General features: G+C 73.8%; 55 protein-coding genes (2 of these 55 only partly in view). 22 read left to right on the top strand and 33 right to left on the bottom strand.

What is annotated here, in order from left to right:
• A protein-coding gene (locus OSR43_RS00540) for an NAD(P)/FAD-dependent oxidoreductase (RefSeq protein WP_302268966.1) crosses the window boundary here: on the top strand, nt 1-114 show its final stretch. Its footprint begins 1,830 nt before the window's first position; 114 of the gene's 1,944 nt are visible here — the last part of the coding sequence; its start codon lies off the left edge, out of view; the stop codon is at nt 112-114.
• Between the two features lie 19 nt (nt 115-133).
• Here the strand turns inward: OSR43_RS00540 and OSR43_RS00535 are convergent, their stop codons facing one another.
• Nucleotides 134-532, bottom strand: a complete 399-nt coding sequence (locus OSR43_RS00535; RefSeq protein WP_302268965.1) for a DUF4446 family protein — start codon at nt 530-532, stop codon at nt 134-136.
• A 23-nt stretch (nt 533-555) separates the two neighbouring features.
• Here OSR43_RS00535 and OSR43_RS00530 point away from each other — a divergent pair, with 23 nt between their 5' ends.
• From OSR43_RS00530 to OSR43_RS00510, 5 genes are all read left to right on the top strand, one after another.
• Nucleotides 556-1,395: a prephenate dehydratase gene (locus OSR43_RS00530; protein ID WP_302268964.1), complete on the top strand. Its 840-nt coding sequence runs from the start codon at nt 556-558 to the stop codon at nt 1,393-1,395.
• A 54-nt stretch (nt 1,396-1,449) separates the two neighbouring features.
• A complete protein-coding gene (locus OSR43_RS00525; RefSeq protein WP_302268963.1) occupies nt 1,450-2,052 on the top strand; it encodes a TMEM165/GDT1 family protein in 603 nt (200 codons plus the stop codon).
• A gap of 19 nt (nt 2,053-2,071) precedes the next feature.
• Nucleotides 2,072-3,325 (top strand): arginine deiminase, encoded by a 1,254-nt coding sequence (locus OSR43_RS00520; protein ID WP_302268962.1) that lies wholly within the window; start codon nt 2,072-2,074, stop codon nt 3,323-3,325.
• Between the two features lie 138 nt (nt 3,326-3,463).
• Nucleotides 3,464-3,826: a Crp/Fnr family transcriptional regulator gene (locus tag OSR43_RS00515; protein ID WP_302268961.1), complete on the top strand. Its 363-nt coding sequence runs from the start codon at nt 3,464-3,466 to the stop codon at nt 3,824-3,826.
• A 15-nt stretch (nt 3,827-3,841) separates the two neighbouring features.
• Entirely contained in the window at nt 3,842-4,909 is a 1,068-nt protein-coding gene (locus OSR43_RS00510; protein ID WP_302268960.1) for an adenylate/guanylate cyclase domain-containing protein, read from the top strand.
• 22 nt (nt 4,910-4,931) lie between these two features.
• On the opposite strand, the gene OSR43_RS00505 is transcribed toward OSR43_RS00510, so the two are convergent.
• The 6 genes from OSR43_RS00505 to OSR43_RS00480 form a co-directional block, all read right to left on the bottom strand.
• Nucleotides 4,932-5,879, bottom strand: coding sequence for a DUF5926 family protein (locus OSR43_RS00505; protein WP_302268959.1), 948 nt, complete (start codon nt 5,877-5,879; stop codon nt 4,932-4,934).
• A gap of 9 nt (nt 5,880-5,888) precedes the next feature.
• The gene (locus OSR43_RS00500) at nt 5,889-6,716 is read right to left on the bottom strand and encodes a glycerophosphodiester phosphodiesterase family protein (protein ID WP_302268958.1); all 828 of its coding nucleotides are present in this window, start codon (nt 6,714-6,716) and stop codon (nt 5,889-5,891) included.
• 66 nt (nt 6,717-6,782) lie between these two features.
• Nucleotides 6,783-7,424: a 3-oxoacid CoA-transferase subunit B gene (locus tag OSR43_RS00495; RefSeq protein WP_302268957.1), complete on the bottom strand. Its 642-nt coding sequence runs from the start codon at nt 7,422-7,424 to the stop codon at nt 6,783-6,785.
• On the bottom strand, nt 7,424-8,188 hold the full coding sequence (locus tag OSR43_RS00490; protein WP_302268956.1) for a CoA transferase subunit A: 765 nt from the start codon (nt 8,186-8,188) through the stop codon (nt 7,424-7,426). Before OSR43_RS00490 ends, OSR43_RS00495 begins: the two co-directional genes overlap by 1 nt.
• A 58-nt stretch (nt 8,189-8,246) precedes the next feature.
• On the bottom strand, nt 8,247-9,434 hold the full coding sequence (locus OSR43_RS00485; protein ID WP_302268955.1) for an ATP-binding protein: 1,188 nt from the start codon (nt 9,432-9,434) through the stop codon (nt 8,247-8,249).
• 82 nt (nt 9,435-9,516) lie between these two features.
• A complete protein-coding gene (locus OSR43_RS00480; protein ID WP_302268954.1) occupies nt 9,517-9,801 on the bottom strand; it encodes a hypothetical protein in 285 nt (94 codons plus the stop codon).
• 51 nt (nt 9,802-9,852) lie between these two features.
• Between OSR43_RS00480 and OSR43_RS00475 the strand changes: the two genes are divergently transcribed.
• The 3 genes from OSR43_RS00475 to OSR43_RS00465 are packed head-to-tail and all read left to right on the top strand — an operon-like array spanning nt 9,853 to nt 11,520.
• The gene (locus OSR43_RS00475; protein ID WP_302268953.1) at nt 9,853-10,269 is read left to right on the top strand and encodes a DUF4385 family protein; all 417 of its coding nucleotides are present in this window, start codon (nt 9,853-9,855) and stop codon (nt 10,267-10,269) included.
• Nucleotides 10,270-10,299: 30 nt separating this feature from the next.
• Nucleotides 10,300-11,166 carry an Fpg/Nei family DNA glycosylase gene (locus OSR43_RS00470; protein ID WP_302268952.1) on the top strand — a complete coding sequence of 289 codons (867 nt, stop codon included), beginning with the start codon at nt 10,300-10,302 and terminating at the stop codon, nt 11,164-11,166.
• A gap of 18 nt (nt 11,167-11,184) precedes the next feature.
• On the top strand, nt 11,185-11,520 hold the full coding sequence (locus OSR43_RS00465) for a rhodanese-like domain-containing protein (RefSeq protein ID WP_302268951.1): 336 nt from the start codon (nt 11,185-11,187) through the stop codon (nt 11,518-11,520).
• Between the two features lie 36 nt (nt 11,521-11,556).
• Here the strand turns inward: OSR43_RS00465 and OSR43_RS00460 are convergent, their stop codons facing one another.
• Both OSR43_RS00460 and aat read right to left on the bottom strand, forming a co-directional pair.
• The gene (locus OSR43_RS00460; protein WP_302268950.1) at nt 11,557-12,060 is read right to left on the bottom strand and encodes a hypothetical protein; all 504 of its coding nucleotides are present in this window, start codon (nt 12,058-12,060) and stop codon (nt 11,557-11,559) included.
• Between the two features lie 96 nt (nt 12,061-12,156).
• A complete protein-coding gene (gene aat / locus OSR43_RS00455) occupies nt 12,157-12,882 on the bottom strand; it encodes a leucyl/phenylalanyl-tRNA--protein transferase (RefSeq protein ID WP_302268949.1) in 726 nt (241 codons plus the stop codon).
• 36 nt (nt 12,883-12,918) lie between these two features.
• Here aat and OSR43_RS00450 point away from each other — a divergent pair, with 36 nt between their 5' ends.
• Entirely contained in the window at nt 12,919-13,611 is a 693-nt protein-coding gene (locus OSR43_RS00450) for an EcsC family protein (protein WP_302268948.1), read from the top strand.
• Here OSR43_RS00450 and OSR43_RS00445 read toward each other — a convergent pair.
• The 6 genes from OSR43_RS00445 to OSR43_RS00420 are packed head-to-tail and all read right to left on the bottom strand — an operon-like array spanning nt 13,572 to nt 21,468.
• On the bottom strand, nt 13,572-14,786 hold the full coding sequence (locus tag OSR43_RS00445) for a hypothetical protein (protein WP_302268947.1): 1,215 nt from the start codon (nt 14,784-14,786) through the stop codon (nt 13,572-13,574). The two genes, OSR43_RS00450 and OSR43_RS00445, sit on opposite strands and share 40 nt — an antisense overlap.
• The gene (locus OSR43_RS00440; protein WP_302268946.1) at nt 14,783-15,970 is read right to left on the bottom strand and encodes a hypothetical protein; all 1,188 of its coding nucleotides are present in this window, start codon (nt 15,968-15,970) and stop codon (nt 14,783-14,785) included. Before OSR43_RS00440 ends, OSR43_RS00445 begins: the two co-directional genes overlap by 4 nt.
• A complete protein-coding gene (locus OSR43_RS00435; protein ID WP_302268945.1) occupies nt 15,967-17,073 on the bottom strand; it encodes a hypothetical protein in 1,107 nt (368 codons plus the stop codon). Before OSR43_RS00435 ends, OSR43_RS00440 begins: the two co-directional genes overlap by 4 nt.
• Nucleotides 17,070-17,987, bottom strand: a complete 918-nt coding sequence (locus OSR43_RS00430; protein WP_302268944.1) for a hydroxymethylglutaryl-CoA lyase — start codon at nt 17,985-17,987, stop codon at nt 17,070-17,072. Before OSR43_RS00430 ends, OSR43_RS00435 begins: the two co-directional genes overlap by 4 nt.
• Complete coding sequence (locus OSR43_RS00425; RefSeq protein ID WP_302268943.1) at nt 17,984-19,906, bottom strand: biotin carboxylase N-terminal domain-containing protein; 1,923 nt, start codon at nt 19,904-19,906, stop codon at nt 17,984-17,986. Before OSR43_RS00425 ends, OSR43_RS00430 begins: the two co-directional genes overlap by 4 nt.
• An 11-nt stretch (nt 19,907-19,917) precedes the next feature.
• Nucleotides 19,918-21,468, bottom strand: a complete 1,551-nt coding sequence (locus OSR43_RS00420) for a carboxyl transferase domain-containing protein (RefSeq protein WP_302268942.1) — start codon at nt 21,466-21,468, stop codon at nt 19,918-19,920.
• A gap of 126 nt (nt 21,469-21,594) precedes the next feature.
• On the opposite strand from OSR43_RS00420, the gene OSR43_RS00415 reads away from it, so the two are divergent.
• From OSR43_RS00415 to OSR43_RS00400, 4 genes are all read left to right on the top strand, one after another.
• Complete coding sequence (locus OSR43_RS00415) at nt 21,595-22,881, top strand: O-acetylhomoserine aminocarboxypropyltransferase/cysteine synthase family protein (RefSeq protein WP_302268941.1); 1,287 nt, start codon at nt 21,595-21,597, stop codon at nt 22,879-22,881.
• A gap of 19 nt (nt 22,882-22,900) precedes the next feature.
• The gene (locus OSR43_RS00410; protein WP_302268940.1) at nt 22,901-24,013 is read left to right on the top strand and encodes a homoserine O-acetyltransferase; all 1,113 of its coding nucleotides are present in this window, start codon (nt 22,901-22,903) and stop codon (nt 24,011-24,013) included.
• Nucleotides 24,014-24,199: 186 nt separating this feature from the next.
• A complete protein-coding gene (locus OSR43_RS00405; protein WP_302268939.1) occupies nt 24,200-24,775 on the top strand; it encodes a TetR/AcrR family transcriptional regulator in 576 nt (191 codons plus the stop codon).
• Between the two features lie 9 nt (nt 24,776-24,784).
• A complete protein-coding gene (locus OSR43_RS00400) occupies nt 24,785-25,516 on the top strand; it encodes a hypothetical protein (protein ID WP_302268938.1) in 732 nt (243 codons plus the stop codon).
• Nucleotides 25,517-25,551: 35 nt separating this feature from the next.
• On the opposite strand, the gene OSR43_RS00395 is transcribed toward OSR43_RS00400, so the two are convergent.
• Nucleotides 25,552-26,241 carry an SWIM zinc finger family protein gene (locus OSR43_RS00395; protein ID WP_302268937.1) on the bottom strand — a complete coding sequence of 230 codons (690 nt, stop codon included), beginning with the start codon at nt 26,239-26,241 and terminating at the stop codon, nt 25,552-25,554.
• 1 nt (nt 26,242) lies between these two features.
• Nucleotides 26,243-29,056 carry a DEAD/DEAH box helicase gene (locus OSR43_RS00390; RefSeq protein ID WP_302268936.1) on the bottom strand — a complete coding sequence of 938 codons (2,814 nt, stop codon included), beginning with the start codon at nt 29,054-29,056 and terminating at the stop codon, nt 26,243-26,245.
• Nucleotides 29,057-29,113: 57 nt separating this feature from the next.
• On the opposite strand from OSR43_RS00390, the gene OSR43_RS00385 reads away from it, so the two are divergent.
• Nucleotides 29,114-29,614: a glutathione peroxidase gene (locus tag OSR43_RS00385; protein WP_302268935.1), complete on the top strand. Its 501-nt coding sequence runs from the start codon at nt 29,114-29,116 to the stop codon at nt 29,612-29,614.
• A gap of 105 nt (nt 29,615-29,719) precedes the next feature.
• Nucleotides 29,720-31,213 (top strand): DHA2 family efflux MFS transporter permease subunit, encoded by a 1,494-nt coding sequence (locus tag OSR43_RS00380; RefSeq protein WP_302268934.1) that lies wholly within the window; start codon nt 29,720-29,722, stop codon nt 31,211-31,213.
• Between the two features lie 86 nt (nt 31,214-31,299).
• On the opposite strand, the gene OSR43_RS00375 is transcribed toward OSR43_RS00380, so the two are convergent.
• On the bottom strand, nt 31,300-33,417 hold the full coding sequence (locus OSR43_RS00375; protein WP_302268933.1) for an ATP-dependent DNA helicase RecQ: 2,118 nt from the start codon (nt 33,415-33,417) through the stop codon (nt 31,300-31,302).
• Nucleotides 33,418-33,627: 210 nt separating this feature from the next.
• Here OSR43_RS00375 and OSR43_RS00370 point away from each other — a divergent pair, with 210 nt between their 5' ends.
• Complete coding sequence (locus OSR43_RS00370) at nt 33,628-34,989, top strand: MFS transporter (protein ID WP_302268932.1); 1,362 nt, start codon at nt 33,628-33,630, stop codon at nt 34,987-34,989.
• A 19-nt stretch (nt 34,990-35,008) separates the two neighbouring features.
• On the opposite strand, the gene OSR43_RS00365 is transcribed toward OSR43_RS00370, so the two are convergent.
• Nucleotides 35,009-36,952 (bottom strand): M13 family metallopeptidase, encoded by a 1,944-nt coding sequence (locus OSR43_RS00365; protein ID WP_302268931.1) that lies wholly within the window; start codon nt 36,950-36,952, stop codon nt 35,009-35,011.
• Between the two features lie 64 nt (nt 36,953-37,016).
• On the opposite strand from OSR43_RS00365, the gene OSR43_RS00360 reads away from it, so the two are divergent.
• Nucleotides 37,017-37,313, top strand: coding sequence for a putative quinol monooxygenase (locus OSR43_RS00360; RefSeq protein WP_302268930.1), 297 nt, complete (start codon nt 37,017-37,019; stop codon nt 37,311-37,313).
• Between the two features lie 109 nt (nt 37,314-37,422).
• Here the strand turns inward: OSR43_RS00360 and OSR43_RS00355 are convergent, their stop codons facing one another.
• The 11 genes from OSR43_RS00355 to OSR43_RS00305 form a co-directional block, all read right to left on the bottom strand.
• Nucleotides 37,423-38,388, bottom strand: coding sequence for an NADPH:quinone oxidoreductase family protein (locus OSR43_RS00355; RefSeq protein ID WP_302268929.1), 966 nt, complete (start codon nt 38,386-38,388; stop codon nt 37,423-37,425).
• A gap of 10 nt (nt 38,389-38,398) precedes the next feature.
• Complete coding sequence (locus OSR43_RS00350) at nt 38,399-39,076, bottom strand: MOSC domain-containing protein (protein ID WP_302268928.1); 678 nt, start codon at nt 39,074-39,076, stop codon at nt 38,399-38,401.
• 46 nt (nt 39,077-39,122) lie between these two features.
• Nucleotides 39,123-40,343, bottom strand: a complete 1,221-nt coding sequence (locus OSR43_RS00345; RefSeq protein ID WP_302268927.1) for a M15 family metallopeptidase — start codon at nt 40,341-40,343, stop codon at nt 39,123-39,125.
• Between the two features lie 70 nt (nt 40,344-40,413).
• On the bottom strand, nt 40,414-41,805 hold the full coding sequence (locus OSR43_RS00340) for an MFS transporter (protein ID WP_302268926.1): 1,392 nt from the start codon (nt 41,803-41,805) through the stop codon (nt 40,414-40,416).
• Nucleotides 41,802-42,401, bottom strand: a complete 600-nt coding sequence (locus tag OSR43_RS00335) for a TetR/AcrR family transcriptional regulator (protein WP_302268925.1) — start codon at nt 42,399-42,401, stop codon at nt 41,802-41,804. The genes OSR43_RS00340 and OSR43_RS00335 overlap by 4 nt, the downstream gene beginning before the upstream one ends.
• A 76-nt stretch (nt 42,402-42,477) precedes the next feature.
• On the bottom strand, nt 42,478-42,693 hold the full coding sequence (locus tag OSR43_RS00330; protein WP_302268923.1) for a ferredoxin: 216 nt from the start codon (nt 42,691-42,693) through the stop codon (nt 42,478-42,480).
• Nucleotides 42,693-44,156 carry a fatty acid desaturase gene (locus OSR43_RS00325; protein ID WP_302268922.1) on the bottom strand — a complete coding sequence of 488 codons (1,464 nt, stop codon included), beginning with the start codon at nt 44,154-44,156 and terminating at the stop codon, nt 42,693-42,695. The genes OSR43_RS00330 and OSR43_RS00325 overlap by 1 nt, the downstream gene beginning before the upstream one ends.
• Before the next feature lie 108 nt (nt 44,157-44,264).
• Nucleotides 44,265-45,020, bottom strand: a complete 756-nt coding sequence (locus OSR43_RS00320) for an ABC transporter permease (protein ID WP_302268921.1) — start codon at nt 45,018-45,020, stop codon at nt 44,265-44,267.
• Nucleotides 45,017-46,057, bottom strand: coding sequence for an ATP-binding cassette domain-containing protein (locus OSR43_RS00315; RefSeq protein WP_302268920.1), 1,041 nt, complete (start codon nt 46,055-46,057; stop codon nt 45,017-45,019). Before OSR43_RS00315 ends, OSR43_RS00320 begins: the two co-directional genes overlap by 4 nt.
• 138 nt (nt 46,058-46,195) lie before the next feature.
• Nucleotides 46,196-47,104, bottom strand: a complete 909-nt coding sequence (locus OSR43_RS00310) for a glycosyltransferase family 2 protein (protein ID WP_302268919.1) — start codon at nt 47,102-47,104, stop codon at nt 46,196-46,198.
• A complete protein-coding gene (locus OSR43_RS00305) occupies nt 47,101-47,877 on the bottom strand; it encodes a CDP-alcohol phosphatidyltransferase family protein (RefSeq protein ID WP_302268918.1) in 777 nt (258 codons plus the stop codon). The genes OSR43_RS00310 and OSR43_RS00305 overlap by 4 nt, the downstream gene beginning before the upstream one ends.
• A 188-nt stretch (nt 47,878-48,065) precedes the next feature.
• Between OSR43_RS00305 and OSR43_RS00300 the strand changes: the two genes are divergently transcribed.
• Both OSR43_RS00300 and ppgK read left to right on the top strand, forming a co-directional pair.
• On the top strand, nt 48,066-49,937 hold the full coding sequence (locus OSR43_RS00300) for an aminotransferase class I/II-fold pyridoxal phosphate-dependent enzyme (RefSeq protein ID WP_302268916.1): 1,872 nt from the start codon (nt 48,066-48,068) through the stop codon (nt 49,935-49,937).
• Between the two features lie 53 nt (nt 49,938-49,990).
• A complete protein-coding gene (gene ppgK, locus OSR43_RS00295) occupies nt 49,991-50,764 on the top strand; it encodes a polyphosphate--glucose phosphotransferase (protein ID WP_302268914.1) in 774 nt (257 codons plus the stop codon).
• A gap of 19 nt (nt 50,765-50,783) precedes the next feature.
• On the opposite strand, the gene OSR43_RS00290 is transcribed toward ppgK, so the two are convergent.
• A complete protein-coding gene (locus tag OSR43_RS00290) occupies nt 50,784-52,124 on the bottom strand; it encodes an NAD-dependent malic enzyme (protein ID WP_302271752.1) in 1,341 nt (446 codons plus the stop codon).
• Nucleotides 52,125-52,288: 164 nt separating this feature from the next.
• Here OSR43_RS00290 and OSR43_RS00285 point away from each other — a divergent pair, with 164 nt between their 5' ends.
• Together OSR43_RS00285 and OSR43_RS00280 are read left to right on the top strand one after the other, a co-directional pair.
• Nucleotides 52,289-52,882 carry a TetR/AcrR family transcriptional regulator gene (locus OSR43_RS00285; protein WP_302268913.1) on the top strand — a complete coding sequence of 198 codons (594 nt, stop codon included), beginning with the start codon at nt 52,289-52,291 and terminating at the stop codon, nt 52,880-52,882.
• A 55-nt stretch (nt 52,883-52,937) separates the two neighbouring features.
• A complete protein-coding gene (locus OSR43_RS00280; protein ID WP_302268912.1) occupies nt 52,938-55,265 on the top strand; it encodes an MMPL family transporter in 2,328 nt (775 codons plus the stop codon).
• Nucleotides 55,266-55,530: 265 nt separating this feature from the next.
• On the opposite strand, the gene OSR43_RS00275 is transcribed toward OSR43_RS00280, so the two are convergent.
• Together OSR43_RS00275 and OSR43_RS00270 are read right to left on the bottom strand one after the other, a co-directional pair.
• Nucleotides 55,531-56,016: an SRPBCC family protein gene (locus OSR43_RS00275; RefSeq protein ID WP_302268910.1), complete on the bottom strand. Its 486-nt coding sequence runs from the start codon at nt 56,014-56,016 to the stop codon at nt 55,531-55,533.
• Nucleotides 56,016-56,220: the 3' end of a glutathione peroxidase gene (locus OSR43_RS00270; RefSeq protein ID WP_302268908.1), read on the bottom strand. It continues 290 nt past the right edge of the window; only the last 205 of its 495 coding nucleotides appear in the window; its start codon lies off the right edge, out of view; its stop codon occupies nt 56,016-56,018. Before OSR43_RS00270 ends, OSR43_RS00275 begins: the two co-directional genes overlap by 1 nt.

The following is a 56,220-nucleotide window of genomic DNA, read 5'->3' as shown; positions in this document are numbered from 1 at the left end:
GCCGAGGGCCGCGTCGTCTCCGTGCTGCCCTGGCGGATCATCGACTACTGGACCCTGACCCGCGAGGTCGACCTCGACGACTACCTCGTCGAACCGCTCCGCCGGTCCGCCTGACCCGGCGCCGGCCGGCGGCTCAGGGGCGGGCGGCGGAGACCGCCTCCTCCTCCTCGGGGGAGAGCTGCTGCTCGCAGGTCCAGCCGGCGACGTTCTTGGCGTAGGTGCGCGAGTCGCTGCGGCCGTGGATCGAGGTCAGCACGACGCCGTTCCCGCCGTCGTCGACCAGGGCCAGCGACCAGGACAGGTGCCCGCCCATATCGCCGAAGGCGTCGTACCGCACGACGGCGAGGTGGCGCAGCGCGTCGCGCGTCTCGGCCCGCAGGGCGGCGACCTCCTGGCGCAGGCCGTGCACGTCCTCGGGGAGGGCGTCGACCGGAGCGGTGCGGGGCGCGGACGCGGTGCGCCTCAGCGCGAGCACGGCGAAGACGACGGCCACGAGGGCGACCACCAAGGAGAGCACTGCGAGGACGGCCACGGCGCCGACCCTAGACTGCGGCCGTGCCCGACGCCCGCCGCATCGCCTACCAGGGCGAACCCGGAGCCAACTCCCACATCGTGTGCGCCCAGCACTACCCCGACTGGGAGGCGCTCGCCTGCGCGTCGTTCGAGGACGTCTTCGCCGCCGTCGAGGGCGGTGACGCGGACCTGGCGATGATCCCGATCGACAACTCGATCGCCGGCCGCGTCGCCGACATCCACCACTTCCTGCCCGGCTCGGGCCTGCACATCATCGGCGAGCACTTCCTGCGCATCCGCTTCCACCTCATGGGTGTCCCCGGCTCGTCGCTGGAGTCGATCAGGACGGTGCACAGCCACGTGCACGCGCTGGGCCAGTGCCGCAAGGTCATCCGCGAGCACGGCCTGCAGCCGGTCATCTCCGGCGACACCGCCGGCGCCGCCCGCGAGGTCGCCGAGGCGGCCGACCCCACCCAGGCCGCGATCTCCCCGCCGCTGGCGGCCGACATCTACGGGCTGCAGGTCCTCGCCGAGGACGTCGAGGACGAGGAGCACAACACCACCCGCTTCGTCGTGCTCTCCCGCGACCTGCAGGAGGCCGAGCGCGGCAGCGGACCGGTCGTCACCAGCTTCATCTTCAACGTGCGCAACCTGCCCGCAGCGCTCTACAAGGCGCTGGGCGGCTTCGCCACGAACGGCGTCAACATGACCAAGCTGGAGAGCTACATGGTCGGCGGGCAGTTCACCGCCACCCAGTTCCTCGCCGAGGTCGACGGCCACCCCGACGACCCGGGCCTGGCCCGCGCGCTGGAGGAGCTGGCGTTCTTCACCACCGACATCAAGGTGCTCGGGGTCTACCCCGCCGACCCGTTCCGCGCCTGAGGGCTGCCGCCGCACCCTCCCGACCACCCTCCCCGCACCGGAAAGCAGCACCTCATGGACCTCGCCGTCGCGGCGATCGCCTTCGGCACGATCTTCCTCGTCGAGCTGCCGGACAAGACGTTCCTGGCCACGCTCGTCCTCTCCACCCGCTACCGGCCGCTGCTGGTGTGGATCGGCGTGGGCCTGGCCTTCGCCGTCCAGACGACCATCGCCGTGCTGCTCGGCCACGCGGCGTCGTTCCTGCCCGAGGAGGTCGTCCAGGTCGCGGCCGCGGTCATGTTCCTCATCGGAGCGGTCCTCCTGCTCCGCGAGGCGCGGGCGCACCAGCGCGACCGCGACGCCGACGAGGGGGCGGAGTTCGCCGAGCGGGCCAAGCCGGCGACCGGCTGGCGCGCGGTGCTCGCGTCGTTCCTGGTCCTGCTGGCCGCCGAGTGGGGCGACCTCAGCCAGCTGCTCACGATCTCGCTCGTGGCGCGGTACGAAGCGCCGTTCGAGGTCTTCGTCGGCGCCCTGGGCGCCCTGCTCGCGGTCAGCGGGCTCGCGGTGCTCGTCGGCCGGACGCTCATGCGCTGGGTGCCGATGCACGTGCTGTTCTACGCGGGCGCGGGCGTGTGCCTCGTGCTCGAGGCGTTCCTGATCTGGGAGCTGGTCCGCTGACGCGCCTACAGTTCCGGCCATGAGCGAGCAGCAGGCCCGGTACGGGGCCGACAGCGAGGTCGGACGGCTGCGGACGGTGGTGCTCCACCGGCCCGGGCCGGAGCTGAAGCGGCTGACCCCCCGCAACAACGACAAGCTGCTCTTCGACGGCATCCCGTGGGTCGCCCGCGCGCAGGAGGAGCACGACGCGTTCGCCGAGGCGCTGCGCACCCGCGACGTCGAGGTGCTCTACCTGACCGAGCTGCTGACCGAGACCCTCGAGCAGGAGTCGGCCCGCAACCACGCGATCAACTCCGCGCTCACCGGCCTGCACCTGGGCGACACGATGCGCGGCTACCTGGCCGGGTTCCTGCGCGAGGCGTCCCCGGCGGAGCTGACCGAGTACCTCACCGCGGGGATCCGCAACGACGAGGTCCGCGGCGGCTTCGGCCTGGTCACCTCGCTGCTGGCCAGCGACGACTTCCTGGTCGACCCGCTGCCGAACCTGCTGTTCACCCGCGACTCCAGCGTGTGGGTCCGCGACCGGGTGGCCGTCACCTCGCTGTCGATGCCCGCGCGCAAGCGCGAGACCCAGCTGACCGAGCTGATCTACACCGAGCACCCGCGGTTCCGGGGCACCCGCCGCATCCACGGCTGGCACAGCGAGCACGTCGAGGGCGGCGACGTGCTGCTGCTCGCCCCCGGTGTCATCGCCGTCGGCGTCGGCGAGCGCACCACCCCCGCGGGGGTCGAGCGGTTCGCGCGGCAGGTCTTCCACGCCGACCTCGCCCACACCGTGCTGGCCGTGCCGATCGCCCAGGAGCGGGCCACCATGCACCTCGACACGGTCTGCACCATGGTCGACGTCGACAAGATCGTGATGTACCCGAACGTCGCCGACTCCCTGCAGGCGTACGCCGTCACGCTGGACGCCGCCGCCGGCGACGCTCCTCCCGGCGAGCGCGGGGACGCCGGCGCGCTGACCCTGCGGGTGGCCGACGCCGAGCCGTTCCTCGTCGCGGCCGCCAAGGCGATGGGGATCGACACCCTGCACCAGATCGACACCGGCCTGGACCCGGTCACCGCCGAGCGCGAGCAGTGGGACGACGGCAACAACACCCTGGCGCTCTCGCCGCGGGTGGCCGTCGCCTACGAGCGCAACGTCGAGACCAACGACCGGCTCGAGGCGGCCGGCATCGAGGTCGTCCGCATCGCGGGATCCGAGCTCGGGTCCGGGCGCGGCGGCCCTCGCTGCATGAGCTGCCCCGTGACGCGCGACCCGCTGCCGGTCTGACCCTCCGTCCGGCCGCACCCGACCCCGCCGACGCGCCGGTGTGGCAGCCGTCTCCTTCACACCCCGGGGCCGGTCTGCGAGGATCGACCGCGGGAGGGGACCCGCCGTCGCACCGTTCGCGGTGAGTAAGGAACGCACATGAGCGTCTCGTTCTTCGAGAACTTCACCCCGCAGGAGGTCGCCCGGATCAGTGCCGCCGGCACCCGGGTCCACCTGCCCGAGGGCTGGTCGCCGATCTCGGAGCGGACCCCGGCCGACAAGGCCTACATCCTCCTCGAGGGCCGCGTCTCGGTGCGCCGGGGCAAGGAGGAGATCGCGCAGCTCGGCCCGGGCGACATCATGGGCGAGAAGGCGATCGTCGGGCACTCGCTGCGCACCGCCTCGATCGTCGCGCTGACCCCGCTGGACCTGATCCACCTCACCGCCGAGGCCGTCGAGCGGCTGTCGGAGGAGATGCCCTCCTTCCGCGAGGCGCTGAACGCCGTCGTCGAGTCCCGCTGACCGCGGTCGCCGCCCGTGGCTGACGACGGGGAGCGGCTCGACCTCACCGGCGCCGTCGAGGCGGTCGAGCGCTTCCTGCTCCAGGAGGAGCCGCGGTTCACCCGCGACGAGGTGATCGAGCAGTCCGGCGTGGAGGAGGCCGTCGCCGAGGAGCTGTGGCGGTGGCTGGGGTTCCCCCAGGCCGACCACGACGACGTGGCGTTCACCCGCCTGGACGTCGACTCCCTGCGGCAGGCCGTCGAGCTGGTCGAGCTCGGCGTGCTCACGGAGGACCGGCAGGCGGCGCTGGTGCGCACCTGGGGGCGCAGCTTCGCCCGGCTCGCGGAGTGGCAGACGACGCTGCTGGCCGACGTCGCGCTCGAGGAGGGCGTCGGCGACCCGGTCGCGCGGGTCGCCGAGCTGGCCGAGGAGGTGCTCCCCCGGGTCGAGGCGCTCCAGTCCTACGTCTGGCGACGCCACCTGGTCAGCGCCGCGGGGCGACTGCTCGCCGTGGACTCCCCCGGCTCGCCGGCCACGTCGCTGGCGGTCGTCTTCGTCGACATCGTCGGCTACACCTCGCGCAGCAAGGGGCTCGACGAGGCCGGACTGGTCGGCTGGCTGGAGGGCTTCGAGTCGGTCTGCACCGACATCGCCGTCGAGCACGGCGGCCGGGTCATCAAGAACATCGGCGACGAGGTGCTGCTGGTCGCCGACGACCCGCTCGCGGCCGCCGCGATCGCCCTGCGGATGGTCGAGCGCGGAGCCGACCCCGACGACCCGTTCCCCGAGGTGCGTGCCGGACTGGCGTACGGCGCGGTGGTCAGCCGGCTCGGCGACGTCTTCGGCCCCACCGTCAACATCGCCGCACGGCTGACCTCCCTCGCCCGGCCCGGGACGGTGCTCGTCGACCGCGGGGCCCACGACGCGCTGTCGGGCCGACCGCCGGCCGACGACGCCGACCGCGACGACCAGGACGCCGACCGCGACGACCAGGACGGGGACGACGAGGACGCCGGCGACGCGCCGTACCGCTTCCGCCGGGTGCGCCGCACCTCGGTCAAGGGCTACTCGCGGCTGCAGCCCTGGGTGCTGCGGCGACGCTAGGTCCCGGCGCCGGCGTCGGCGCTCAGCGGATGGTCACCTGCCGGGTGGCGAGGCCCTGGCGGGCCGAGCGCTGCTCGGAGGTGAGGTCGGAGGTGTCGGCGAGCGCCTCGGCCAGCTCCTGGCGGAACCGGTCGGCCGGCTCCTCGAGCACCTCCGCGCCGGTGCCCAGCGGCAGGTCCCACACGGGTGCGAGCAGGCCGTGGGCGCGGAACATGCCCACGAACCGCGAGTCCGGCACCAGCACGTCGCGGCCCGCGACGTGCAGCCGCGCCAGCGCGGTGAGCAGGTCGTCCTCCGGCTCGGGCATCACCCAGCGCAGGTGCTCCTTGGTGCCGACGTTGGTCCAGTACGCCGCCTCGACGCTGGTCAGGCGGGCGGTGGGGCTGGCGGCACCGTTGGCCTGCTCGAGCGCGGCCTCCATGCCGCTGGTGTCCTCGAGGTCGGCGATCCAGTACTCGAAGCCCTCGTGCACGGTGACCTCCAGCCGGTCGCCGGTGACCAGGTCCTGCAGGCGGGGCCCGGCCGCGGGCGGCTCGGTGAGGCCGACGATGCCCGGCTCGGCGACCAGCGCCTGCTGCAGGGCGGCCGCGAGGTCGCGGGAGGGGTCGCCGAAGGAGTGCTGGACCTGCAGGCCCAGCCAGGTCTGACCGCTCTCCCGGGCCATCGCCGGGGCCGCCATCGGCAGCAGGCTGGCGAGCACGACGGTGCGGTCCGGGTCGTCCTTCAGGGTCAGCGGCGCGGTCGCGGCCGGCACCAGCTCGCGCATCGCGACGATGTCGCACTCCGAGGGCAGGCCCTCGAACGGCCGCGCGACGAAGGGGGCAGCCGCCCCGCCGGGGGCGCCGTGGCAGGCCTTGTACCGCTTGCCCGAGCCGCACGGGCAGGGCTGGCGGGGGCCGACCTCGCCCTCGGCGAGGGGCGCGGAGGTGCGCGCGTCCGGGCGGGACTTGGTGCGGGACTTCTTCGCCATGGGCGAAGACTAGGCGCCGAGCTGCTCGAGGACGTACGCCGGGCGGTCGGTGATGACCGCGCGGACGCCGAGCTCGAGGCACAGGTCGAGCTGCTCGCGGGTGTTGACGGTCCACACGTGCATGCCGTGCCCGGCGCGGGTGATCCGCGGGCCGAGCGAGGGGTGCTCGGCCAGCTCCTCGACCCCGGGCCCGACGAGCCAGTCGGGGCCGATCATCCGGCGCAGGGCCGGCCAGTACTGCGCGCGCTCGAGCAGCATCACCAGCGGCACCCCCGGCGCGAGCCGCTCGACCCGCTGCAGCGCGGTGAAGCTGAAGCTCATCACCCGCGCCGGGCTCCCGGCCCGGTCCCAGCCGAAGTGCCGCAGCGTCTCCACGACCCGGCGCTCGACCAGGCCGCTGTAGCGCGTGGGGTGCTTGGTCTCGATCGCCAGCTCCACGCGCCGGTCGTGGTCCGCGGCCACCTCGCACAGCCGGCGCAGGGTGAGCACCCGGTCGTGCTCCTCGTCGCGCTCCGGCGCCTCGTCGTCGAGGTCGGACCAGAGGTTCTTCCAGGTCGCGAAGTCGAGCTCGGCGAGCTCGGCCAGCTCCATCGTGGAGACGACGCCGCGCCGGCTCGCGGTCCGGCGCAGCTTGCGGTCGTGGACGCAGACCAGGTGGCCGTCGGCGGTCAGCCGCACGTCGCACTCGAGCGCCTCTGCGCCGGCGGCCAGCGCCGCGACGTACGCGCCGAGGGTGTGCTCGGCGTTGTCCGCGCTGGCCCCCCGGTGGGCGACGACCTGCGGCCGGGTCGCGGGCGTGGGGGGCGTGGCCGCCTGGCCGGCACCGTCGGACTGCACCGTCCCATCGTCGCGCACGACCGGCGCGGGGGGCGCTCGCCGGGCCGGGTCAGCCGCGAGTGCCGTTCAGCTGCGCAGTGCCGGCTCGGTCTTCTCGCGCACCTCGTCCTCGGTGACGCCGGGCGCGAGCTCGACCAGCCGGAGGCCACCGCCCTCGGCGGGCGCCACGACGTCGATGACGGCGAGGTCGGTGATGATCCGCTGCACCACCCCGCGGCCGGTGTAGGGCAGGGAGCACTCCTCGACGATCTTGTAGGACCCGTCGCGGGCGACGTGCTCCATCAGGACCACGACCTTCTTCGCGCCGTGGACGAGGTCCATCGCGCCGCCCATGCCCTTGACCATCTTCCCGGGGATCATCCAGTTCGCGATGTCCCCGGCGGCGCTGACCTGCATCGCGCCGAGGATCGCGGCGTCGACCTTGCCGCCGCGGATCATCCCGAAGGACGTCGCGGAGTCGAAGAAGCTCGCGCCCCGCCGGACCGTCACGGTCTCCTTGCCGGCGTTGACCAGGTCGGGGTCCTCCTCGCCCGCCAGCGGGTAGGCGCCCACGCCGAGGATGCCGTTCTCCGACTGCAGCACCAGCTCGACGTCGTCGGCGACGAAGCTGGGCACGAGCGTGGGCAGCCCGATGCCGAGGTTGACGTAGGACCCGTCGGTCAGCTCCGAGGCCGCGCGCGCGGCCATCTCCTCGCGGCTCCAGGCCATCAGCGGACCATCCTCTTCTCGATGCGCTTGTCGGCCGCCTGCTCGGGGGTCAGCGCGACGACCCGCTGCACGAACACCCCGGGGGTGTGCACGTGGTTGGGGTCGATCTCGCCGGGCTCGACCAGCTCCTCGACCTCGGCGATGGTGACCCGCCCGCACATCGCGGCGAGCGGGTTGAAGTTGCGGGCGGAGTCCTTGTAGACGAGGTTCCCGTGCCGGTCGCCCCTCCAGGCCCGGACCAGGCCGACGTCGGCCACGATCGCGTGCTCGAGCACGAACTCCCGCGGTCCGTCGGCGGTCTCGAAGACCTGGGTCGGCTTCGGCGGGGACGCGACCACGACGTTCCCCTCGGCGTCGTAGCGCCACGGCAGACCCCCCTCGGCGACCTGCGTGCCGACCCCGGTGGCGGTGTAGAACGCCGGGATCCCCGACCCGCCGGCCCGCATCCGCTCGGCGAGCGTGCCCTGCGGGGTCAGCTCGACCTCGAGCTCGCCGGCGAGGTACTGCCGCGCGAACTCCTTGTTCTCCCCGACGTAGGAGGCGACCATCCGGCGCAGCCGGCCGGCCGCGAGCAGCCGGCCCAGGCCCCAGCCGTCGACCCCGGCGTTGTTCGACACCGCCTCGAGCTCGTCGACCCCCGCCTCGAGCAGCGCCTCGATCAGCACCGAGGGGATCCCGCACAACCCGAACCCGCCCACCGCGATCCGCGAGCCGCTCGCGACGTCGGCCACCGCCTCGGCAGCGCTTCCCACAACCTTGTCCACAGGAGGGATCTTCGACCGGTCGGTGGACGGGGTCAATCGGCGGGTCGGTCGGGGAGGGTCACCGGGCCCGGAGGAACTTCCCGAAGTGCGGGACCGTGAACGCCACCGAGCCGCGCTCGCCGGAGTACACCAGCCCCTTCTTGATCAGCCCGTCGCGGGCGGGCGAGAGCGACTGCGGCTTGCGCCCCAGGTGCCGGGCCACCTCGGCGGTGGCGACCGGGCCGTCGTCGGCCTCCGCGCCCAGGTCGGCCATGGCGGTCATGTAGTCGCGCTCGGCGGGCGTCGCGCGCTCGTAGCGCGCCCCGAAGAAGCCGATCGCCAGCTCCGCCTCCGCGAGGGGGGCCGCCTCGGCGACGTCGTCCAGGGTGACCGGGGAGCCGACCGCGGCGTCCCAGACGACCTTGCCGTAGGCCTGGACGAAGTAGGGGTAGCCGTCGGTGAGGCGGTAGAGCTCGTCGAGCGCCCCGGCCTCGAAGTCGACGCCCTCCTCGGCCGCCGGCACCCGCCAGGCGCGGTCGGCCATCTCCCGCGGGAGGCGGTCGACCGAGACGTAGCGGAAGAGCCGCTCGGCGTAGGACTTCGAGGCGGCCAGCGCGACCGGCAGGTGCGGCAGGCCCGCGCCGACGACGACGAGCGGTGCGCCCAGCTGGCTGATCTCGTGGCACGCCCCGCACAGGGCGGTCAGCTCGGCGGGGTCGATGTCCTGCATCTCGTCGACGAACAGGGCGATCCCCACGCCGAGGTCGCCGGCGAGGCCCGCGACGTCGGTGAACAGCTCGAGCAGGTCCAGCTCGAGGTCCCCGGAGTCGGCGCGCCCCTTGGTGGCGGGCACGTCGAGCGGCGGGGTCCAGGCGTGGCCCTTGCGGTCGGCCAGCGTCGTGCGCAGGGCGTAGGCCTTGAGCACCCCGGCGACCTCGTCGACCCGGTCGGGGTCGCGGTGGCGGTGGGCCACCTCGCGCACGGCGGCGTGGACGGCCTGGGCGACCGGCGTCCGGATGCTGCGGTCGGGACGGGCCTCGATCTTGCCCGTGCCCCAGGCCCGCTTCACCGCCTGGCTGCGCAGCGCGTTGAGCAGCACGGTCTTGCCGACCCCGCGCAGGCCGGAGAGCACCATGCTGCGCTCCGGCCGGCCCGCGGCGACCCGCTCCAGGGTGATCTCGAACTGCTCCAGCTCCAGGTCGCGGCCCGCCAGCTCCGGCGGTCGCTGCCCGGCGCCGGGGGCGTACGGGTTGCGGATCGGGTCCATCCGACGACCGTATCGCCGATATGCGCCCGTCTAGGGTTCCTCCTAGACGTGTCGCGACGGCCCTATCGGCGGACGCGAGCCGCTAGCCGGCGACGGACGGCAGCGTGCCGGTGGCGTCGGTGTCGCCGCCCATCCGGCGGCCCAGCGCGATGTCGTACTGCTCGTCGAGCCCGGTGCGCAGCGCCTCGATCAGGGTGGGCACGTCCTCGACGGAGAGCCGGAAGGACCCCGCACAGAGGTTCTCCCGCCACAGCGAGAGCACGACGAGCCCCGACTCGTGGTGCCAGGAGACCCGGAGCGCGCGGTCGTCCCCCCGGGCGTCGAGGTGGATCGAGCCCGAGACCGGGAGCGGTCGCGCAGCGGTCATCCGCCCATGGTGCACCCGTCGCAGCCGGTTGTCACCGGGTACCGGCACGTCGTGCGCCGCTTCGACTACTCCCTCGACTACGCGGACCTCGACCTGCGCGAGCACCCCGAGCTGTACGCCGTGGGTCGCGGCGAGCAGGGCGTCTTCCACGTCGAGCCGTACAAGTCCGAGCTCCTGCCCCTGTGGGAGTTCGCCACGGTGGAGAAGGCCGAGCGCTCCAGCGCGGCGATCGCCGAGCGCTTCGGGGCCTACCTCGCCGCGGGCGACTTCGTCGGCGCCGACATGGCCCGGAAGTACCTCCAGATGGGCTACACGCGGGCCCGCCGCTACGCCAACCGGCAGGAGGGCGGGAAGGCCCAGGAGAAGGCCGACGCCGCCCAGGTGTTCAAGGCGGCCTGGGACGCGGCCGCCGCCGACGCGACGTACCAGCGGCTGCGCGCGGAGCACCGCGAGCGCTACGACGCCTGATCTGCTCCCCGTCCTCCTAGACTCGACGACGTGCCCGAGCTGCCCGAGGTGGAAGCGCTGGCCCTCGACCTGTTGGGCCGGCTCGACGGACGCGCGATCGTCAAGGTCCACGTCGCGGCGTTCAGCGCGCTGAAGACCTTCGACCCGCCGCTCAGCGCCCTCGAGGGGACGCTCGTCGACGACGTCACCCGGCACGGCAAGTTCCTGGACCTGGACTGCTCCGGGACCCACCTCGTGCTGCACCTCGCCCGCGCGGGCTGGGTGCGCTGGCGCGACGAGGTGCCGACGATCCCGCCCAAGCCGAGCACGAAGTCCACCCTGGCCGTGCGCATCGTCCTCGACGACGCGTCCGGGCTCGACGTCACCGAGGCGGGCACCCGCAAGAGCCTGGCGATGTACGTCGTGCGGGACCCGATGGACGTCCCCGGCATCGCCACGCTGGGCCCCGACCCGCTCGTCGACGACTTCACCGTCGAGCGGCTCGGCGAGATCCTGCAGCGCGAGGGCCGCAAGCAGATCAAGGGCGTGCTGCGCCACCAGGGAACGATCGCCGGCATCGGCAACGCCTACTCCGACGAGGTCCTGCACGCGGCCCGGATGTCGCCGTACAAGCCGGCGAGCTCGATCGAGGGCGAGGAGCTGCAGAGCCTCTTCGACGCGCTGCGCGCCACCGTCGGCGCCGCGGTCGACCGCTCGCGCGGGCTGGCGGCCAGCGAGCTCAAGGGCGAGAAGAAGTCGAACCTCGCCGTCCACGGCCGCACCGGACAGCCGTGCCCGGTGTGCGGCGACACCGTCCGCGAGGTCTCCTTCGCCGACTCCAGCCTGCAGTACTGCCCGACCTGCCAGACCGGCGGCAAGCCGCTGGCCGACCGGCGGATGTCGAAGCTGCTCAAGTAGGCCGGGTTAACTGGTGCCATGAACCAGATCCCCACCGTGACCCTCGACGGCGTGCCCGACCCCCTCCCCGAGGGCCTGGTGGTCCTCGACGTGCGGGAGCCGGTGGAGTGGGAGCACGGGCACATCGAGGGCGCCGTGCACGTCCCGCTCATGGACCTGCCGCAGCGCCTCGGCGACCTGCCGGTCGGGCAGACGCTGGTGGTGTGCAAGGTCGGCGGCCGCTCCGCGCAGGCGGTCGGCTACCTCGCCCAGCAGGGGTACGACGTCGTGAACCTCGACGGCGGGATGCTCGACTGGGAGGCTGCCGGCCGACCGATGGTCAGCGAGAACGGCCAGCAGCCCCGCGTGGTCTGACCTGGGTCCGACCGGGCACGACCCCGGTGCGGTGGATCAGGGAGTGGTGTCCTCGGTGGGCAGCCCCTCGGGGGAGGGGGCCTCGGCGGACGGCGCACCCATGCCCGGCATCTGGTCGGCGCAGTTCTCGGTCATCCAGGTGTTGAGCGCCTTCATCTGCTCCTGCTCGGAGTCGGAGTAGTCACCGGAGTCCTCGAGCTCGGAGAGGTCCTCGACGTCCTCGATGTCCTGGGCCTGCTCGAGGACGAGCTCGAAGCCCTGGCGGGCGTCGTCGGGCAGGTCGCTGGGCGTGCCGACGTCCTTCATCTTCGCGCTCCACTCCTTGAGCGCGTCGACGGCGGCCTGCTCCTGCTCGCTCTCCGACCCGTCGGTCGGGGCGGCGACGAGCGACTCGAAGATGCTGCTGTAGGCGGTGCAGAAGTCCTCGGTCGACGCGTCGTCCGGCGCGGAGCTGGCCTCGTCGTCCCCACCGCACGCGGCGGCGAGGGGGGCGAGCAGCAGGAGGGACGAGGTGGCGACGGCACGGCGCAGGTTCAGCATGAGTTCCTCACGGTTGGGTGGCTGGTGCGGCGCGTGCCCTGCGGGTGGCAGGACGAGCGGGGCGCCGCTGGCTCACTCTGCCCAGCCTGGCACGGATCAGTCCTCGGCGGCCTTCGGGGTCGGCACCGGGGTCGGCACCAGCCCGGGAGGCAGGGGGAGCCGCACCGCGCGGCGCAGCCGGTCGAGGTACGTCGCGCGCGGCACCTCGACGACGCCGAGCGAGGCGAGGTGCGGGGTGGACCACTGGACGTCGAGCAGGCGGTCGGCGGCGTGCTCGTCGCGCAGCCGCTCGACCAGCCCGACCAGGGCGACCTTGGAGGCGTCGCGCGCCGTGTGGAACATCGACTCCCCCGCGAACAGCCCGCCGACCGCGACGCCGTACAGCCCGCCGACCAGCTCGCCGTCGCGCCAGGCCTCCACCGAGTGCGCCCAGCCCAGCTCGTGGAGGCGGAGGTACGCCGCGCGGATGTCCTCGTCGATCCAGCCCTGCGGACGGCGCGGGTCGCCGCAGGCGTCGACGACCGCCGCGAAGGCGGTGTCCACGCGGACGTCGAAGTCGCGGCAGGACCGCCGCAGCGAGCGGGAGACCGTGAGCCCGTCGAGTGGGAGGACCCCACGGCGCACCGGGCAGAACCAGTACATCGGGTCGCCCGGCGTCCCGGACGGCATCGGGAACAGCCCCTGCCGGTACGCCGCGAGCAGCGTGCCGGGCGCGAGGTCGGCGCCGACGGCGACGAGGTCGTCGAGCGGGTCGTAGCCGGCGGGGTCGCCGAAGGCCCACGCCGACGGCGGCGGCTCGACGGGGACCACGGGATCGGGCACGGACCGACGTTAGCGAGGGCTCCCTACGATGTCGGCATGAGCGTCAAGCGCAGCGTCACCGGACACGTCGGCCGGCAGCTCGCCCCCCGGTTGGCCCAGCTGGCCCCCGGGCTGACCACGTCCTTCGTCCGGGAGGCCCTGCACCGCGCGATCGCCGGCGTCGGCCCCCTGCCCCCGGCCGCGGCCGCGGCGGAGAAGCAGCTCGCCGAGCAGAAGGGCGACGTCGACCGCGCGGTGCACGAGGTGATCGAGAACCACGTGCGCTACGCCGGCGCCAGCGGCTTCACCACGAACGTCGGCGGCCTGGTGACCGCGGCGGTGACCATCCCGGCGAACATCACCGGCCAGGCGCTCATCCAGTGCCGGATGATCGCCGGGATCGCGCACCTGCGCGGCTACGAGCTGGCCGACCCGCGGGTGCGCAACGCGGTCCTGGTGACCCTGCTCGGCGAGGACAAGGTCGACGAGCTGGTCAAGAAGAACAAGCTCCCCGCCCCGCCGATGGCGCTGGCGACGGCCCCGACCCACGACCCCGACCTCGACGCGATCGTCTCCGCGGAGGTGGCCACGGAGCTGATCACCAAGGTGGCGGGCAAGCGGATCGCCACGACGATCGGTCGCCGCGTTCCGGTGGTCGGCGGCATCGTCGGCATGGGCGCCGACGGGTACGCCACCTGGCGGGTGGGCCGCTACGCCGACCGCGAGCTCCTGCCCCGCACCCGGCGGTAGACCGCGAGGGCGGCGCGGCCGCCCCGGCCGCCCTGGAGGCGGCGCACGACCTTCTCGCGCAGTCGGTAGGAGGGGCGCAGGTAGGACCGGTCCAGCGCCCGGCGCGTCTCGTCGAGCTCGCCACGCAGGCGGTCCTGCTCCTCGCGGAGCGCGACGTTGTCCAGCAGCAGCGCCTTGATCGCGTCGACGGCCGCGCCGGCCACCTGGCGCTCCGCCGGGTGGTCGGGGTCCGACCACCGCGGGAGCGGGGGCGGCCCGGCCAGGTCGGCGAGGTCGCCGACGACGTCGTACCCGCGCCGGGCGACCTCCTCGGCCCAGTCCGCGGCGAGCTGCCGGGCCCACGGGTGGACGTCGGGCGGCAGGGCCAGGCGCGGGGAGCGGGTGCGCCGCGACAGCGTCTGGTGGGCGAGCAGTTCGCGGACGAGCGGACGGTAGTGCGCCGGCTCGACCACCTCGTTGACCGCGCGGTTGACCCGCCGCAGCAGGGCGGTCTCGGGGACGCCCAGGGAGGGGTTGGCCCGCTCGGCGTGCAGGTCGAGGTCGACGTCGTCGAGGCCGAAGGCGTGGCTGAAGCGCTGCCAGAGCAGCTCCGGCGGCCCACCCGGGGGCGGCACGGTCACCAGGTGGACCCGCTCGGGCGGCAGGTCGTGGCCCCAGCGGGCGAGGATGTCGGGGATCTCCTGGACGCCCCAGAACCAGGTGGCGATCCGGCTCTCCCGCGCGGGGTCGCGGACCTGCTCGAGGAACGCCGCGTAGCTGATCGTGCTGCGGTGCTTGACGTTCTCCTGCCACTCCGCGGGGATCTGGCGCACGAGGTCGCGCACGGAGAGCACGAGGTGCACCTCGGTGCCGGACCCGTGGCCGAGCGACTCCAGCGCGCGGCCGACCTGGGAGCGCGACGCGGTGGCCAGGATCTCGTGGCTGACGACCGACGTGCCGCTGTGCCGGCGCACCCGCTCGGCGAGCCGGTCCCAGGCACCGACGGCCTCGGTCTCCAGGCCGCCCCAGGGCAGCCGCATCAGGTCCAGCGCGGCGAGGAAGTGGGCGTCGAACCGGTCGGCGGGGTAGAGGATGCCGTGCCCGGCGAGGAGCCGCTGGTTCCGGAACAGCACGTCCTGGAGGTAGGACGTTCCGGTCTTGGGCGTGCCGACGTGGAGGAGAACTTTGGCGCTCATCGGTCCTCGCTCCCCCTGTCGTCCTCCGTGCCCGTGCCGGCGTCCGTGCCCGCACCTGCGCCCGCGTCCGCCGCCAGCAGCAGGCGCACGGCGAGGGCGAGCACGCCCTCCTCCGAGGGCTCGGGCACGCCGTCGGGGTGCCCGGGCAGCAGCCCGTCCGGGTCGCCGACGACAGGGTAGCCAGCCGACCGGGCGGCGTCGCGCAGCCGCACCGCGCGGGTGCGGACCCACCGGTCGTGCTCCGCGGGCACGACGAGGGGCGGCCCCCCGGCCGCGGCCAGCCGCGGGACCAGCACCTCCCGCAGCACCCGGGTGCGTCGCTCCGGCGGCACGAGCAGGCCCAGCACGGGCGCCGTGCGCCGGGCGAGCTCGGCGCCGTCGGCCGGCAGCACCGGCGGACCCGACAGCGGGCCGCGGGTGCCGGTCAGCCGCGGCAGGGCCGCGGGGTCGAGGACGAGCCGCACCCGGTCGCGGCCGACGCGGGACTCCCACCGGCGCAGCGCCTGGAGCACGTCGACCCGCGGGGGGACCCGGTCGCGGCGCACGGCGTCGTCCAGCCAGTCCGGCCACGACGGTGCGCCCTCGCCGGTCACCCGGTGGCACCAGGCGTGGCCGAGCATCGTGGCGAGGTCGTCCGCGAGCACCAGCACGACCGACCCGCGGCCGCCGGGTTCGCGGCCCTGCTCCCGTGCCTGTCGGCGGGCGGCGTCGGCCAGCCACGGGTCGCCGACGAGCCGGAAGCGCCGGCGCCAGGGCCGCGTGGCCCCGGGTGGCACCGGCGGGAGGTCGGCGGCCACCAGCTCGTCGGCGAGCACCGAGGTCGCGACGCGCACGAGCTCGTCGGCGGGCAGGGCGGCGGGGTCGACGGGGCGGGGCCCGAACCGACCGGGCTCCACGGCGCCGGCCAGCTCCAGGTCCGGCCGTCCGCGGCCCGGCGCGCTGGCGGCGAGCACACGGCCGACGAGCCCGGCCGAGGGCCGCCCGGCGGCGTTGACGCGGCGGAGCAGCTCGAGCTGCTGGGCGCCCGGGAGGAGCCGGCCGTGGGTGGCCGAGGCGTCGGCCTCACCCGCCCAGCCGTCCCAGGGGGTGGTGCCGCCGGCGCGGAGGTGGGCCAGCCAGCCCCACGCGCGCCGTTCCCCGGCCGCGGGGGGCCGCGAGCCGGTGGCCGGTGCCGGTGGGGTCACTGCTGCCGGAGCCGCTGGGCGTGCGCCCGCGCCTTGGCCAGGATCGCCCGCTCGGGGTCCTGCCGGCGGGCGGCCTCGCGGGTCATCGCGGCGAGGGCGTCGAGGGTGACGCCGAGCTGCTGCTTCGGGGGGACCCGGTCGGGGTCGCGCCAGGTCTGCTCGTCGGGCGGCGGCCCCGGCCGGAGCTCCTCCAGGTCGCCCACGACGTGGATGCCGGAGGCCCCGACCCAGTCGATCCAGCGCTGCGCCTGCTCCTCGGCCCAGGGGTACATGTCCGGGGGCAGCCGCACGGGGGCCGACTCGCGGCCCACGAGCTCTCCCTGCGCGAGCATCTCCCGGATCAGCTCGTCGTACGACGCCTCGCGGCGGGTGGCCCGGTCCATCCGCCGGTTGAGCCGGCGCACGACCTGGGTCTCCACGATGCCGAGCGACTGGTTGGTGCGGTCGCTGTCCTGCGGCGCCCAGGCGGGGTCGATGTCGAGGGCCGCGCAGAAGCGCCGCCACAGCTCGTCGCCGCGCTGCTCGGCCACGCGGCGCGGCGGGACCGTGACCAGGTGGACCTGCTCGGGCGGGAGGCCGGCGCCCCAGGTCGCGAGCACGGCGGGGAGGTCGAAGGCGTGGGAGAACCACGGCCTGCCCTCGCGGGTCCGGGCCAGGAAGCGCCGGTAGGTCCACTTGCGGCCCTGCTTGATGCTCTCCTGCCAGGCGGCGGGGACCTGGCGGGCGAGGTCGCGCGCGCTGTAGACGACGTGCAGCTCTGCCCCCTCGCCGGCGAGGTCGCGCTTGGCGCGGGCGACCTGGGCGGGCGTGGCGGGCGCGAGGATCTCGTGGCTGATGACCACGGTCCCGGTCCTGCGCCGCGCCTTGCGGGCCAGGGCGTTCCAGGCGCCGGCCGCGTGGCCCGGCGGACCACCCCAGTCCTGGCCCAGGAGGTCGAGGGCGGCGCGGAAGTGGAACAGGGCCGGTGTCACGAGCGGCGACCCGGTCGGCACGTGCACGCCGTGCCGGGCGAGCAGCCGCGCGTTGCGGGTCAGCCGGTCCTGGACGTACGTCGTGCCGGTCTTGGGTGCCCCGACGTGGAGGTAGACGCGGCGGGTGCTCACGACCCCGATCCTGCCAGGGCACGGACGACGGCCGACGGGCTGGGCCGTCCCAGCTGCCGCGCCATCCAGGCACTGGTGGCCACGACGGCGTCGAGGTCGACGCCGGTCTCGATGCCGAGCCCGCGCAGCATCCACAGCAGGTCCTCGGTGGCGAGGTTGCCGGTGGCGCTCCCCGCGTAGGGGCAGCCGCCGAGGCCGCCGGCGCTGGCGTCGAAGGTGGTGATCCCCGCCTGCAGCGCGGCGTAGGTGTTGGCGAGCGCCTGGCCGTAGGTGTCGTGGAAGTGCAGGGCGAGCCGCTCGGGGCCGAGGCCGGCGGCCGCGAACGCCTCGACCAGGGTGCCGACCTGCCCGGCGGTGCCCACGCCGATGGTGTCCCCGAGGCTGAGCGTGCTCGCGCCGAGGTCGACGAGCCGCCGGCCAGCGGCGACGACCTGCTCGACCGGCACCGCGCCCTCCCACGGGTCGCCGAAGCACATGCTGAGGTAGGCACGGACCTCGACGCCGGCGTCGCGTGCGCGGCGCACGGTCGGCTCGAACATCGCGAACTGCTCGTCGAAGGACCGGTTGAGGTTGCGCTGGGCGAAGGTCTCGGTCGCGGAGCCGAAGACGGCGACGTGCCGGCAGCCCAGCTCCAGGGCGCGGTCCAGGCCGCGGTCGTTCGGCACCAGCACCGGCAGGTCGCGGGCGCGGTCGCCGATCCGCTCGCCCAGCACGGTGAGCAGGTCCGCGGCGTCGGCGAGCTGGGGCACCCACCGGGGGTGGACGAAGCTGGTGGCCTCGACGACGGGCAGGCCGGCGGCGAGCAGCCGCTCGACGAACTCCGCCTTGACCTCGGTCGGGACCTGGCCGGCCTCGTTCTGCAGGCCGTCGCGGGGACCGACCTCGTAGACCGTGACGTGGGTGGGGAGGGTCATGACAGGTCGGTACCCGTCACCTCGAACAAGCGCGCCCCGAGCGGCACCTGTCGCCCGGCGACCGCCTCCACGGCCGTCACGGTGCCGTCGTACGGCGCCTTGAGCGCGAACTCCATCTTCATCGCCTCCATCACCCCGAGCACCTCGCCGGCCGCGACCTGCTGCCCCTCGGCGACCCGCACGTCGAGGACCGTGCCGGGCATCGGCGCGGGCACCGTGCCGTCGCCGGCGTCGGGCCCGGTGTCGGCGAGCACGTCGGGGCGGGTGAACACGTGGCGCTGCCCGTCGAGGACCACCTCGACGGTGTGGGCGCGGGCGTCGACGACGGCGCGACGACGGCGGCCCTCGACCTGGGCGACGACCACGTGCCGCTCCGCGCTGACCGCGGCGAACGGCACGCCGTCGACGGTCCCGGCGGCGCCGACGCGGCCGTCGGTCACCGGGACCGGGCGGTCCAGCTCGACCAGGACGGGTGCCGGCGGGCCGGCCAGCCGCCAGCCGTCGGCCTGGAAGGGGTGGGGCTCGCCGGTCGCGGCCGGGGTGAGCAGGTGCGCCGCGGTCCACGCCGCGAACAGCCGGGCCTCGTCCGGCGCGGGAGCGGCGAGCTCGTGGCGGTCCAGCCACGCGGTGTCGATGGTGGCGTCGCGGAACTCCTCGCCCGCGACGAGCGCGCGGAGGAAGCCGGTGTTGGTGGTCAGCCCGGTCACCGCGGTCTCGTCCAGGGCGCGCAGGAGCGCGCGGCGCGCGGACTCCCGGTCGGGGCCGTGCGCGACGACCTTGCCCAGCATCGGGTCGTACGCCGTGGACACGACCTGCCCGCTCTCCAGCGCGTGGTCGACCCGGACGCCGGGTCCGGTGGGCCAGCGGACCAGCTCGGCCCGGCCGGCCTGGGGCAGGAACCCGCCGAAGGCGTCCTCGGCGTACACCCGGGCCTCGATGGCGTGCCCGCGCGCCGGGAAGGGGCCGAGCCCCTCGAGCCGGCCGCCGTCGGCGACGAGCAGCTGCAGCTCGACGAGGTCGACGTCGTGGACCAGCTCGGTGACGGGGTGCTCGACCTGGAGGCGGGTGTTCATCTCCAGGAACCAGAACTCCCCGGTGTCGGCGTCGAGCAGCAGCTCGACGGTGCCGGCGCCGACGTAGCCGACCTGGGCGGCGAGCGCGACCGCGGCCCGGGCGACCTCGGTCCGCGTGGCCTCGTCGAGCGTGGGAGCGGGCGCCTCCTCGAGCACCTTCTGGTGCCGGCGCTGGGTCGAGCAGTCGCGCTCGCCGAAGGCCAGCACGGTGCCGTGGGTGTCACCGAGGACCTGCACCTCGATGTGGCGGCCGCGCTCGACGTACCGCTCCACCAGCAGCGTGTCGTCGCCGAACGCGCTCGCGGCCTCGCGGGCGGCGGCAGCCCGGGCCTCGGGCAGCTCGGCCGCCGAGCGGACCACCCGCATGCCCTTGCCGCCGCCGCCGGCGGCCGCCTTGACCAGCACCGGGTAGCCCAGGGTGCCGGGGTCCGCGTCGAGGGCGTACGACGGCACGACGGGCACGCCCGCCGCGACCGCGACCTCGCGGGCGATGTCCTTGCGGCCCATCTGCTCCATCACCGCGGCGCTCGGGCCCACCAGGACGACCCCGGCGGCCTCGAGCGCGCTCGCGAACGCCGAGCGCTCGGACAGGAACCCGTAGCCGGGGTGGACCGCGTCGGCACCCACCGACACCGCCGCCGCGACGACCTCGTCGACGTCGAGGTAGCTGCCCACCCGGACCGCCTCGTCGGCCGCGCGGACGTGCGGCGCGGCGGCGTCGAGGTCGGTGTGGACCGCGACGGTGCGGATGCCGAGGCGGGCCGCGGTCCGGAAGACCCGCAGCGCGATCTCGCCGCGGTTGGCCACGAGGAGGGTGCGGATGCGGCCGCTGGTGGAGCCGGTCATGTTCGTTCCCATCACATGCGGAAGACGCCGTAGGAGGGCGCCGGGATCGGGGCGTGGGCGGCGGCCGCGAGGCCCATGCCGAGCACGCGGCGGGTGTCGACGGGGTCGATGACGCCGTCGTCCCAGAGCCGGGCCGTGGCGTAGTACGGCGAGCCCTGGGTCTCGTACTGCTCGCGGATCGGGGCCTTGAGGTCCTCGTCGTCCGGGCGGCCCGCGACGGTGGCGAGCACCGACGCGGCCTGCTCGCCGCCCATCACCGAGATCCGCGCGTTGGGCCACATCCACAGGAACCGCGGGTCGTAGGCCCGCCCGCACATGCCGTAGTTGCCAGCGCCGAACGAGCCGCCGATGACGACGGTGAGCTTCGGGACCACCGAGCAGGCGACCGCGGTGACCAGCTTGGCGCCGTCGCGGGCGATGCCCTTGTTCTCGTACTCCCGGCCGACCATGAACCCGGAGATGTTCTGCAAGAACACCAGCGGGATGCCGCGCTGGTTGCACAGCTCGATGAAGTGCGCGCCCTTGAGGGCGGACTCCCCGAAGAGGATTCCGTTGTTCGCGACGATCCCGACCGGGTGGCCCCAGACCCGCGCGAAGCCGGTCACCAGCGTCTCGCCGTAGAGCTTCTTGAACTCGTGGAACCGGCTGCCGTCGACCACCCGGCGGATGACCTCGCGCACGTCGTACGGCGTGCGGGTGTCGGCGGGCACCACGTCGTAGAGGCCCTCGGGGTCCTCGGCCGGCTCCTCGACCTCGTGCACCTCCCACGGCGCCGCTCCGCCGACCCGGTGCGGCGGCCGCTCGAAGGTGGAGACGATCGACCGGACGATCGCGAGCGCGTGGGCGTCGTCCTCGGCGAGGTGGTCGACCACGCCGGAGGTGCGGGCGTGGACGTCGCCGCCGCCGAGCTCCTCGGCGGTGACGACCTCGCCGGTCGCGGCCTTCACCAGCGGCGGGCCGCCGAGGAAGATCGTGCCCTGCTCCTTGACGATGACGGTCTCGTCCGACATCGCCGGGACGTAGGCGCCGCCGGCCGTGCACGAGCCCATCACCGAGGCGACCTGCGGGATGCCGCGCGCGGACAGGTTGGCCTGGTTGAAGAAGATCCGCCCGAAGTGCTCGCGGTCGGGGAAGACCTCGTCCTGGAGCGGCAGGAACGCGCCGCCGGAGTCGACGAGGTAGACGCACGGCAGGTGGTTGTCGGCCGCGACCTGCTGGGCGCGCAGGTGCTTCTTGACGGTCACCGGGTAGTACGTCCCGCCCTTGACCGTCGCGTCGTTGGCGACCACCACGCACTCGCGTCCGCTGATCCGGCCGATGCCGGTCACCACGCCGGCCGAGGGCACGGACGTCTCCCCCGGCGCGCCGTACATCCCCGTCGCGGCGAGCGGGCTGAGCTCGAGGAACGCGCTGCCCGGGTCGAGGAGCCGGTCGACGCGGTCGCGGACGAGCAGCTTGCCGCGGGCGGTGTGCTTGGCACGCGCCGCCTCCGAGCCGCCGAGCCGGGCGGTCGCGAGGCGCTCGCGCAGGTCCTCGACGAGCGATCTCAGGTCCTGGGTCACCCGGGCAGGTTAGCGATCGTTAACCGGTAACGTCGAGCGACCGGGTGCGTCCGCTCGGCGGACGCCCATTGTCCACCGAATGGCTCGACAATACGCTGGCGCGCCCGACCCACCCAGGAGGAACACGTGCCGCACAGCCCCGAGACCCTCGCCGTCCACGCCGGCCAGGAGCAGGCCGACCCCGCGACCAACGCGCGGGCGGTGCCGATCTACCAGACCACGTCCTACGTCTTCAACGACACCGAGCACGCCGCGAACCTGTTCGCCCTGGCCGAGCCGGGCAACATCTACACGCGCATCATGAACCCGACGCAGTCGGTCTTCGAGGACCGCGTCAACCAGCTCGAGGGCGGGGTGGGCGCCCTGGCGACCGCGAGCGGCTCGGCCGCCACGACGTACGCCGTGCTCAACCTGACCTACGCCGGCGACAACATCGTCGCGCTCTCCACGCTGTACGGCGGCACCTACGCGCTCTTCGCCCACACCCTCCCGCAGTTCGGGATCGAGGTCCGCTTCGTCGACCCCGAGAAGCCCGAGGACCTCGCGAAGCACGTCGACGAGAAGACCAAGATGGTCTTCGGCGAGACGATCGGCAACCCGCGGATCAACGTCATCGACATCCCCGCCTGGGCCGAGGCCGCCCACGCCCAGGGCCTGCCGCTGGTCATCGACAACACCACGCCCTCGCCGTACCTCGTCCGGGCGATCGAGCAGGGCGCCGACGTCGTCGTGCACGCCGCGACGAAGTACATCGGCGGCCACGGCACGTCGATCGGCGGCGTGATCGTCGACTCCGGGAAGTTCGACTGGGCCGCGCACTCCGAGCGGTTCCCCGGCCTCACCCAGCCCGACCCGGCCTACCACGGCGCGGTGTGGACCGAGGCCGCCGGCCCGGCGGCGTACATCATCCGCGCCCGCACGGTGCTGCTGCGCAACACCGGCGCGGCGATCACCCCGATGAACTCCTGGCTGTTCCTGCAGGGGCTGGAGACGCTGCACCTGCGCATGGAGCGGCACAGCGAGAACGCGCTGGCGGTAGCGCGGTACCTCGAGGGCCACGAGGCGGTCTCCTGGGTGAGCTACCCGGGCCTGGAGTCCAGCGCCTACAAGGCCGTCGCGGACCGCACCTTCACCGGCAAGGGGTACGGCGGCCTGGTCAGCTTCGGTCTCAAGGCCGGCCGCGAGGGCGGGCGGACCTTCATCGAGTCGCTGGAGCTGTTCAGCCACCTCGCCAACATCGGCGACGCCAAGTCGCTGGCGATCCACAACGCCACGACCACCCACTCCCAGCTGACGCCCGAGGAGCTCGTCGCCGCCGGCGTGCCCGAGGACATGGTCCGCCTCTCGATCGGCATCGAGCACGTCGACGACATCATCGCCGACCTCGAGCAGGCGCTGTCGGCCACCAAGTAGCGCCGGGCAGCACCGCTCCGTGACCGGACCGATCGGCTACGTCGAGACCCAGCGGGTCGTCCTCGCCTCCGAGGACGACCCACTGCGCCTGCGCGGCGGCGGGCGGCTCGACCACGTCGAGGTCGCCTACGAGACCTACGGCGCGCTCTCGCCGGACCGCGACAACGCGGTGTTCGTCTGCCACGCCCTCACCGGGGACGCGCACGCCGCCGGGCTGCACCTGGGCGCCAAGAAGCGCGGGTGGTGGGACAACCTGATCGGTCCTGGTCGGCCGGTCGACACCGACCGGTTCTTCGTCGTGTCGGCGAACCTGCTCGGGGGCTGCTCGGGCACCACCGGGCCGCTGTCGACGGACCCGGCCACGGGCGCGGCGTACGGCCTGGGGTTCCCGATGCTGCACATGAGCGACCTGGTGGCCGTGCACCGGCGGCTGCTGCGCTCACTGGGGGTGTCGCGGCTGCACGCCGCCGTCGGTGGATCGCTGGGCGGGATGCAGGTCCTGCAGTGGGTGGTCGACGCCCCCGACGAGATCGACCAGGCGGTCGTCGTGGCGGCCTCCTCCCGGCTGACCCCGGAGAACATCGCCTTCTCCTCCGTCGCCCGCGAGGCGATCATGAGCGACCCCGACTTCCACGACGGGCGGTACGCCGAGAAGGGCGTCCAGCCGCGCCTTGGCCAGAAGGTCGCCCGGATGATGGCCCACATCACCTACGTGTCGGCCGCCTCGCTCGAGACCAAGTTCGGCCACCGGCGCACCAGCACCGGCGACGACTGGCGGATGGGGCCGGACTTCGAGGTCGAGCACTACCTCCAGCACCAGGGCGAGACGTTCCTCGACCGCTTCGACGCGCTGTCCTACCTCTACCTGACCCGGCTGCTCGACTACTTCGACCCCTTCGCCGACCCCTGGACCGCCGACCGGCTGCGCGCCACCCGCACGCGCTTCCAGGTCACCTCCTTCGACAGCGACTGGCGCTTCGACACCGGCCAGTCCCAGCGGCTCGCCCGCGAGCTCGCCGCCTGCGGGGTCGACGTCGACCTCGCCGAGCTGGCCTCGCCCTGGGGCCACGACTCCTTCCTCCTCGAGCCGCCCGGCTACCACGAGCGGTTGCGGGGGTTCCTCGTCGACTGAGGCTCGGGGGGTCGGTGGTTGAGAAGGCCGCGGAGCGTCAACATCCCAAGTGAACCTGGGATGTTGAAGGTTCCCTGCGGTTGCAACGGCCGCGGAGCGTGAGGATCCCAAGTGAACTTGGGATGTTGACGCTTCCCTGCCTTTCCCCCGCCGGGCCAGGGCCGGCCCCCGCTAGCCTTGCCGACCGTGAGCCGTCGCGCGCAGATCCTGGCGACCGCGGCCGAGCTGTTCGCGGCACGCGGGTTCCACGGGGTGTCGGTGGCCGACCTCGGGGCGGCGTGCGGGATCTCCGGGCCGGCGCTCTACAAGCACTTCCCGTCCAAGGACGCGATGCTCGCCGAGATGCTGGTGTCGATCAGCGAGGAGCTGCTGGTCGTGGGGCGCCAGCGGGTCGCCGAGGCGGGCGACCCGGAGGCGGCGCTGGTGGGGCTGGTGGACTGGCACGTGTCGTTCGCGCTCGGCCGGCGGGCGCTGATCGTCGTCCAGGACCGCGACTGGGAGTCGCTGCCGGCCGACGCGCGGGAGCGGGTGCGTGCGCTCCAGCGGGCGTACGTCGACCTGTGGGCCGACCAGCTGCGCGGCGTGCACGAGGGGCTGGGGACCGAGCGGGCGCGGGCGATGGCGCACGCGACGTTCGGGCTGCTGAACTCCACCCCGCACAGCGGCCTCCTGCCCGACGAGCCGATGCACGAGCTGCTGGCCGGCATGGCGCTCGCCGCGCTCGGCGTGCGGGCACCGGTCGGTCGGCCCAGCGGGGCCTAGGCTCGGCGCGTGCGTGGCCGGCTCGTCGCCCTCCTGCTCGCCGCGGTCCTCGGGGCCGGCGGCGGTGCGGCGACCGCCCTCCTCGACCCCCTCGGCGGCGACGACGGGGACGCCGGGACCGGCGGGACCGGCGCGAGCGCGGCCCGTGACCCGCTCCACCTCGGGGTGCCCCAGGTCGACCAGGCGTGCACCGGCGAGGCGCTCCTCGTCGTGGCGGTCGGGGACACGCCGACGGCGCTGCGCGGTGCCGTGGCCGACCACGGCACCGACGTCCGGTACCTGAGGGTCGACGACTCCTGCGACACCGAGTGGTCCCTCGACGAGGAGCGGCCGACGCCGACCTGGGCGGCGTACCTCGGCCCCTACGACGACCTCGCCGAGCCGTGCGCGGCCCGGATGACGCTGGACCACAAGGGCGACGGCGTCACCGTGCTCACCCCCGGCACCGACGACCTGGTCCGGTGCGTGTGCGTGCTGCCGACGACCGGCATGCCGCAGCTGACCCTCGGCGGGCCCCTGGACCCCGAGCTGGGCATCTGGGTGCGTGCCCTGCAGGGCATGCTGGTCGACCTCGACCCGACCCGGTTCCCCGAGGAGCGGGTGACCGGGCGGTACGACGAGGCGACCGCCGCCCGGATGGAGCCCCTGCAGGCCTACCACGACATCGAGCCCGGCAGCCCGGTCGACGAGTCGAGCTGGCGGGCCGTGCGGGACCGGGTCTGCGGGTCCTACGGCTTCTGAGCCGCACCGCACCTCCCCGCGCCTCGCCGGTCGGCTCAGAACAGGTGGTCCACCGGCCGCCCGTCGGCCAGCAGGTCCAGCGCCCGGGCGGCGCGGAGGGCGGCGTCGTACGCCGTGTCCGCGTCGACCTCGGCCGGGTCCTCCTCCGGAGCCGCCGGGCCCGAGCGGGCGTGCAGGCGCGCGAGCAGCTCGTCGCGCGGCAGCCCGCGCAGGTGCAGGAGCACGAACGGGTCGCCCTCGAGCAGCCAGGCGAGCTGGTGCAGGACGGCCAGGGCGTGCACGCACGGGTCGGTCCACGACGTGCACGTGCAGGTCGCGCCCAGCTCCCCGCCGTACGGCAGCAGCTCGACGCCGGCGTCCTCCGCGTGCTCGACCAGGGTGTGCGGGAGGTCCCCGGCCAGCAGCGCGGCGACCCGGCCGGCCTCGGCGGCCACCGTCTCGACGAACGCCTGCCGCGCGGGCTCGTCGAGCACGGGCACCGTGCCGGAGGTCGTCCACAGTCCGCCGTCGTCCTCGACCGCCGCGACGAAGGTGCCGACGTCGACGATGATCCCGCCGATCCGGCCCGAGCGCGCGAGCCGGCGGGCGGCGACCAGGTCCGCCTCGTCGTACGCCGCCTCCTCGGCGGCGCGCAGCCACGCCCGGGCCCACCACGTGCCGGCCCGGGCGCCGCCCCGCCGCGCCGGGACGCGGGGATGGACGACGCCTCGCCCGGGCGCGGTCACCTCACGCCTCCGGCCGCAGGGTGACCAGGTCGCGCAGGTCGGCGTCGGACAGCTCGGTCAGCGCGGCCTCCCCGCGGGCGAGCACCGAGTCGGCCAGCGCACGCTTGCGGGTGAGCAGCTCGGCGACCCGCTCCTCGATGGTGCCGCGGGTGATCATCCGGTGCACCTGGACCGGCTTGGTCTGCCCGATCCGGTAGGCGCGGTCGGTCGCCTGCTCCTCCACCGCGGGGTTCCACCAGCGGTCGAGGTGGATGACGTGGTCGGCGCGGGTGAGGTTGAGCCCCGTGCCGCCGGCCTTCAGCGACAGCAGGAAGACCGGCACCGGGTCGGGATGGCCGGTGTCCTGGGCACCCGCCTGGAAGCGGGCCACCATCGCCTCGCGCTCGCGCACGGGGGTGCCGCCGTGGAGGAGCTGGTGGCCGATCCCGAGACGGGTCAGGTGGGCCTCGACCAGGCGCGCCATGGCGACGTACTGGGTGAACACCAGCGCCGCCCCGCCCTCGGCGACCACGGTCTCGAGCAGCTCCTCGAGCAGGTCGAGCTTCTGCGAGCGGCCCGCGAGGCGCACGGCGCCGGACTGCTTGAGGAACTGGGCGGGATGGTTGCAGATCTGCTTGAGCCCGGTCAGCAGCGCCAGCACCAGCCCGCGGCGGGCCTCGGGGTCCGCCCGCTCGATCCGCTCCATCGTGTCGCGGACGAACGCCTCGTAGAGCACGACCTGCTCGCGGGTGAGCCGCAGCGGGTGGTCGGTCTCGGTCTTGGCCGGCAGCTCCGGCGCGATCCCCGGGTCGGACTTGCGGCGCCGCAGCAGGAACGGGTCGATCAGGTCGGCGAACCGCCGCGCCTTCGTGGGCTCCTGCCCCGACTCGATCGGCGCCGCCCAGACCTTGCGGAACGCCGCCCGGCTGCCCAGCAGCCCGGGAGTCGCCCAGTCGAGCACGGACCACAGCTCGGTCAGGTCGTTCTCGACCGGTGTGCCGGTCAGGGCGACCCGGGCCCGCGACGGGATGGTCCGCAGTGCGCGGGCGGTGGCGGACTGGGCGTTCTTCACGTGCTGCGCCTCGTCGGCGACCACCAGGTCCCACCCGACGTCGGCGAGCACGGCGGCGTCGCGGCGGGCGGTGCCGTACGTCGTCAGGACGAACCCGTCGTCCATGCCGGCCAGGCCCTCGCCGAGCCCGCCGAGGTCGCGGCTGGACCCGTGGAAGCGGCGCACCGGCGTGCCCGGGGCGAAGCGCGCGACCTCCGCCTCCCAGTTGCCGAGCAGGCTGGTGGGGCACACCACCAGCGTCGGGCCGGTCGCGCCCTGCTCGCGGCGGTGCAGGTGCAGCGCGATGAGGGTGATCGTCTTGCCCAGCCCCATGTCGTCGGCCAGGCAGGCGCCGAGGCCGAGCGAGGTCAGCTCGGCCAGCCAGGTGAGGCCGTGGCGCTGGTAGTCGCGCAGCTCCGCGCGCAGCGCTGCCGGGACCTCGACGGGCTCGCGGGTGGCGGCCGTCGTCAGCCGCTCGCGCACCCGCAGCAGGCTCGCGCCGACGACCACCTGCTCCTCGCTCTGCGCCCCGCCGGGGGCGGGGACCTGGACCGTCCCGGTCAGCGCCGCGGCGACGGCCTGCGCCGGGGTGGCGGTGCGGACCAGCCGCTTGCGGGCCCTGCGGGCGACGGCGGGGTCGACCACCGTCCAGCTGCCCCGCAGTTTGAGGACCGGCGAGGCCGCCTGCGCCAGCTGGTCCATCTCCTCGTCGGTCAGGGGCTCGCCGTGCAGCGCGACCTGCCAGCGGAAGGCGAAGAGGTCCTCGGTCCCGAGCAGCGGCTTGTTCAGCGGCTCCTCGCGGGTACCCGTCCCGCTCCGGGACGAGGTCGCGGACGCCGCGTCGAGCACGGTCGTGGTGGTGAGGTCGCGCCCCAGGCTGCGCGGCCAGAGCACGTCGACGCCGCGCTCGCGCAGGGCGCCCACGCCCTCCTCGAGCAGGCTGACGATCTCGTCGGTGTCGAGGGTGATCTGGTCGGGCACCCGCAGCTCGAGCAGCCGGTCGAGCACGGGCCACGCCTCCGCGGCCGCCCGCAGCGCGATCGTCGCGTGCGTCCGCGCCCGGTCCCCGAAGCCGTGGCCGGGATCCGCGCCCGTCCCGGTCCACAGCAACGCGGCGTCGCAGACGTGGAGCGGGTCCTGCTCGTCGTGGACCTGGAGGACGAGCCGGACGGCGCCGGCGACGAGCTCCTCCTCGTCGGCCTCCACCCGCAGCGAGACGGTGACGAGCTGGGGCAGGTCGCCGACCGGGCCCGCCGCGGTGCGGTTCCGGTCGATCCGCGCCTGGAGCCTGGCCGCGAAGTCGCGCTGCGCCGGCCGGCCCGCCGCGGGGCGCGTCGGACCGCCGGCCCCGGGCTGCCGGTCCGGGCGCTGCGGCCGGGGGGCCGTCCGCGGCACGGCGTCGGCGACCGCGTCGAGCACCTGGCGCACCAGCTCCTCCGCCGCCGTGGCGTCCACGCCGTCGTACGCCCGGGTGCGCGCGAGCATCTCCACCCGGTCGGTGTCGGACCCGTCGAGCGGCGCCATCCGCCACGAGGGAGGCCCGTCGCCGTCGGCCGGCTCGATCCGCCCGGCGGCGACCAGCCGCAGGCCGAGCAGGGCGGCTCCGGAGAGCAGCGCGACGCTCGGGTGGAGGTCGTCGCGGGCGTGGGCCTTGGTGAGCACCGGCAGTGCGGCGCGCACCGGCAGGCTCACGGTGCGCCGGTCGTCGCCGAAGTCGACCACGCCGTCCCGCGGCGGCTCGGCGGGCCGGAACGTGGCCGGGCCGGTGACGGGGACGAAACTCACCCGCAGGACCGTAACCGCTCCTGCCGACGGTGCGGCCGGTGCCGGTACCGTCGCGCCATGAGCATCCTCGACCTCCCGATCAACCGGCTCGACGGGACGCCCACCACCCTGGGCGAGATCACCGGCGGCAAGCCGGCCCTCCTGGTCAACGTGGCGAGCAAGTGCGGGCTCACGCCGCAGTACGCCGGCCTCGAGGCGCTGCACGAGGAACTGGCCGGCTCCGGGTTCACCGTCGTCGGCCTGCCGTGCAACCAGTTCATGGGCCAGGAGCCGGGCACCGCCGAGGAGATCGGGGAGTTCTGCTCCGCGACGTACGGCGTGACGTTCCCGATGACCGAGAAGATCGAGGTCAACGGCGAGGACCAGCACCCGCTGTACGCCGAGCTGGTGCGGACCCCGGACGAGAAGGGCGAGGCCGGCGACGTCCAGTGGAACTTCGAGAAGTTCCTCGTCGACCGCAGCGGCCACGTCGTCGCGCGCTTCCGCCCCGGCGTGGAGCCCGACGACCCGGTGCTGCGCGACGCCGCCCGCGCGCTCGCCTCCAGCAGCGGCGCCTGAGCGCGGCGCCGGCCCCCGGCCGGCAGGACCGGGGTGACCAACCGCACGGGCCCCGACGACCGAAGTCGGATGACCGAGGGTGAGAGCGGAGACTAATCTCCTCCGGTGAGCACCGATCTCTCCAGCACGCCCGGCGGGCCGGGCACGCCCGTCTCCGACAAGCTCGACCGGCAGGTCCTCGTGGTGGCCGGCGTCGTCGTCCTCGGCGCGATCATGTCGATCCTCGACATCACGGTCGTCTCCGTGGCCCTCGAGACCTTCCAGCGCGAGTTCGACGCGACCACCGCGCAGGTCGCGTGGACGATGACCGCCTACACGCTGGCCCTGGCCAGCGTGATCCCGTTGACCGGCTGGGCCTCCGACCGGTTCGGCACCAAGCGCCTCTACCTCCTGGCGATCGTGCTCTTCGCGGCCGGCTCGGCGCTCTGCGCGGTGGCCGACTCCCTCGAGGTGCTGGTCGCCTTCCGCGTCCTGCAGGGCCTCGGCGGCGGCATGCTCGTGCCGCTCGGCATGACGATCCTGACCCGTGCGGCCGGCCCGGAGCGGATCGGCCGGGTCATGGCCGTCATGGGCATCCCGATGCTGCTCGGCCCGATCTTCGGCCCGATCATCGGTGGCGCGCTGATCGACAACGCCAGCTGGCACTGGATCTTCCTGATCAACGTGCCGATCGGCCTCGTCGCGATCGTCTACGCCGCGAAGGTGCTGCCCAAGGACGACGTCGAGCCCTCCGAGACCTTCGACTGGCTCGGCATGGTGCTGCTCTCCCCCGGCCTCGCCGCGTTCCTGTACGGCGTCTCGACCATTCCCGAGACCGGCACCGTCCTGGACGCCGAGGTGCTGGTCCCCGCGATCGTCGGCCTGCTGCTCATCGCGGCGTTCGTGCCGTGGGCGCTCGCCCGGTCCAACAAGCACCCGCTGGTCGACCTGCGGCTGTTCACGAACGGCACGATGACCGTCGCGGTCATCGCGATGTCGCTGTTCGCGATCGCCTTCTTCGGCGCCAGCCTGCTCTTCCCGCTCTACTTCCAGAACGTCCGCGGCGAGGGCGCCCTGGACGCCGGCCTGCTGCTGGCCCCGCAGGGTGTCGGCGCGATGCTGGTGATGCCGGTCGCCGGCGTCCTCAGCGACAAGATCGGCCCCGGCAAGATCGTGCTCGCCGGCATCGCGGTGATCACGGTCGGCATGGGCATGTTCGCCACCCTCGACGCGACCACGTCGTACACGTTCCTGATGGCCGCGCTGTTCGTCATGGGCCTGGGCATGGGCGCCACGATGATGCCGATCATGTCCGCGGCGCTCCAGACCCTGCGCGGCCACACCGTCGCCCGCGGCTCGACGCTGCTCAACATCGTCCAGCAGGTCGCCGCCTCGATCGGCACCGCGATCTTCTCGGTGCTGCTCACCAACGGCATCAAGAACGACGTCGACCCGACCTCGGGCGACCCGGCCGCCATCGCCGGCGACCTGGCCGGCGTCTTCAGCGGCACCTTCTGGGTCGCCACCGTCATGGTGGCCGTCGTGCTGCTCCCGGCGTTCTTCCTGCCGCGCCGGCCCCCGGCCGAGCCGGTCGACCAGACCGCGCTGATGGGTCACTGACCCCTCGGTCACCCACCTGAGCCCAGCCCTCGTGCTGCCCAGCGTGCGCCCCGGCGCACGCTGGGCAGCACGAAGCGTCTGCGGGGTCAGCCGGTGACGGCGAGGACCAGTGGGAACACCTCGGTCGCCCCCGCCCGGCGCAGCGCGCGGGCGGCGAGCGTCAGGCTCCAGCCGGTGTCGGTGCGGTCGTCGACCAGCAGCACCCGCGCGCCCTCCGGCACGTCGGCGTGCAGCGCCGAGCGGCGGCCGACCGCCGCCACCCGCTGGGCGGAGTTCATCGCGCCCTGGCCCGGGGCGACGTCGGGGTCGACGACTGCCCAGGTGCCGACCACCGGCACCCCGAGGTAGCGCGAGAGCCCCGCGGCGAGGTCGCTGGTGAGCGTGGGCCGGGTGGCCGACTCCACCGACACGATCGCGTCGACCCGCGGGCGCCACTCCTCGAGCACCTCGACGACGGCCCGCACGAGCGGCACGGGGACCGGCCCGTCGGGCGTGCCCGGGGCGAACAGCTCCCGCAGCGCCTGCCCGTGCCCGAGGTCGGTCAGCCGCGCCACGGCGCGCCCCTCGGACGCCCCCTCGGCGATCTTGCCCTTGAGGTCGACGCCGAGGTTGGCGAGCGCGGTCGGCCACATCTTGCGCGGCTCGACGACCACCCCCGGGCGCGACAGCCGCGCACCGGCCTCCTCCAGCGCCGCCGCCGACACCTCGGTCGACAGGTCGAGCCCGCCGCAGTTGTCGCAGCGCCCGCAGTCGGCCGCCTCCGGGTCGTCGAGCTGGTCGCGCAGGAAGCGCATCCGGCAGCGGTCGGTGGCGATGTAGTCGAGCATCGCCTGCTGCTCGCGCTCGCGCGCCTCGGTGACGCGGCGGTAGCGCTCCTCGTCGTAGCTCCAGTCCCGGCCCGTCGACTCCCAACCGCCGCGGACGCGGCGCACGGCGCCGTCGACGTCGAGCACCTTGAGCATCGTCTCCAGCCGGGTGCGGTTGAGCTCGACCCGGGTCTCCAGCGCGGCGGTGCTCATCGGGCGGCCCTCCGCGGCCAGGACCTCGAGGGTCTGGCGGACCAGCTCTTCGCGGGGGAAGGCCAGCGAGGCGAAGTAGTTCCAGATGTCGCGGTCCTCGGTGGCCGGCAGCAGCACCACGACGGCCTCGTCGGTGCCGCGGCCCGCACGTCCGACCTGCTGGTAGTAGGCGACCGGCGAGGACGGCGCGCCCATGTTGACCACGAAGCCCAGCGTCGCGTCGAAGCCCATGCCGAGCGCGCTGGTCGCCACCAGCGCCTTGACCCGGCCTGCGGCGAGGTCCTGCTCGAGGGCCTGCCGCTCGGTGGTGTCGGTCTGGCCGGAGTACGCCGCGACGTCGTGCCCGCGCGAGCGCAGGTAGTCGGCGATCTCCTGGGTCGCGGCGACCGTCAGGCAGTAGACGATCCCGGACCCGGGCTGCTCGGCGAGGTGGTCGGCGAGCCAGGCGAGCCGCTGCTCGGCCGTCCTGAGCCGCACCACGCCCAGGCGGAGGGACTCCCGGTCCAGCGAGCCGCGGAGGACCAGCACCTGCTGGCCCAGGGGCCCCAGCTGCTCGGCGACGTCGGCGGTCACCCGCTCGTTGGCGGTCGCGGTCGTGGCCAGCACCGGGATGCCGTCGGGGAGCTCGGCCAGCAACGTGCGGATGCGGCGGTAGTCGGGCCGGAAGTCGTGTCCCCAGTCGGAGATGCAGTGCGCCTCGTCGACGACGAGCAGGCCGCAGGTCGCGGCCAGCTTCGGCAGCACCTCGTCGCGGAAGCCAGGGTTGTTGAGCCGCTCGGGGCTGACCAGCAGGACGTCGACCTCGCCGTCGCGGATCGCCTGGTGCGTCGGCTCCCAGTCCTCGATGTTGGTGGAGTTGATGGTGACGGCGCGGATGCCCGCGCGCTCGGCGGCGGCGATCTGGTTGCGCATCAGCGCCAGCAGCGGGGACACGATCACCGTCGGCCCGGCCCCCTGCCCGCGCAGCAGCAGCGTGGCCACGAAGTAGACCGCCGACTTGCCCCAGCCGGTGCGCTGCACCACCAGGGCGCGCCGCCGGTCGACCGCGAGCGCCTCGATCGCCGACCACTGGTCCTCGCGCAGGACGGCGTCGTCCCTGCCGACCAGCGCGCGCAGGTGCGCCTCGGCCTGCTCGCGCACGTCGGTCGCGCTGCTCGGGGACGGGGCGGCCGCGGGAGAGGTCATGGCGACCTGTCTACCAGCGGCCACGGACGGTGCCGGAGCGCCCTCCACAGCCGGGCGGTCGCGCCGATCGGGTCATCGGCAACGCCTGCCACCGGGCGGCCCGCCCGGTGCTGCGCCGACAGGCCGTACCTTCTATGGTTTGTCGGGTTGTTCACTGCACAAACTCATCCACAGCCGGTGGACGACGACGGACAAGTCGAGGAGACGATCATGGCAAGCACCACGGGAGCCGCGGCGACCAGCGCGGCCGCCGACCCCCGCCGGGTCGCGATGGCCTCGGCCGTCGGCGCCACCATCGAGTGGTACGACTTCTTCCTCTACGGCACCGCCGCCGGCCTGGTCTTCGACGAGCTGTACTTCAACGGCCTGGACGGACCGGCGGCGCAGTTCGCGGCGTTCGGCACGTTCGCCGTCGGCTTCCTCGCCCGGCCGGTCGGCGGGCTCGTCTTCGGCCACTTCGGCGACCGCATCGGTCGCAAGACGATGCTGATCTGGACGCTCATGATCATGGGGATCGGCACCGCGGTGATCGGCCTCCTGCCGACGTACGACCAGATCGGCGTGTGGGCGCCGGTGCTGCTCGTCGTGCTGCGGGTGCTCCAGGGCATCGGCGTCGGCGGGGAGTACGGCGGCGCCGTGCTGCTCGCGGTCGAGTTCGCGCCCGCGCGGCGGCGCGGGTTCTTCGGCAGCTTCGCCCACATCGGCGTGCCCGGCGGCCTCTTCCTGGCCAGCGGCGCCTTCGCGATCGCCTCGCAGCTGCCCGACGAGGCGTTCCTCGCGTGGGGCTGGCGCGCCTGCTTCCTGCTGAGCATCGTGCTGCTCGCCATCGGCGCGTGGATCCGGCTGAGCGTCATGGAGACCCCGTCGTTCCAGCGGGTGCAGGAGGAGAAGCAGGTCTCCGCGATGCCGGTGACCGAGCTGTTCGCCCGGCAGGGGCGGACCCTCCTCCTCGGCATGGGCACCCGGTTCATCGAGGGGTTCTCGTTCAACCTGTTCTCGGTCTACCTGCTCGCCTACGCCGTCGACGAGGTCGGCGTCACCAAGTCCACCGCCCTCAACTGCATCATGGTCGGCGCGCTGCTCGGCGTCGCGCTGGTGCTGGTGTCCGGCCGGCTCAGCGACCGGGTCGGCCGGCGGCCGGTCTACGCCTCCGGCGCGGCGTTCGCGCTGGTCTTCGCCTTCCCCGCCGCCTGGATGATCCAGACCGGCACGACCCTCGGCGTGTTCCTGACCTTCGTCGGCGGCCTCGGGATCGTCTACGGCTGGGTGTACGGCCCGCTGGCGGCGTTCTGGAGCGAGCTGTTCGACACCCGGTACCGCTACTCCGCGCTCAGCACGCTCTACCAGGTCTCGGGCATCCTCGCCTCCGGCCTCACCCCGCTCATCGCCGCCTGGCTGGTGACGAAGGGCGACGGCACGCTGTGGCTCGTGGCGACCTACAACGTCGTCGTCGCCGCGATCAGCCTGGTCTCGGTCACGCTGCTGCCCGAGACCCGTGGCCGCGACCTGACGGTCGACCTCGCGCCCGTCGACGAGGGCGCGGCCGCCCAGCCGGAGCCGGCCGCGGTCTGAGGAGCGACCGACCCGGCACTCACCAGATCCGCACCCGCCGGTCGGGGTCGAGCCAGAGGCCGTCGCCCTCCCGGGTGCCGAAGACCTCGTGGAACTCGTCGAGGTTGCGCACGATGTTGGCGCGGAACTCCGGCGGGCTGTGCGGGTCGATGGTGAGGTACTGCTGCTCCTGCTGGGTGCGGCGCTTGGTCCGCCACACGTAGGCCCAGTTCAGGAACAGCCGGCGACGGTCCTCCTCCGAGGCGGTGCCGCCCTCGGAGATCAGGAACGCCTTGTGGGCGATGGTGAGCCCGCCGAGGTCGCCGATGTTCTCGCCCACGGTCAGCGAGCCGTTGACGTGCTCGCCGGGCAGGTTGCGCGGCTCGAACGCGTCGTACTGCTCGATGAGCGCCCGGGACTTCACCTCGAAGGCGGCCTTGTCGTCGGCGGTCCACCAGTCGTGGAGGTTGCCCTCGCCGTCGTACTGCGCGCCCTGGTCGTCGAAGCCGTGCCCGACCTCGTGGCCGATGACCGCGCCGATGCCGCCGTAGTTCTCCGCCGGGTGGGCGTCGGGGCTGAAGAACGGCTTCTGCAGGATGCCGGCGGGGAAGCAGATCTCGTTGGTGCCGGGGTTGTAGTAGGCGTTGACGGTCTGCGGGAGCATGAACCACTCGTCGCGGTCGACCGGCGAGCCGATCTTGGCCAGCTGGCGGTCGGTCTCGAACGCCGCGGCGGCCGCGACGTTGCCGAGCAGGTCGGTCGCGCTCACCGACAGCGCCGAGTAGTCACGAAACTTCTCGGGGTAGCCGATCTTGGGGCGGAAGGTCGCGAGCTTCTCGTAGGCCCGCTGCTTGGTCTCCTCGGTCATCCAGTCCAGCTGGGAGATCGACTCGCGGTAGGCGGCGATTAGGTTCGCGACCAGGTCGTCCATCAGCGCCTTGGAGGTCGGCGGGAAGTGCCGCGCGACGTACTCCTGGCCCACGGCCTCACCGATCGCGCCCTCGACGAACGCCACGCCGCGCTTCCACCGCGCGCGCAGCTCGGGGGTGCCGTTGAGGGTGCGGCCGTAGAAGTCGAAGTTGGTCTCGACGAAGTCGTCGGTGAGGTACGGCGCGGAGGAGCGCAGCACGTGGCTGAGCATCCACGGGCGCCACGCGTCGATCGGGACCTCGTCGAGCACCGTCGAGAGGTGGCCGAAGAACGACGGCTGCCGCACGCACGCCTCGGCGACGGTCTCGTCGTTGCCGCCGAGGTTGGTGACGTAGGCGTCCCAGTCGAAGGCCGGGCACAGCTCCTTGAGCTCGGCCAGCGTCATCAGGTTGTAGGTCTTCTGGACGTCGCGGGTCGCCGCGCGCTCCCAGTGGCCCGCGGCCAGGCGGGTGTCGATCTCCAGCACGGTGCGCGCCGCGGCCGCGGCGTGAGGGTGCTCGGCGAGGGTGAAGAGCTGCTCGAGGTAGCCCAGGTAGGCCTCGCGGACCTCGGCGAACTTCTCCTCGCGGTAGTACGACTCGTCCGGCAGCCCCAGCCCGCCCTGGACGAGGTGGAAGAGGTAGCGGTCCGAGCGGCGGTCGTCGGTGTCGACGTAGGACCCGAACAGCCCGTGGCCCCCGACCCGCTCGAACTCGCCGAGGAACGCCGCCAGGTCGCGCACGTCGCGCAGCCCGTCGACCGCGTCGATCAGCGGCCGCACCGGGCGCAGCCCGTGCCGCTGGATCGACTCGGTGTCCATGAAGGAGGCGAACAGGTCGCCGATCTTGCGCGCGTCCTCGGTCATCGTCGCGGGATCGCCGGCGGCGAGCTCCTCGATGATCTGCCGGACGTGGTCCTCTGCGGCGTCGGCCAGCTGCACGAACGGGCCCCAGCTCGACCGGTCGCTGGGGATCTCGGTCTCGTCCAGCCAGCGCCCGTTGACGTGGCCGAACAGGTCGTCCTGCGGGCGGATGTCGGGGTCCATGCCCGGGCGGGCGTCATCGAGGATCGTCACGGGATCGACCCTAACCGGCGCGACCCACTGCCCCGGCCCGCACGCCGCCGCTAGGTTCGGCGCCATGAGCACCCCGATCCGCGTGGTCGCCACGCTGCCCGTCCAGCCCGACCACGCCGACGCCGCCCGCGCCGCGCTCGCCACCCTCGCCGCCGCCAGCCTGGCGGACGACGAGGGCTGCCTGCAGTACGACGCCTTCGAGTCCGCCACCGCGCCGGGCACCTTCGTCACCATCGAGGCGTGGGAGTCCCAGGCCGCCATCGACGCCCACATGTCCGCCCCGCACGTGGCCGAGGCCTTCGCCGTGCTCGGCCCGGTCCTCGCCGGGGACGTCGCGATCCACACGCTCCGCGCGGTCTGAGCGGTCGCGGGCCTGAGCGGTCGCGCCTTGCAACGCGCTGTCCGGTGATCTACCGCGCCGCTCCACCGGCGCGGCAGCTCCCCGAACGGCGCGTTACATCCCGCCGACCTCAGCCACGGACGCGGACGACCGACTTCCCGAGCGTCCGGCGGGCCTCCATGTCGAGCAGGGCCTGGGAGAAGTCGTCGAGCGGGTAGGTCGAGCCGATCGGCGGCTTCACGACGCCGGAGGTCATCATCGGCACGAGGCGCTCCCACTGCTGGTGCATGTAACCGGGGCGGACCATCGCGTAGGCGCCCCAGCCCACGCCGCGCACGTCGACGTTGTTGAGCAGCAGCCGGTTGACCTTGACCTGGGGGATGCCCTGGCCGGCGGCGAACCCGACGACCATGAGCCGGCCCTGCGGGGCGAGCACGCGCAGGGAGTCGGTGAACAGGTCGCCGCCCACCACGTCGACCACCACGTCGACGCCGACGCCGCCGGTGAGCTCCTTGGCGGCGTCCTTGAACCCCTCGACCAGCACGGCCTCGTCGGCGCCGGCGGCGCGGGCGACCCCGGCCTTCTCCTCGGTGGAGACCACCGCGACGACCCGTGCACCCATCCCCTTGGCGACCTGGATGGTGGCGGTGCCGACGCCGCCGGCGGCGCCGTGGACCAGCACGGTCTCGCCCTCGCGCAGCCCGGCGCGCTCGTGGAGGGTGAAGTCGGCGGTGAGGTAGTTCATCGGCAGCGCCGCGCCCTCGTCGTACGACAGCTCGTCGGGCAGCGCGAAGACGAAGTCGGCCGGGTTGGCGACCAGCTCGGACGCCCCGCCCCAGCCGCCCACGCCGGCCACCCGCTGGCCGGGCTCGAAGCCCGGGCCCGACACGACCGTGCCGGCGAAGTCGACGCCGAGGGTGAACGGCGGCTCGGGCTTCATCTGGTACTCGCCGCGGCTCAGCAGCAGGTCGGGGAAGGACACCCCGACGCTGTGGACCTCGACGAGCACGTCGCCCGCGCCCGGCGTGGGCTCGTCGACCTCCTCGACACGGACGTCGGCGGGACCGGTGGTGGCGAGGACTCTGGCGGCGCGCATGCAGGCGAGGCTAGCGACCGGCGAGGACCGCGTCGTCCCCGACCGCGACCGGCCCCGGCCCCACGACGTCGACCACGACGCCCGCGCACCCGTCGTTGAGCCGGGTGGTCTCGTGGAGCACCTCGGTGCCCACCATGACGCACCGCGGCATCGGCTCGCGCACCCGCAGCACCAGCCCGCCACCGCCGACCCGCAGCTCCCGCCCGGACCAGCCGTCCTCGGCGAACGCCTCGAGGCCCGGCACGTCCAGCACCAGGTTCGCGCGCAGGACGACCCCGTCGGTGGCCAGCCGGCCCAGCGTGGCGGTGGTGACCAGGTGCAGCGGGCCCTCGTCGTGGTGGGCGACGTCCGCCTCCGGGGCCAGGGCGACCGGCCGGCCGACGTACGCCGTGAGCGCCTCGTCCAGCTCGGCGTCGGGGGCCCGCCAGGACCGCCCGTCGGGGAGGGCGACCACCGGCCCTTCGCCCACCCGGCCCCCGTCGTACGTCGCGTGGAGCTCGAGCAGCCCGGCCATCCTGCGGAACCGCCGCGTCGACTTGCCGCTGCCGAGCTTGTCGTCCGGCTCGCGCACCGCCCAGGCCCGGTCGCCGACGAGACCGCGCAGGTCCACGTCCACCCGCTCGAGGCGCTCGCCCTGCAGCGACTTCACCGGGAACCGGTGCAGCTCGACGACCCGTCCGACCGCCACGCCGGGCTCCACGCCCCGCTCCACGACCCGCCCCACGCCCGGCCGGTCAGGTCCGGGGCTCGACGATGGCGACCATCTCGAAGTGCATCGGGTCGGTGTAGCGCCAGTCGCCGCCCCACCCGAAGCCCCACTTCTTGAAGATGTCCACCACCGTGCGGTCCATCTCGCCGACGGTGCCGCGCAGGTTGCCGGGGACGTTGAAGTCGAGCGCCAGCCCGAAGGAGTGGTTGGAGAGCTTTGTCGAGCCGGCGATGAAGCGCGGGTAGTAGCAGCCGGCGTACTCGTCGGGGTGGATCTCGTCGGCGAGGCCGCGGTCGACGACCTCCTGCAGGGCCGCCCGCAGCTGCGGGAAGATCGCCTTGTTGCAGGTCACCGAGCCGAGGATCGGCACCGGCTCGGTGCGGATGTGCTCGGTGACCCAGGCCGGCTCGGGGGCGATCCGGCCCCCGCCGAGCACGGTGTAGTTGAAGGTGCCGACCGCCTCGGCGACCGTCCCGACCAGGAACGCGGTCTGCTTCACGCTGGTGTCGAGGTCGGGGCCGAGGATCTGCACGGAGGCCTCGTCGCCGGCGATCTCCTGGATCGGCTTGCGCAGCGCCTGGGGGGCGGTGATGTCGGCGGAGACGAGCAGCGCGTTGCCGGGCTTCATCCCGAGCGCCTCGCCCCACTTCTCGTTGACGACCGCGTCGACCTGCGGGACCTGCGCGACGTAGGCGCCGACGTGGGCCTTGGGCGCCTTGGTCGAGTTGCCCAGCGACAAGAAGCCCTGCTCGTCCATCGGGATCTTCGTCTTCATCTCCGGCAGGACGGCGATCTCGCCGGCCGCGACGCGCTTCCACGCCTCGAGCAGCCGGGCGCTCGCACGGTCCGGCACGAAGCGGCGGTACGTCGCCGGGTCGACCGCGGCGAGGTTGATGACCTTCTCCTCGACCGGCACCTGCGCCATGGCCAGCGGCTCGACGGCGTCGACGCCCCGCAGGCCCTCGATCCGCTCCACCATGTCGTCGCTGAGCGGGTCCTGGCTGTAGACGAGCATGTCCGGGCCCTCGAGGGTGCTGCCCCGCAGCGGGCCGGGCGGCTCGACGGCGAACGCGCCGACCGGGGCGGCGCGACCGCCCTCGGGCCGGGGCGCGGTGTCGACCGAGCCGACGGCGGAGCCGGACGGGGCGGGTGCGGGCTCCGGGGTGGTCTCCGCCGACGTCGCGCAGGACGTCAGGAGCAGCAGGGTCGCCGCCACCAGCGGCGTCCAGGCACGCGTCGCTCCCACCGGTCCTCCCTCCGAGCTCTCCCGCCGCCCAGGGTAGGCCGGGTCCGCAACGCCCGCGCCCGAACCCGGCTCACTCCTCCAGGACGTCGCTGCGGACGAGGACCCACGACACCGCACCGCCGAGGGCCAGCAGGCCCGCGCAGGCGATCATCGCGGTGCGGTACGCCGCGTCGAGCGCGACCGGGTCGGCGTACTGGTCCCCGCCGAGGCCGACAGCCACCGGCAGCGCGGCGACGGCCAGCAGCGAGCCGGCCCGGGCGACCGCGTTGTTGACCCCGCTGGCCAGCCCCGCCTGCTGGTCGGGGGCCGCCGCGAGCACGGTCGCGGTCAGCGGCGCGACCATCAGCGCCAGGCCGAGGCCGAAGACGGTGAGCCCGGGCAGCACGTCGCGCAGGTAGTCGACGTCCTCGCCGACCGCCAGCAGCAGCAGGACGCCGGCCGCCATGACGAGCGGGCCGACGGTCATCGGGATGCGCGGCCCGATCCGGGCCCCGAGCGCGCCGCCGCGCGCGGCCAGCAGCAGCATGCAGACCGTGACCGGCAGCGTCGCGGTGCCGGCCGCCAGCGCGGCGTACCCGCCGACGGTCTGCAGCTGCAGGACCAGGAAGAACATCACCGCGCCGAGCGCGGCGTAGACCAGCAGCGTCATCGCGTTCGCGGCGCTGAAAGTGCGGTCGGCGAAGAGCGCCGGGTCCAGCATCGGGTCGGAGCGCCGGCGCTCGACCACCACGAAGGCCACGAGCGCGAGCACGGCGAGGACCGCCGCGACCGGCGCCAGGTCCCCGCCCCACTGGATCAGCGCGTACGTCGTGCCGGCGAGGCCGAGGGTGGCCAGGACGGCGCCCGCGACGTCCAGCCGCCCGGAGGCGCCTGGGTCCCGGGTCTCGGGCACCGACCGCAGCGCGACCAGCACGGTCACCGCGGCGAGCGGCAGGTTGACCAGGAAGATCCACCGCCAGCTCGCGTGGTCGACCAGCACGCCGCCGACGAACGGCCCGACGGCGGTCGCGATCCCCCCGAGGCCCGACCAGGCACCGATCGCCCGCGGCCGGTCCTCGGGCACGAACGCGCCCTGGATCATCGCGAGGCTGCCGGGCGTCAGCAGCGCCCCGCCGACGCCCTGGAGCACCCGCGCGGCGATCAGCGTCTCCGCGTTCGGCGCCAGGCCGCAGGCGAGGCTGGCCAGCGCGAACCACACGGTCCCCACGACGAACACCCGGCGGCGGCCGAACTGGTCGCCGAGCGAGCCGCCGAGGAGGATCAGGCTGGCCAGCGAGAGCAGGTAGCCGTTGGTGATCCACTGCAGCTGGGCCAGCGAGGCGTCGAGGTCCTCGCCGATGCGCACCAGCGCCACGTTGACGACCGTGCCGTCGAGGAGCGTCATCCCCGAGCCGAGCGTCGCGGCGGCGACGACGGCCCGGCCGGACGGGGTGCCCAGCCGGACGCCGGCGGGGCCGCTCACCCGACGCGGACGCGCAGGACGCGAGCGGCGAGCCAGGCCAGCCGGTCGGCGGTCGTGGCCGGCGGCGCGGAGGGCTGCATGACGTGGCTGAGCACGACCCGGACGACCATGTCGATCGCGGCGTCGAGCTGCTCGGGCTCGAGGTCCACGTCGTACGGCGCGATCCGCTCGGCGACCACGCCCTGCGCCGCGACGAGCAGCGACTCCGACTGCGTGGTCAGCAGTGGGAGGAGCTCGGTGTCGGCGCCGTGGGTCGCGCTCACCACCGCGTGCAGCAGCGGGTTGTCCTGGGCCAGCTCGAGGACCGAGCGGGTCGCCTCGCGGATCGCTGCGACCAGGTCGTCGGGGTGCTCGTCGAAGGCGAGGGTCACGACCCCGAGGAACCGCTCGAGCTCGCGAGCGATGATCGCCTCGGCGAGGCCGGCCTTGGTGCCCATCTCGTTGTAGACGGTCTGCCGGCTGACGCCGACCTCGTCGGCCAGGCGCCCCATCGTCACCCGGGCCCAGCCGACGTCGATGGTGAGCCGCACCGCGGCGTCCACCACGCGGTCGCGCGTCGTGGTGGGCGCCGGGGCGGGCGCCGGGGACGTCGTCATGCGGCCAGTCTAGGAAGCAGACCCCGGACCGGGGCCGGACGGCAGGGGGAACCGCCCTGCCCCGGCCGGGGTGGTCTCAGGCGGGGGCCAGGGCCAGGGCGAGGACCGGGCAGGACTCCACCGCGGCGTGGACGCGGCCGCGGTCGGCCTCGGCCGGTGTCTCGGCCAGGACGTGCAGGACCTCGTCGTCGTCGAGCTCGAAGTAGTCCGAGGCCATCGCCTCGCACATCCCGAGCCCCTCGCAGCGGTCCCGGTCGACGGTGATCCGCACCGGTCCGGCGGGCGCGCCCATCAGGCGTCCGCCCCGGTCAGCGGCACGAAGTCGACCTTCTCGCGCACCCCGCAGTCCGGGCAGCACCAGTCGTCGGGGACGTCGGCCCACGCGGTGCCCGCCGCGAAGCCCTCGTGCTCGTCACCGGCGGCGACGTCGTAGACGTACGCACAGCTCGGGCAGCGCGCGGCCAGCACCTCCTCGGTCGCGCCGGGGGTGCGGTCGGCGCGCTCGGCCGCCGTCGGCTCCGCGACCGGCGGCGGGTACGCCGCCAGCAGCCGCTCGCGCCGGCCGGGCTGGATGTTCGCGCGGGTCAGGTCGCCCCCGAAGTGCGCGTGCACCCGCGGGTCCATCACCCGGCGCCACAGCGGCGGGACGAGCGCGAGGACGATCATCCCGGCGTACCCCGTGGGGAGGACCGGCGACTCCTCGAAGTCCCGGAGGGTCTGGTAGCGGCGGGTGGGGTTCGCGTGGTGGTCGCTGTGCCGCTGCAGGTGGTAGAGCAGCACGTTGGTGGCGATGTTGTTGGAGTTCCACGAGTGCGAGGGGTCGACCCGCTCGTAGCGCTGCCGCTCGCCGACGCCGACCTTCTGGCGCAGCATCCCGTAGTGCTCCATGTAGTTGACGACCTCCAGCAGCGAGAAGCCGACCACGGCCTGGAGCAGGAGGTACGGCAGCACCTCGACGCCGAGCCAGGCGACGACCCCGCCCCAGAGCACCGCCGACATCACCCAGGCGTTGAGCACGTCGTTGCCCGGACGGAACGGGTGCTGCTCCTTCCGCGCGTAGCGACGCTTCTCCAGGTTCCAGGCGCTGCGCAGCGAGCCGAGCACCGTGCGCGGCCAGAACCGGTAGAACGTCTCGCCGAGGCGGGAGGACGCCGGGTCCTCGGGGGTGGCGACGCGGACGTGGTGGCCGCGGTTGTGCTCGATGTAGAAGTGGCCGTAGAAGCTCTGGGCCAGCGCGATCTTGGACAGCCAGCGCTCGTGGCTCTCCTTCTTGTGGCCCAGCTCGTGGGCGGTGTTGATGCCGATCCCGCCGATGCACCCGATGGAGATCGCCAGGCCGACCGCCTCCCAGGTGGCCAGGTCGCCGCCGCCCCGCCCGACGCCGGCCAGCGGGTCGCCCGCGGCGATGAGGTACATCGCGCCGAGGAACCCGGCGTACTGCACCGGGAGGAAGAGGTAGGTCACCCACCGGTAGTAGCGGTCCTCCTCGAGCGCCTCGATCAGGTCGTCGGGCGGGTTCGAGCGGTCCAGCCCGGCCACCAGGTCGATCGCCGGCACGACCACCAGGATCACGACGGGGCCGATCCAGAACCAGCCGCCGAAGCCGGTCAGCTTCCAGCCGGCATAGGCCAGGAAGGCCAGCGAGGGCACCACCAGGCCGATCAGCCACAGGTAGCGCTTCTGGTCGGTCCACTGCTCGGTCGAGCCCTGCGGGACGGTGCTGTGCGGCGTGCGGTGCGGGACGGCGCTGCTCATCGGCGTACCTCCTGGCGGTGCGGGGTTTACACGACCATAGGGTCTGTAAACCTCGCTTGACAAGAGGTGCGCCGATGTAAACCCCGCGGGGAACGCGTGGCGGTGCGGTCAGGCGTTCTCGCGCCGGAACACCGCGGTGCCCCACCAGACGGCGAGGCCGAAGAGCAGCACCGTCCAGCCCACGCCCCAGCCCATCACCGAGGCGTCGAACTCACCGAAGAACGCCCCGCGCACCGCGTCGACGACGTGGCGGATCGGCATGAAGTCGGCCAGCGTGTCGAGCCAGGCGGCGCCGAAGCTCATCGGCAGCAGGATCCCCGAGAGCAGCAGCACCGGCATCATCACCAGGTTGATGACCGGCGCCATGACGTCCTCGCTCTTGACCGTCAGCGCGAACGCGTTCGACGCCGCGGCGCAGGCGCCGCCGAGCAGGATCGTGAGCACGATGCCCAGCAGGATGCCGCCGGGGTTCCACTCCATCCCCATGACGAGGCCGAGGGCGACGAGGATCAGCGCCTGGACCAGCAGCTGGAGGAGGTCGCGGGCCAGCCGGCCCATCAGCAGCGCCGACCGGCTCGCCGGCGTCACCCGCTCGGCCTCGATCACGCCCTCGCGCCACTCCCCGATCAGGCTGAAGCCGGCGAAGAACGCGCCGAAGATGCCGAGCTGGACGAGCATCCCGGGGACGAACCAGGTGTACTGGTTGACGCCCAGCTGGCCGATCACCGGCTCGAGCAGCGGCCCGAACAGCAGCAGGTAGAGCACCGGCTGCAGCATCCCGATGATCACCCAGGCCGGGTTGCGAAGGTTCATCCGCAGCTGACGGTTGAAGACGATCGACGTCTCGCGCAGGAAGGTGGTCATCGGGCGACTCCGGAGGTGCTGGCGACGGTCTGGGTCTCGTCGGGTACGTCGGCGGCCGGCTCGGTCGCCTCGGCCGTGGCCTCGGCGTCCCGCAGCGACCGGCCGGTCAGGGTGAGGAACACGTCGTCGAGGGTCGGCCGGGCCACCTCGATGGAGTCGAGGGTGACCCCGGAGGCCTCCAGGTCGCGCAGCAGCCCCGGCACGGCCCGGCCGGCGCGCGAGACCCGGCCGCGGACGTGGCGTCCGTCCACGACGACGTCCGGCGCCAGCGACGCCAGCTTGTCCCGGGCGACCGGCACCTGCTCGTCGGCGTTGACCTCCAGGTCCACCAGGTCGCCGGCCACCTGCGCCTTGAGGCTGTCGCTGGTGTCGCTGGCGACGATCCGGCCCCGGTCGATGATCACGATCCGGTCGGCCAGGGCGTCGGCCTCGTCGAGGTAGTGGGTGGTCAGGAAGACCGTCGCGCCCTGCTCGGTGCGCAGGCCCGCGATGTGCTCCCACAGGTTCGCCCGCGCCTGGGGGTCCAGGCCGGTGGTCGGCTCGTCGAGGAAGACCAGCGACGGGGAGTGGATGAGCCCCATGACGATGTCGAGCCGGCGCTTCTGCCCGCCCGACATGTTCTTGGGCATCCGGCGCCACAGCCCGTCGAGCTGCAGCCGGTCGAAGAGCTCCTGGCCCTTCGCGACCGCGTCCTTGCGCGACATCCCGTAGAGCATCCCGTGGTCGACGACCTCGTCCCCGGCGTAGGCCCCGGAGAAGGTCGAGCCGACCTGGCTGCAGTAGCCGATGCTGCGGCGCACCTGCACCGGCTGCGTCGCCACGTCGTACCCCGCGACCGTCGCGGTGCCGGCCGTCGGCCGCAGCAGCGTGGTCAGCATCCGCAGCGTGGTGGTCTTGCCGGCGCCGTTGGGGCCGAGGAAGCCCACCACCTCGCCCTCCGCGACGTCGAGGTCGACGCCGTCGACGGCCTGGACGGCCTTCCTCTCCTTCCCCCGACCGGTGTGGAAGGTCTGCACCAGTCCCCGTGCATGGATCATCCGCGCTCCTTCGTCCGTGGTGGGCACCGCCAGTGTCCGGCGCCCTCGCGCGCGCGTCGACCGCTTTCCGGCGCGGCCGCGCCCGCCGCCACGACGTCCGACCCGGCCCGGCGGGCGGACTCATCGGTGCGCGGGTGCTCAGATCCCGTGGCCCCGCTGGTGGGCGAGGTGGAGCAGGCGCTCGGCGCTGACCACGTGCATCGCGACGGCGGCCGCGAGGTAGGCGCGGGGCTCCAGCGGTGCGACCCGGACGGTGCGCAGCACCGCGCGCCGGGCCTCGGGACGGCCCAGGGCGGCCAGCGCGAACGCCCGCCGGCCGTAGAGCCGGCCCAGCGCCCGCGGGTCGCGGTGGAAGACGGCGTGCTTGCCCAGCGAGTAGTCGATCGCGTCGACGATCGTCTGCCACTGGTGGGAGAACTGCGAGCCTCCCCAGCGCACCCGCACGAGCGGCCGCGGGACGACCGCGACCGGGGAGACCGCCGCCGCGCGCAGCAGCCAGTCGAAGTCCTCGCCGTAGCTGCCGGGGATCTCCTCGTCGACCAGGCCGATCCGCGAGACGAGCGCCTCGCGGCGGACCAGCACGCTCGAGGGGTGGGCCGCCATCACGCGCCGGCGCGCGAGGTTCTCCAGGCGGAGCTCGTCGGCCGCCGGGACGCGGTCCACGCTGTGGCCGTCGTACTCCACGGTGATGCCGGTGACCGAGGTGTCGGCGCGCTGCGCCTCCAGGACGGCGAGCTGGGCGGCGAGCTTCTCCGGCAGCCACACGTCGTCGTCGTCGCAGAAGGCGACCAGGTCGGCCTCGCCGGCGAGGATCCCCGTGTTCCGGCCCCCCGCCAGCCCGGGGGTGCGGGTGTTGGTCAGCACGCGGACGCGCCGGCCGGGCCGCTCCTCGGCGACCGACGGGTCCGGCTCGCACTGGTCGAAGACCACGAAGCAGGTGATCTCGCAGTCCGCGTCCTGGTCCAGCACCCCGGCGATCGCCCGGCGCAGGAGCTCGGGGCGGTTGCGGGTGGCGATGACGACGTCGACGCTCGGGGACGGGCTCACGGGGTGGCTCCTTCGGGCAGCAGCGGGTCGAGCGCGGGGACGTCCGAGGGAGTCCGGGCGTCGAGGTGGCCGGCGATGCGCCAGATGCGGCGGGCGTTGAGGAGGTCGGCCAGGACGTAGAAGGCCAGCGCGGTGGCGATCGCGGCCGGCAGCGCGTCGGCCGGGAGCAGCAGGGGGGCCAGCCCGAGCGTCGCGATCTCGACCTCGACGGCCCACGGCACGGCCGAGACGCCGTGCCGGTCGCAGAACCCGGTCCACCCGCCCAGGAGCCCCCCGGACCGACGCCACCGGTGCGCCGCCCCGCCGGTGCCGAGGCCGGCCTCCGCCGCGAGGCGCTTGCGGTGGCCGAGCTCCCAGTTGTAGAGCCCCAGCGCGCCGAGCACGGCCAGCGGCCAGGCCGGGCCCATGCGACCGGTGTCGACGAGGTACCAGCCCAGCGCGGCGTACGCCGCGGTGACGCCGATGATGTCGGCGCCGAGGTCGGCGAACGCCCCGCGCGTGGAGCAGGTCCCCTGCAGCCGGGCGACCGTGCCGTCGAGGCAGTCGACGAAGAAGCGCAGCACGAAGAGCGCGCCCCCGGTCCGCAGCCGGCCGGTGGCCAGGCAGGCGGCCGCCGCGAGGCCGAGCGCCAGCGCAAGGGCGGTCAGCCGGTTCGGCGTGACGCCCCGCACCCGCGCCAGCCGTCGGGCCAGGGGCACCGCGACGGGGTCGACGGCGAAGAAGGTCCACAGCTCGGTGAGCTGTCGCCCGGGTTCGGGTCGGCTGGCAGCCATGCGTCCACCTCCGTGTGCGGGGTCGGTCGGCCGGGTGCCCAGCGAACCCCGCGAGGGGCGGCCGGGGGGTCACCAATTTCGGGGACTTCCCCCGCCGGCCCCGGGCCGGCGGGTCGCGCGCCCGTTCACTGGCGGCGAGGGCATCCCGGCACCCGCCGGAGCGACGGCCCGGAGGAAGCGAGGGGAACGTGCAGGCACTCATCCTGGCCGCGGGCGTCGGTCGACGACTGGGGCGGCTGACCAGGGACCGGACCAAGTGCATGGTCGAGGTGCACGGGCGGACGCTGCTGGAGCGGAGCCTCGACGCCCTGGTCGCCAACGGCGTCGAACGGGTCACGATCGTGGTGGGCCACCGCGGCCAAGGGGTCCGTGACGCCGTCGGCCACGAGTACCGCGGCGTCCCGGTGACCTACGTGGAGAACGCCGACCACGCGACGACCAACAACATCCACTCGCTCTACCTCGCCGCGGAGGAGCTGGCCAAGGACGACACCCTGCTGCTGGAGAGCGACCTGATCTTCGAGCCGCAGATCATCGAGCGGCTGCTCGCCCACCCCTCCCCCGACGTCGCGGCGGTCGCGGCGTACGAGCCCTGGATGGACGGCACGATGGTCACCCTCGGGCGCGACGGCGTGGTCGAGGCCTTCGTGCCCAAGCACCTGGTCGACGGCTCGGCGATGGGGCAGTACTTCAAGACGGTCAACATCTACAAGCTGTCGCGGGAGTTCATCAAGAACCGCTACCTGCCGTTCCTCGAGGCCTACGTCCGGTCCGTCGGCCCGAACGACTACTACGAGCAGGTGCTCCGGGTCATCGCCGGCCTCGACCACCACGGGCTCGTCGGCATGCCGCTCGAGGGCGAGGCGTGGTACGAGATCGACGACGTCCAGGACCACCAGATCGCCGAGACGCTGTTCGCCCCGGCCGAGGACCGCTACCACCACTACCTGCGTCGGCACGGCGGGTTCTGGCGGTTCCCCGGGCTGCTGGACTTCTGCTACCTGGTCAACCCCTACTTCCCCACCCCCGCCCTGCGCGAGGAGCTGGCCCGCTCCTTCCCCCGGCTCCTGGGCGAGTACCCCTCGAGCGCGACGGTGCAGAACCACCTGGCCGCCAAGATGTTCGGCGGCGAGCCGGAGTGCTTCCTCGTCGGGAACGGCGCGGCCGAGCTGATCGCGGCGCTCGGCGAGGTCGTCGGGGCCCGCACGGTCGGCGTGACCGTGCCGACCTTCGAGGAGTACGTCAAGCGCTTCCCGCACGCGCAGGTCGTCACGGTCCGCGGGCCGGGGGACGGCGCCGACGTCGGCACCGGGTCGTCGCTCGAGCACTACACGCACCTGCTGGACTGGGTCGACCTGCTGGTGCTGGTCAACCCCGACAACCCGACCGGCCGGTGCCTGCGCACCGAGGAGGTGCTCAGCCTGCTGGACCGGGCCGACGCGACCGGCAAGCGCGTGCTGCTCGACGAGTCGTTCGTCGACTTCGCCGACCCCGACCACTGCACCAGCCTGCTCACCCAGGAGGTGCTCGACGCCCACCCCTCGGCGGTCGTCATCAAGAGCATCAGCAAGAGCTACGGCGTCCCGGGCGCCCGGCTGGGCGTCCTGGCGACCCGGGACGCCGACCTGGTCGCCCGCGTGGCGCGACGGCTGCCGGTCTGGAACATCAACTCGGTCGGGGAGTACTTCCTCCAGGTCATCGGCCACCACCAGGCCGACTACGTCGACGCGTGCGGCCGGATCCGCGCCGAGCGCGACCACCTGGTCGAGCGGCTCTCCGCGCTCGACGGGCTGCGGGTGGTGCCCTCCCAGGCCAACTTCGTGCTGTGCGAGGTCACGACCGGCGCCTCGGGCGCCGACGTCGCCGCCCGCCTGCTCAACGAGCACTGCGTGCTGGTCAAGGACTGCACGGGCAAGCCGGGGTTCGAGGGGCTGGGACCGCACCTGCGCGTCGCGGTCCGCGACCGGGCCGACAACGAGGTGCTGGTGCACGCGCTGGAGTCGGTGCTGGCGCCCACGGTGGTGCTCGCACCCCCGGCGGTGCGCGCGGCCGCCGGCTGACCGTCGTACGCCGCGCCTCCGTCCCCCCGACCCGGGCGTGGTGGGATGGAGGGATGGCAGCGACGACGCTGGGTCCCAGCACCCCCTTCGGCATCGACTTCGGCGGCACCGGCATCAAGGGCGCGCCGGTCGACCTCGAGGTGGGCGACTTCGCCGCGGAACGTGCGCGCATCCGCACCCCGAAGCCGTCGACCCCCGAGGTCGTCGCCGGGGTCTTCCGCGACCTGCTCGCGCAGTTCCCCGGCAGCGACGGCCCCATCGGGGTCACGGTGCCCGGCATCGTTCGGCACGGCGTCGTGGGCTCGGCGGCGAACATCGACCCGGCCTGGGTCGGCACCGACGCCGACGCCCTGTTCACCGAGGCCACCGGGCGCGAGGTCCACGTCGTCAACGACGCGGACGCCGCCGGGCTGGCCGAGGTGCGGTACGGCGCGGCGCGCGGCCGCCGCGGGCTGGTCATCGTCACCACCCTCGGCACCGGCATCGGCTCGGCGCTGGTCCACGACGGCGTCCTCGTGCCCAACAGCGAGCTCGGCCACCTCGAGATCGACGGCCACGTCGCGGAGAAGCGGGCCGCCAACAGCGCCCGCGAGCGCGAGGACCTCTCGATGGCCGACTGGGCCGAGCGGCTGACGGCGTACTACCACCACCTCGAGCGGCTCTTCTCCCCCGACCTGTTCGTCGTGGGCGGCGGGATCAGCAAGCGGGCCGACGAGTTCCTGCCGCTGCTGGGTCTCGACACCGAGATCGTGCCGGCGACCCTGCGCAACAAGGCCGGCGTCGTCGGGGCGGCGCTCTACGCGGCCGGCTCGGCGGGCGGCGCCTGAGGCACCGCCCGCTCCGCGCTCAGGCGCCGCGGATGGCCGCCGCGACGGCCTTCGGGACGTCGGGGTGGAAGACCGTCGGGATGATGAAGGACGGGTTGAGCTCGTCGTCGTCCACGACGTGCGCGATCGCGTCGGCGGCCCGCAGCAGCATCTCCACGGTGATCTCCGAGGCGCGCGCGTCGAGCAGGCCCCGGAAGACGCCGGGGAAGGCGAGGACGTTGTTGATCTGGTTCGGGTAGTCCGAGCGGCCGCTCGCCACGACCGCGGCGTACTTGTCCGCCTCGGCCGGGTCGACCTCCGGGTCGGGGTTCGCCAGCGCGAAGACGACCGCGTCGTCTGCCATGTCCTTGATCCACTCGGGCTTGAGGATCCGCGGGGCGCTGACGCCGATGAAGACGTCCGCCCCGGTCAACACCGTGTGCAGGTCGCCGGTGACCCGCCGGGGGTTGGTGGCCTCGGCGAGCTGGCGGTGGGCGCCGGTGAGCGAGGTGTCGTCGGCGCTGAGGGCGCCGGCCCGGTCCACGACGACGACGTCGGTGACGCCGGCGGCGAGGAGGAGGGTCACGATCGCGGTGCCGGCGGCGCCGCCACCGGAGACGACGATCCGCACGGACGCCAGCGACTTGTGCACCACGCGCAGCGCGTTGGTCAGCGCCGCGAGGACCACGATCGCCGTGCCGTGCTGGTCGTCGTGGAAGACCGGGATGTCCAGGCTCGCGCGCAGCCGGCGCTCGATCTCGAAGCACCGCGGGGCGGCGATGTCCTCGAGGTTGATGCCGCCGAAGCCGGGCGCGATCATCTCGACCGCCCGGACGATCTCGTCGATGTCCTGGGTGTCCAGGCAGATCGGCCAGGCGTCGATGCCGGCGAAGCGCTTGAACAGCGCCGCCTTGCCCTCCATCACCGGGAGCGCCGCGCCGGGGCCGATGTTGCCCAGGCCCAGCACCGCGGACCCGTCGGTGACGACGGCGACGGTGTTGCCCTTGCTGGTCAGCCGCCACACGTCCTCGGGGTGCTCGGCGATCGCGGTGCTGACCCGCCCCACGCCGGGGGTGTAGGCCATGGAGAGGTCGTCGCGGTTGCGCAGCGGCACCTTGGAGGAGACCTCGATCTTCCCGCCGAGGTGCAGCAGGAAGGTGCGGTCGCTCGTCTTGTGCACGGTGACGCCGTCGAGCGCGTCGACCGCCTGCTCGAGCAGCTTGGCGTGGTCGGCGTCGCTGGCCGAGCAGGTGACGTCGACGACGAGCCGCTCGTGGCTGGACTCCGCGACGTCCATCGCGGTCACGATGCCGCCGGCCTGGCTGATCGTGGTGGCGACCGCTCCGACCACGCCGTGGTCGGGAGCGGTGTGCAGCCGCATGGTGATGGAGTACGACGAGGTGGTGGCGGCTGATCGGGAGGTCACCGACCCACTCTCCGCGCCCGCGCGGGTTACCGGCAAGTCAGGAGGGGCCCCGGCGGGCGGCACGTGACAGCCGTCACTAGTTTTGCACCGGCTTGGGCAAGAGTGCAAGACTGCACTCCATGACCGGAAGTGCAACCGAACTCTCGCGGCGCGACGCCAAGCGCCGCGACACCGAGGACCGCATCTCCGACTGCGCCCAGCGGCTCGTCGAGGAGCACGGGCTCGACGGGTTCACGATGGAGGACCTCGCCGCGTCGGCCGACGTCTCGCGCCGCACCCTGTTCAACTACTTCCCCAGCAAGCTCGACGCCGTGCTCGGCAACCCGCCGCGGATCCCCGACGAGGTCCGCGCGGAGTTCGCCCGCGGCGGGCCGCACGGCGTGCTCGTCGAGGACCTCGCGAGCCTGGGGCACGTCATCCTCGAGACCAAGGACATCGACCGCGACCAGGTCCGCCGGGTCCAGCACATCCTCACCACGACGCCGCGGCTGCTCATCGCGCTGCACGGACGGTTCGAGGACATCTGCACCGACATCGCCGGCCTCGTCGCCCAGCGCGAGGCCGACCTGGACCCCGTGCACGCACGGTTGCTGGTGCGCCTGCTGGTCACCGTGTTCGACAGCGTCATGGCCGCGTACGTCGCGGGCGACGACCGCCCCCTCGGCGAGGTCTTCGACGAGCACCTCGCCGCCGCCCGCCGCCTCCTCTCCTGAGGACCCTCGTCCCGCTCCACCCGCACCCGCACCCCGACAGCCCGAAGGAACCCCCATGGCCACGCTGCTCCACCGCCTCGGACTCACCGCCTACCGGCGGTGGCCGCTCGTCATCGCCACCTGGGTCGTGCTCTTCATCGCCCTGGGCGCCTCGGTGGCGGCGTTCTCCAAGCCGATGAGCGACTCGTTCTCGATCCCGGGCATCCCCTCGGAGAAGGCCTCGGACATGCAGGCCGAGCTCTTCCCGGGCGCTCCCGACCCGGCCGAGCAGGCGACCGTCAACGTGGTCGTGGCGGCGCCGGAGGGCGAGCAGCTCTCCGACCCGGAGTGGACCCGGGCCACCAAGGCGCTGATCGGTGACCTCTCCGGCCTGCCGCAGATGCCCGAGACGCCGCTGGTCGACCCGGTCACCGCGGCCGAGCAGCAGCGCGAGCAGCTCGTCGGCGCCGCGGAGGAGGCCGGGACCGACCCGGAGGTCGCGGAGGCCAACGCCGCCGCGCTGTCCCCGCTGTCCGAGGACGGCCGGGTCGGCACCATCACCTGGGACTTCGACGTCGAGGCGGTCGCGGACGTCGAGCCGACGACCATCGAGGACCTCGAGGACGTCCTGGCCGAGGCCCGCGACAGCGGCCTCACCGTCGAGGCCAACGGCTCCGGCAGCGCCGGGATGCCGGAGATCGGCGGCACCTCGGAGCTGATCGGCATCGCAGTCGCGCTGGTGGTCCTCGTCCTCACCTTCGGCTCGCTCGTCGCGGCCGGCCTGCCCATCCTCACCGCGGCCGTCGGGGTCGGCTTCGGCGTCACCGGCATCAGCCTGATGACCGCCTTCACCGACATCGGCTCGACGACGCCGATGCTCGCCACGATGATCGGCCTCGCCGTCGGCATCGACTACTGCCTGTTCATCCTGGCCCGCTTCCGGGCCGAGCTGGACCACACCTCCGACCGGCAGGACGCGGCCGGCCTCGCCGTCGGCACCGCCGGCTCCGCGGTGGTCTTCGCCGGTCTCACCGTGCTCATCGCGCTCGCCGCGCTCTCCGTCGTGCGGATCCCGTTCCTGACCTCGATGGGCATCGCGGCCGCCGGCACCGTCCTCGTCGCCGTGCTGGTCGCGCTCACCCTGCTGCCCGCCCTGCTCGGCCTGCTCGGCTCCAAGGTCTTCGCCGGCCGGGTACGCCGCTACCGCCCGGCCCGCGACCACGACGGCCGCGTCCTCAACAACGGCGTCCGCTGGGCGCGCCTGGTGGGCAAGCAGCCCCTCGCCGTCGTCGCGCTCGTCGTCGTCGCGCTGGGTGCGCTGGCCATTCCGATGAAGGACCTGCACCTCGCCTTCCCGACCGACAGCACCGCCTCGGTCGACTCCACCCAGCGCAAGGCCTCCGACCTGGTCGCCGACGCGTTCGGCCCGGGCCGCGACGCCCCGCTGCTGCTCGTCGTCGACGGCCGTGACGTCCCCGCCGACGACCGCCCGGCGGCGTACGGCGAGGTCGTGGAGTGGGCCGCGGGCCAGGACGACGTCCTCAACGCCCAGGTCGTGGGCCAGAACGAGGCCGGCACCGGCGCCCAGGTGCTCGTCACCCCGCGCACCGGCCCCGAGGACACCGCCACCGAGGACCTGCTCACCGCGCTCCGCGACGGCCAGGCAGACCTCGAGCAGGCGACCGGCACCGAGCTCGGCGTCACCGGCACCACGGCGATCTTCACCGACGTCTCCGAGCGGCTCAGCGACGCGCTGCCGATCTACCTGCTGGTCGTGATCGGCCTGGCGTTCATCCTGCTGATGATCGTCTTCCGCTCGATCCTGGTGCCGCTGACGGCGACCCTGGGCTTCCTTCTCTCGGTGCTGGCCACGCTCGGCATCACCGTGGCGGTCTTCCAGGAGGGGACCTTCGGGATCGTCGAGGGCCAGCCGATCGTCAGCTTCATGCCGATCTTCCTCATCGGCCTGGTCTTCGGCCTGGCCATGGACTACCAGGTGTTCCTGGTGACCCGGATGCGCGAGGCGCACGTGCACGGCATGGGCACCCGCGACGCCGTCGTCGACGGCTTCCGCAACAGCGCCCGCGTCGTGGCGGCCGCGGCGGTCATCATGATCTCGGTCTTCGCCGCGTTCATCCTGATCGACGAGCCGATCATCAAGTCGATGGGCTTCGCGCTCGCCGTCGCCGTCCTCCTCGACGCCTTCGTCGTCCGGATGGCGCTCGTCCCGGCCCTGCTCTACCTGATGGGCGAGAAGGCCTGGTGGCTCCCGGCCTGGCTGGACAAGCTGCTGCCGAACGTCGACGTCGAGGGCGAGAAGCTCGAGCGCGGCCGCGGCGGCGAGCTCGTGCCCGGCGAGGCCGGTGCCGCCGGCGCCAGTGAGGGCGAGCGGCAGCCGGTCTGAGACCGGCGGGCTGGCGCCCGCTCGTCGGAATCCCCGAGGCCCCGGGGATTCCGGCACTTCTCAGGGGTTGCGTCCCCTGAAATGTGCCGGTTTCCCCTGAGAGGTCGGGCCCCGGACGGGCGCCGCGCCACCGGGGGGTACGTCGGGGTAGTCCGGCACGCCTGCGCCCTCGACGGGCGCGGGAAGGGCCCTCCGGTGGCGGACTACCCCGCCGGGCGGACCAGGGCGGGAGCAGAGGCGGACCAGGGTGGGCGACCAGCCGAGGTCAGGCCTCGGCCACCCCGAGGTGCGCGAGCAGGTTCCGCGAGAACCGCTCCCCCATCTGCCCCATGACGCCGCGCATCGCGGCGGTGACGGCCGGCGAGGACAGCCGCGGGAGCGGGAGCTCCAGGGTGATGTCGAGGCTGGTGGCCAGGTGCGTGCCGCCGCCCTCGGCCTCCGGCACCTCGGTGAGGACGTACCACCCCTCGACGCCGGCCCGCTCCGAGGAGCCGGCGGGCGGGTCGTGGGAGAAGTCGATCCGTTCCAGCTCCCGGTAGGACATCCGCTCGGTGAACGTCGGCGCCACCTGCACGCCGAGGACGTCGAGGCCGCTCATGTGCCACGTCCAGTGCTCGCCGTCGGCGTCGATCCGCTTGAGCAGCGGGGTCAGCCGCGCGACCAGCGCGGGGTCGGTGAGCACGTCCCAGATCGCCTGGCGCGGGGCCCGCACGACCGCCTCGGCCGTCGTCCCCGACGTGAAGCGGGCCATCAGCCCGCGACCCCGGCGGCGAGCGCCCGCTCGACGTCGTCGGCGATCCGCTCGGGCTTGGTGGTCGGGGCGTACCGCTCGACGACGCGGCCGTCGCGCCCGACGAGGAACTTGGTGAAGTTCCACTTGATCCGGTTGCCCAGCACCCCACCCTTCTCCGAGCGCAGGTAGTCGAAGACCGGGTGCGCGCCGGACCCGTTGACC

This window comes from Nocardioides sp. Arc9.136 (assembly GCF_030506255.1).
Classification (GTDB): Bacteria; Actinomycetota; Actinomycetes; order Propionibacteriales; family Nocardioidaceae; genus Nocardioides.
This window is presented reverse-complemented; position numbering and strand designations above follow the sequence as displayed.

What these genes read in the sequence shown, in the direction of transcription:
- OSR43_RS00525 (WP_302268963.1), top strand. Translation starts at nt 1,450, where the DNA reads ATGGACCTCGCCGTCGCGGCGATCGCCTTCGGCACGATCTTCCTCGTC.
- OSR43_RS00520 (WP_302268962.1), top strand. Translation starts at nt 2,072, where the DNA reads ATGAGCGAGCAGCAGGCCCGGTACGGGGCCGACAGCGAGGTCGGACGG.
- OSR43_RS00515 (WP_302268961.1), top strand. Translation starts at nt 3,464, where the DNA reads ATGAGCGTCTCGTTCTTCGAGAACTTCACCCCGCAGGAGGTCGCCCGG.
- OSR43_RS00505 (WP_302268959.1), bottom strand. Translation starts at nt 5,879, where the DNA reads ATGGCGAAGAAGTCCCGCACCAAGTCCCGCCCGGACGCGCGCACCTCC.
- OSR43_RS00495 (WP_302268957.1), bottom strand. Translation starts at nt 7,424, where the DNA reads ATGGCCTGGAGCCGCGAGGAGATGGCCGCGCGCGCGGCCTCGGAGCTG.
- OSR43_RS00485 (WP_302268955.1), bottom strand. Translation starts at nt 9,434, where the DNA reads ATGGACCCGATCCGCAACCCGTACGCCCCCGGCGCCGGGCAGCGACCG.
- OSR43_RS00480 (WP_302268954.1), bottom strand. Translation starts at nt 9,801, where the DNA reads ATGACCGCTGCGCGACCGCTCCCGGTCTCGGGCTCGATCCACCTCGAC.
- OSR43_RS00465 (WP_302268951.1), top strand. Translation starts at nt 11,185, where the DNA reads ATGAACCAGATCCCCACCGTGACCCTCGACGGCGTGCCCGACCCCCTC.
- OSR43_RS00460 (WP_302268950.1), bottom strand. Translation starts at nt 12,060, where the DNA reads ATGCTGAACCTGCGCCGTGCCGTCGCCACCTCGTCCCTCCTGCTGCTC.
- OSR43_RS00450 (WP_302268948.1), top strand. Translation starts at nt 12,919, where the DNA reads ATGAGCGTCAAGCGCAGCGTCACCGGACACGTCGGCCGGCAGCTCGCC.
- OSR43_RS00445 (WP_302268947.1), bottom strand. Translation starts at nt 14,786, where the DNA reads ATGAGCGCCAAAGTTCTCCTCCACGTCGGCACGCCCAAGACCGGAACG.
- OSR43_RS00430 (WP_302268944.1), bottom strand. Translation starts at nt 17,987, where the DNA reads ATGACCCTCCCCACCCACGTCACGGTCTACGAGGTCGGTCCCCGCGAC.
- OSR43_RS00425 (WP_302268943.1), bottom strand. Translation starts at nt 19,906, where the DNA reads ATGACCGGCTCCACCAGCGGCCGCATCCGCACCCTCCTCGTGGCCAAC.
- OSR43_RS00385 (WP_302268935.1), top strand. Translation starts at nt 29,114, where the DNA reads ATGAGCATCCTCGACCTCCCGATCAACCGGCTCGACGGGACGCCCACC.
- OSR43_RS00375 (WP_302268933.1), bottom strand. Translation starts at nt 33,417, where the DNA reads ATGACCTCTCCCGCGGCCGCCCCGTCCCCGAGCAGCGCGACCGACGTG.
- OSR43_RS00370 (WP_302268932.1), top strand. Translation starts at nt 33,628, where the DNA reads ATGGCAAGCACCACGGGAGCCGCGGCGACCAGCGCGGCCGCCGACCCC.
- OSR43_RS00360 (WP_302268930.1), top strand. Translation starts at nt 37,017, where the DNA reads ATGAGCACCCCGATCCGCGTGGTCGCCACGCTGCCCGTCCAGCCCGAC.
- OSR43_RS00355 (WP_302268929.1), bottom strand. Translation starts at nt 38,388, where the DNA reads ATGCGCGCCGCCAGAGTCCTCGCCACCACCGGTCCCGCCGACGTCCGT.
- OSR43_RS00335 (WP_302268925.1), bottom strand. Translation starts at nt 42,401, where the DNA reads ATGACGACGTCCCCGGCGCCCGCCCCGGCGCCCACCACGACGCGCGAC.
- OSR43_RS00330 (WP_302268923.1), bottom strand. Translation starts at nt 42,693, where the DNA reads ATGGGCGCGCCCGCCGGACCGGTGCGGATCACCGTCGACCGGGACCGC.
- OSR43_RS00325 (WP_302268922.1), bottom strand. Translation starts at nt 44,156, where the DNA reads ATGAGCAGCGCCGTCCCGCACCGCACGCCGCACAGCACCGTCCCGCAG.
- OSR43_RS00320 (WP_302268921.1), bottom strand. Translation starts at nt 45,020, where the DNA reads ATGACCACCTTCCTGCGCGAGACGTCGATCGTCTTCAACCGTCAGCTG.
- OSR43_RS00315 (WP_302268920.1), bottom strand. Translation starts at nt 46,057, where the DNA reads ATGATCCATGCACGGGGACTGGTGCAGACCTTCCACACCGGTCGGGGG.
- OSR43_RS00305 (WP_302268918.1), bottom strand. Translation starts at nt 47,877, where the DNA reads ATGGCTGCCAGCCGACCCGAACCCGGGCGACAGCTCACCGAGCTGTGG.
- ppgK (WP_302268914.1), top strand. Translation starts at nt 49,991, where the DNA reads ATGGCAGCGACGACGCTGGGTCCCAGCACCCCCTTCGGCATCGACTTC.
- OSR43_RS00290 (WP_302271752.1), bottom strand. Translation starts at nt 52,124, where the DNA reads ATGCGGCTGCACACCGCTCCCGACCACGGCGTGGTCGGAGCGGTCGCC.
- OSR43_RS00285 (WP_302268913.1), top strand. Translation starts at nt 52,289, where the DNA reads ATGACCGGAAGTGCAACCGAACTCTCGCGGCGCGACGCCAAGCGCCGC.
- OSR43_RS00280 (WP_302268912.1), top strand. Translation starts at nt 52,938, where the DNA reads ATGGCCACGCTGCTCCACCGCCTCGGACTCACCGCCTACCGGCGGTGG.
- OSR43_RS00275 (WP_302268910.1), bottom strand. Translation starts at nt 56,016, where the DNA reads ATGGCCCGCTTCACGTCGGGGACGACGGCCGAGGCGGTCGTGCGGGCC.